At 49.6% G+C, this 57,671-nt stretch carries 49 protein-coding genes and 1 tRNA gene (1 of these 50 running past the window's edge); 25 read left to right on the top strand and 25 right to left on the bottom strand.

Annotation, left to right across the window (positions count from 1 at the left end):
* A protein-coding gene (locus INP77_RS11355; RefSeq protein WP_194749175.1) for a DUF3579 domain-containing protein crosses the window boundary here: on the top strand, positions 1-169 show its 3' portion. It extends 119 nt beyond the left edge of the window; 169 of the gene's 288 nt are visible here — the last part of the coding sequence; its start codon lies off the left edge, out of view; it ends in the stop codon at positions 167-169.
* A 1-nt stretch (position 170) separates the two neighbouring features.
* Here the strand turns inward: INP77_RS11355 and INP77_RS11350 are convergent, their stop codons facing one another.
* On the bottom strand, positions 171-671 hold the full coding sequence (locus INP77_RS11350; RefSeq protein ID WP_228518899.1) for a TlpA disulfide reductase family protein: 501 nt from the start codon (positions 669-671) through the stop codon (positions 171-173).
* Positions 672-940: 269 nt separating this feature from the next.
* Between INP77_RS11350 and trxA the strand changes: the two genes are divergently transcribed.
* The 4 genes from trxA (at position 941) to INP77_RS11330 (ending at position 4,722) form a co-directional block, all read left to right on the top strand.
* Positions 941-1,267 carry a thioredoxin TrxA gene (trxA, locus tag INP77_RS11345; protein WP_194749174.1) on the top strand — a complete coding sequence of 109 codons (327 nt, stop codon included), beginning with the start codon at positions 941-943 and terminating at the stop codon, positions 1,265-1,267.
* Positions 1,268-1,348: 81 nt separating this feature from the next.
* Positions 1,349-2,608, top strand: coding sequence for a transcription termination factor Rho (gene rho, locus INP77_RS11340; protein ID WP_194749173.1), 1,260 nt, complete (start codon positions 1,349-1,351; stop codon positions 2,606-2,608).
* Positions 2,609-2,711: 103 nt separating this feature from the next.
* Positions 2,712-2,912 (top strand): 50S ribosomal protein L31, encoded by a 201-nt coding sequence (gene rpmE / locus INP77_RS11335; RefSeq protein ID WP_018987393.1) that lies wholly within the window; start codon positions 2,712-2,714, stop codon positions 2,910-2,912.
* 124 nt (positions 2,913-3,036) lie between these two features.
* Positions 3,037-4,722, top strand: a complete 1,686-nt coding sequence (locus INP77_RS11330) for a glycosyltransferase family 39 protein (RefSeq protein WP_194749172.1) — start codon at positions 3,037-3,039, stop codon at positions 4,720-4,722.
* Positions 4,723-4,764: 42 nt separating this feature from the next.
* Here INP77_RS11330 and INP77_RS11325 read toward each other — a convergent pair whose 3' ends face one another.
* From INP77_RS11325 to INP77_RS11305, 5 genes are read right to left on the bottom strand one after another with little or no spacing between them, the layout of a single operon-like run.
* Entirely contained in the window at positions 4,765-5,034 is a 270-nt protein-coding gene (locus INP77_RS11325; RefSeq protein WP_228518898.1) for a formate dehydrogenase subunit delta, read from the bottom strand.
* Positions 5,018-5,920: a formate dehydrogenase accessory sulfurtransferase FdhD gene (gene fdhD / locus INP77_RS11320; protein WP_368667938.1), complete on the bottom strand. Its 903-nt coding sequence runs from the start codon at positions 5,918-5,920 to the stop codon at positions 5,018-5,020. Before fdhD ends, INP77_RS11325 begins: the two co-directional genes overlap by 17 nt.
* Positions 5,920-8,811 (bottom strand): formate dehydrogenase subunit alpha, encoded by a 2,892-nt coding sequence (gene fdhF / locus INP77_RS11315; protein ID WP_194749171.1) that lies wholly within the window; start codon positions 8,809-8,811, stop codon positions 5,920-5,922. The genes fdhD and fdhF overlap by 1 nt, the downstream gene beginning before the upstream one ends.
* Positions 8,812-8,829: 18 nt before the next feature.
* Positions 8,830-10,395, bottom strand: a complete 1,566-nt coding sequence (locus INP77_RS11310; RefSeq protein WP_194749170.1) for an NADH-quinone oxidoreductase subunit NuoF — start codon at positions 10,393-10,395, stop codon at positions 8,830-8,832.
* Complete coding sequence (locus INP77_RS11305; protein ID WP_194749169.1) at positions 10,388-10,867, bottom strand: formate dehydrogenase subunit gamma; 480 nt, start codon at positions 10,865-10,867, stop codon at positions 10,388-10,390. Before INP77_RS11305 ends, INP77_RS11310 begins: the two co-directional genes overlap by 8 nt.
* Before the next feature lie 131 nt (positions 10,868-10,998).
* Between INP77_RS11305 and moaA the strand changes: the two genes are divergently transcribed.
* The 8 genes from moaA to lplT all read left to right on the top strand — a co-directional run bounded on the left by moaA (position 10,999) and on the right by lplT (position 19,378).
* Positions 10,999-12,009 carry a GTP 3',8-cyclase MoaA gene (gene moaA, locus INP77_RS11300; RefSeq protein WP_194749168.1) on the top strand — a complete coding sequence of 337 codons (1,011 nt, stop codon included), beginning with the start codon at positions 10,999-11,001 and terminating at the stop codon, positions 12,007-12,009.
* Positions 12,009-12,587, top strand: coding sequence for a molybdenum cofactor guanylyltransferase MobA (gene mobA / locus INP77_RS11295; RefSeq protein WP_194749167.1), 579 nt, complete (start codon positions 12,009-12,011; stop codon positions 12,585-12,587). Before moaA ends, mobA begins: the two co-directional genes overlap by 1 nt.
* Positions 12,584-13,852, top strand: a complete 1,269-nt coding sequence (gene glp, locus INP77_RS11290; RefSeq protein ID WP_194749166.1) for a gephyrin-like molybdotransferase Glp — start codon at positions 12,584-12,586, stop codon at positions 13,850-13,852. The genes mobA and glp overlap by 4 nt, the downstream gene beginning before the upstream one ends.
* A gap of 89 nt (positions 13,853-13,941) precedes the next feature.
* Positions 13,942-14,724 carry a TonB family protein gene (locus tag INP77_RS11285; protein ID WP_194749165.1) on the top strand — a complete coding sequence of 261 codons (783 nt, stop codon included), beginning with the start codon at positions 13,942-13,944 and terminating at the stop codon, positions 14,722-14,724.
* Positions 14,725-14,730: 6 nt separating this feature from the next.
* Positions 14,731-16,212 carry a HAMP domain-containing sensor histidine kinase gene (locus INP77_RS11280; RefSeq protein WP_194749164.1) on the top strand — a complete coding sequence of 494 codons (1,482 nt, stop codon included), beginning with the start codon at positions 14,731-14,733 and terminating at the stop codon, positions 16,210-16,212.
* Positions 16,213-16,321: 109 nt separating this feature from the next.
* Complete coding sequence (locus tag INP77_RS11275) at positions 16,322-16,783, top strand: peroxiredoxin (RefSeq protein ID WP_194749399.1); 462 nt, start codon at positions 16,322-16,324, stop codon at positions 16,781-16,783.
* Between the two features lie 12 nt (positions 16,784-16,795).
* Positions 16,796-18,190, top strand: a complete 1,395-nt coding sequence (locus tag INP77_RS11270; protein ID WP_194749163.1) for a PhoH family protein — start codon at positions 16,796-16,798, stop codon at positions 18,188-18,190.
* A gap of 21 nt (positions 18,191-18,211) precedes the next feature.
* A complete protein-coding gene (lplT, locus tag INP77_RS11265; RefSeq protein WP_194749162.1) occupies positions 18,212-19,378 on the top strand; it encodes a lysophospholipid transporter LplT in 1,167 nt (388 codons plus the stop codon).
* 65 nt (positions 19,379-19,443) lie between these two features.
* Here the strand turns inward: lplT and INP77_RS11260 are convergent, their stop codons facing one another.
* The 5 genes from INP77_RS11260 to INP77_RS11240 all read right to left on the bottom strand — a co-directional run bounded on the left by INP77_RS11260 (position 19,444) and on the right by INP77_RS11240 (position 25,185).
* Positions 19,444-20,769, bottom strand: a complete 1,326-nt coding sequence (locus INP77_RS11260) for an NAD(P)/FAD-dependent oxidoreductase (protein ID WP_194749161.1) — start codon at positions 20,767-20,769, stop codon at positions 19,444-19,446.
* Positions 20,770-20,843: 74 nt separating this feature from the next.
* On the bottom strand, positions 20,844-21,353 hold the full coding sequence (locus INP77_RS11255) for a c-type cytochrome (protein WP_228518896.1): 510 nt from the start codon (positions 21,351-21,353) through the stop codon (positions 20,844-20,846).
* A 140-nt stretch (positions 21,354-21,493) separates the two neighbouring features.
* A complete protein-coding gene (locus tag INP77_RS11250) occupies positions 21,494-21,976 on the bottom strand; it encodes a cytochrome c (RefSeq protein ID WP_194749160.1) in 483 nt (160 codons plus the stop codon).
* Positions 21,977-22,198: 222 nt separating this feature from the next.
* Complete coding sequence (locus INP77_RS11245) at positions 22,199-23,074, bottom strand: quinoprotein dehydrogenase-associated putative ABC transporter substrate-binding protein (RefSeq protein WP_194749159.1); 876 nt, start codon at positions 23,072-23,074, stop codon at positions 22,199-22,201.
* Between the two features lie 245 nt (positions 23,075-23,319).
* The gene (locus tag INP77_RS11240; protein WP_194749158.1) at positions 23,320-25,185 is read right to left on the bottom strand and encodes a PQQ-binding-like beta-propeller repeat protein; all 1,866 of its coding nucleotides are present in this window, start codon (positions 25,183-25,185) and stop codon (positions 23,320-23,322) included.
* A 302-nt stretch (positions 25,186-25,487) separates the two neighbouring features.
* Here INP77_RS11240 and pip point away from each other — a divergent pair, with 302 nt between their 5' ends.
* The 7 genes from pip to INP77_RS11205 all read left to right on the top strand — a co-directional run bounded on the left by pip (position 25,488) and on the right by INP77_RS11205 (position 35,206).
* Positions 25,488-26,444, top strand: coding sequence for a prolyl aminopeptidase (gene pip, locus INP77_RS11235; RefSeq protein ID WP_194749157.1), 957 nt, complete (start codon positions 25,488-25,490; stop codon positions 26,442-26,444).
* 15 nt (positions 26,445-26,459) lie between these two features.
* Positions 26,460-27,734 carry a YhjD/YihY/BrkB family envelope integrity protein gene (locus INP77_RS11230; protein WP_228518895.1) on the top strand — a complete coding sequence of 425 codons (1,275 nt, stop codon included), beginning with the start codon at positions 26,460-26,462 and terminating at the stop codon, positions 27,732-27,734.
* A 124-nt stretch (positions 27,735-27,858) separates the two neighbouring features.
* Entirely contained in the window at positions 27,859-29,367 is a 1,509-nt protein-coding gene (locus INP77_RS11225; RefSeq protein WP_228518894.1) for a 2OG-Fe(II) oxygenase family protein, read from the top strand.
* A gap of 224 nt (positions 29,368-29,591) precedes the next feature.
* Positions 29,592-30,131 (top strand): YfiR family protein, encoded by a 540-nt coding sequence (locus tag INP77_RS11220; RefSeq protein WP_194749156.1) that lies wholly within the window; start codon positions 29,592-29,594, stop codon positions 30,129-30,131.
* Between the two features lie 6 nt (positions 30,132-30,137).
* A complete protein-coding gene (locus INP77_RS11215; protein ID WP_194749155.1) occupies positions 30,138-32,213 on the top strand; it encodes an EAL domain-containing protein in 2,076 nt (691 codons plus the stop codon).
* 72 nt (positions 32,214-32,285) lie between these two features.
* Positions 32,286-33,560 (top strand): OmpP1/FadL family transporter, encoded by a 1,275-nt coding sequence (locus INP77_RS11210; RefSeq protein WP_194749154.1) that lies wholly within the window; start codon positions 32,286-32,288, stop codon positions 33,558-33,560.
* A 173-nt stretch (positions 33,561-33,733) separates the two neighbouring features.
* Positions 33,734-35,206 carry a porin gene (locus tag INP77_RS11205; protein ID WP_194749153.1) on the top strand — a complete coding sequence of 491 codons (1,473 nt, stop codon included), beginning with the start codon at positions 33,734-33,736 and terminating at the stop codon, positions 35,204-35,206.
* A 61-nt stretch (positions 35,207-35,267) separates the two neighbouring features.
* Here INP77_RS11205 and INP77_RS11200 read toward each other — a convergent pair whose 3' ends face one another.
* The 3 genes from INP77_RS11200 to INP77_RS11190 form a co-directional block, all read right to left on the bottom strand.
* Complete coding sequence (locus INP77_RS11200) at positions 35,268-37,865, bottom strand: EAL domain-containing protein (RefSeq protein WP_228518893.1); 2,598 nt, start codon at positions 37,863-37,865, stop codon at positions 35,268-35,270.
* Positions 37,866-38,141: 276 nt separating this feature from the next.
* On the bottom strand, positions 38,142-38,801 hold the full coding sequence (locus tag INP77_RS11195) for a pyridoxamine 5'-phosphate oxidase family protein (protein WP_194749152.1): 660 nt from the start codon (positions 38,799-38,801) through the stop codon (positions 38,142-38,144).
* 286 nt (positions 38,802-39,087) lie between these two features.
* Positions 39,088-39,543: a hypothetical protein gene (locus INP77_RS11190; protein WP_194749151.1), complete on the bottom strand. Its 456-nt coding sequence runs from the start codon at positions 39,541-39,543 to the stop codon at positions 39,088-39,090.
* A 300-nt stretch (positions 39,544-39,843) separates the two neighbouring features.
* On the opposite strand from INP77_RS11190, the gene INP77_RS11185 reads away from it, so the two are divergent.
* Positions 39,844-42,090, top strand: a complete 2,247-nt coding sequence (locus INP77_RS11185) for an EAL domain-containing protein (RefSeq protein WP_228518892.1) — start codon at positions 39,844-39,846, stop codon at positions 42,088-42,090.
* Positions 42,091-42,115: 25 nt separating this feature from the next.
* Here INP77_RS11185 and INP77_RS11180 read toward each other — a convergent pair whose 3' ends face one another.
* From INP77_RS11180 to INP77_RS11170, 3 genes are all read right to left on the bottom strand, one after another.
* On the bottom strand, positions 42,116-42,850 hold the full coding sequence (locus INP77_RS11180; protein ID WP_194749150.1) for a hypothetical protein: 735 nt from the start codon (positions 42,848-42,850) through the stop codon (positions 42,116-42,118).
* A gap of 206 nt (positions 42,851-43,056) precedes the next feature.
* Complete coding sequence (locus INP77_RS11175) at positions 43,057-43,491, bottom strand: hypothetical protein (RefSeq protein ID WP_194749149.1); 435 nt, start codon at positions 43,489-43,491, stop codon at positions 43,057-43,059.
* 446 nt (positions 43,492-43,937) lie between these two features.
* Complete coding sequence (locus INP77_RS11170; RefSeq protein ID WP_194749148.1) at positions 43,938-44,261, bottom strand: hypothetical protein; 324 nt, start codon at positions 44,259-44,261, stop codon at positions 43,938-43,940.
* Between the two features lie 91 nt (positions 44,262-44,352).
* Between INP77_RS11170 and INP77_RS14920 the strand changes: the two genes are divergently transcribed.
* Together INP77_RS14920 and INP77_RS11160 are read left to right on the top strand one after the other, a co-directional pair.
* Entirely contained in the window at positions 44,353-44,919 is a 567-nt protein-coding gene (locus INP77_RS14920; protein ID WP_228518890.1) for a DUF4398 domain-containing protein, read from the top strand.
* Positions 44,919-45,875 (top strand): OmpA family protein, encoded by a 957-nt coding sequence (locus INP77_RS11160; protein ID WP_194749147.1) that lies wholly within the window; start codon positions 44,919-44,921, stop codon positions 45,873-45,875. The genes INP77_RS14920 and INP77_RS11160 overlap by 1 nt, the downstream gene beginning before the upstream one ends.
* A gap of 265 nt (positions 45,876-46,140) precedes the next feature.
* Here the strand turns inward: INP77_RS11160 and INP77_RS11155 are convergent, their stop codons facing one another.
* The 7 genes from INP77_RS11155 to rpsU form a co-directional block, all read right to left on the bottom strand.
* The gene (locus tag INP77_RS11155; protein WP_194749146.1) at positions 46,141-47,175 is read right to left on the bottom strand and encodes a hypothetical protein; all 1,035 of its coding nucleotides are present in this window, start codon (positions 47,173-47,175) and stop codon (positions 46,141-46,143) included.
* Entirely contained in the window at positions 47,172-49,751 is a 2,580-nt protein-coding gene (locus INP77_RS11150) for an FAD-binding protein (RefSeq protein ID WP_194749145.1), read from the bottom strand. Before INP77_RS11150 ends, INP77_RS11155 begins: the two co-directional genes overlap by 4 nt.
* A gap of 119 nt (positions 49,752-49,870) precedes the next feature.
* Positions 49,871-49,949: transfer RNA gene (locus INP77_RS11145), tRNA-Ile, on the bottom strand.
* Positions 49,950-49,969: 20 nt separating this feature from the next.
* Complete coding sequence (rpoD, locus tag INP77_RS11140; RefSeq protein WP_194749144.1) at positions 49,970-51,919, bottom strand: RNA polymerase sigma factor RpoD; 1,950 nt, start codon at positions 51,917-51,919, stop codon at positions 49,970-49,972.
* Positions 51,920-52,068: 149 nt separating this feature from the next.
* Positions 52,069-53,808, bottom strand: a complete 1,740-nt coding sequence (dnaG, locus tag INP77_RS11135) for a DNA primase (RefSeq protein ID WP_194749143.1) — start codon at positions 53,806-53,808, stop codon at positions 52,069-52,071.
* A 78-nt stretch (positions 53,809-53,886) separates the two neighbouring features.
* Entirely contained in the window at positions 53,887-54,330 is a 444-nt protein-coding gene (locus tag INP77_RS11130; protein ID WP_194749142.1) for a GatB/YqeY domain-containing protein, read from the bottom strand.
* Positions 54,331-54,484: 154 nt separating this feature from the next.
* Positions 54,485-54,697, bottom strand: coding sequence for a 30S ribosomal protein S21 (gene rpsU, locus INP77_RS11125; RefSeq protein WP_018987466.1), 213 nt, complete (start codon positions 54,695-54,697; stop codon positions 54,485-54,487).
* A gap of 139 nt (positions 54,698-54,836) precedes the next feature.
* Here rpsU and tsaD point away from each other — a divergent pair, with 139 nt between their 5' ends.
* Positions 54,837-55,859 carry a tRNA (adenosine(37)-N6)-threonylcarbamoyltransferase complex transferase subunit TsaD gene (gene tsaD / locus INP77_RS11120; protein WP_194749141.1) on the top strand — a complete coding sequence of 341 codons (1,023 nt, stop codon included), beginning with the start codon at positions 54,837-54,839 and terminating at the stop codon, positions 55,857-55,859.
* Between the two features lie 109 nt (positions 55,860-55,968).
* On the opposite strand, the gene plsY is transcribed toward tsaD, so the two are convergent.
* Positions 55,969-56,580, bottom strand: coding sequence for a glycerol-3-phosphate 1-O-acyltransferase PlsY (gene plsY / locus INP77_RS11115; protein ID WP_194749140.1), 612 nt, complete (start codon positions 56,578-56,580; stop codon positions 55,969-55,971).
* Between the two features lie 109 nt (positions 56,581-56,689).
* Between plsY and folB the strand changes: the two genes are divergently transcribed.
* Positions 56,690-57,040, top strand: coding sequence for a dihydroneopterin aldolase (folB, locus tag INP77_RS11110; protein ID WP_194749139.1), 351 nt, complete (start codon positions 56,690-56,692; stop codon positions 57,038-57,040).
* Positions 57,041-57,671: the final 631 nt, after the last annotated feature.

The raw sequence follows: 57,671 nt of genomic DNA, 5'->3' as shown, positions 1-57,671 counted from the left end.
GCGCTACTCGCCCTATTTGAAACCAAAACTGGTCAACAATGTACGCAGCCTGTCTGTGGATATGAAGCTTAAAGACGTGAATCCGGCTGGCTTTGAGCAGCTGATGCAGTTTGCAAAAGAGAACCAGTTGAGCGTGATCAACCCAGCCGGCGAAGCAGTCAACATTTAGACTAGGGCTTTACGGGGACATTAAACGCGGATTCCTTGAGTAACTGCTCTAACCAGGCGCGACTCAACGCGCCGCGTTTAACTTGATACAAGCGGCCATCTGGCGCATAAATATAGGTAGTGGGCAAAACTTCAGGCTTGTGAGCCGTCGGCTTTTGCGCCTCACCGAGCACCACCGGATAAGAAATCAGCATATCATCGGCATACTTCTTGACTGAGGCCACAGACTCATACTGGACCGCCACCCCGAGCACCATCACGTTTTGATTAACATGGGCATCATAAAACGTCACCAGTTCAGGCATTTCTTCAAGACAGGGCGGACACCAGGGGGCCCAGTAATTCACCACCAGCCAACGCCCTTTGTATTGGGAAAGCTGATGTTTATGACCAGCCATATCCTGCATCACCCAGTCCTTGGTCGCCTCCTGCGCCTGGGTCTCGCTCATGCTTGATAATAGCCATAGACTCAGCCATCCGATGCGCAACATGTTAAATAACATCAAGCCCTCTTGTTTTTAATGAAGATACGCCGCATTTACAAACAATAATGCAGGGAAAAACTTGATTATGCTTGAAAACTGTTGCTATACTAGCTGCAATCTTTTTAGTAATTTCAGTTTTCAGCAAATTACTCATTCAAAAATAATTGATTCAACTGATTCAAATAACGTTTAGCCTAAACAATATTTAGTCAAACACATTCAGAATTTTTCTGTTGATACCCTGTCTACTATTGACTTACATCCTTCACCAATCTTAAGAGGCAATAATGAGCGACAACATTACCCATTTAAGCGACGCCAGCTTTGAACAAGAAGTATTGCAATCCACGATTCCGGTACTGGTTGATTACTGGGCAGAATGGTGCGGACCTTGCAAGATGATTGCGCCGATTTTGGATGAGATCAGCAAAGAGTATGCGGGTCGCCTGAAAGTTGCCAAGCTCAACATTGATGACAACCAGAACACACCGCCTAAATATGGTATCCGTGGCATTCCCACGCTGATGTTATTCAAAAACGGCAATGTTGAAGCCACCAAAGTGGGCGCCTTGTCCAAATCTCAACTCAGCGCGTTCATCGACAGCAACATCTAACTTCTTTACCCGGTTTCAACGTCTGCGAAACCGGGTTTCCTTTTCAATCTCTCAGATGTTTTTCAATCTTGCGAGTTATTCATGCACCTATCCGACCTTAAACACCTTCCTGTGACCGAACTGGTCGAAATGGCGATCGCCAACGACATTGAAAATGCGAGCCGTATGCGCAAGCAGGATCTCATTTTTGCCATCCTTAAAAACAAGGCAAAAAAGGGCGACAGCATTTTTGGTGATGGCACGCTGGAAGTGTTGCCTGACGGATTTGGCTTTTTGCGCTCACCCGATACCTCCTACCTGGCAGGTCCCGACGACATTTACGTCTCCCCTTCACAGATTCGCCGCTTCAACCTGCACACAGGTGATAGCATTCAAGGTGAAATCCGCACGCCTAAAGAAGGCGAACGTTACTTTGCGCTGGTCAAGGTAGACAGCGTCAATGCCGAGGCGCCCGAAAATACCAAACACAAGATTCTGTTTGAGAACCTGACCCCGCTATTCCCGACCATCCCACTGACGCTGGAACGCGATATCCGCGGTGAAGAGAACATCACCAGCCGTGTGATCGACATGATTGCACCTATTGGTAAAGGTCAGCGCGCCTTACTGGTCGCCAGTCCGAAAAGCGGTAAAACGGTGATGTTGCAAAATATTGCACACGCGATTACGGCCAACCATCCTGACTGTATTCTGATCGTATTGCTGATCGACGAGCGCCCGGAAGAAGTGACAGAGATGACTCGCTCAGTGCGTGGCGAAGTGGTGGCTTCAACCTTTGACGAACCGGCCACCCGCCACGTACAAGTGGCTGAAATGGTGCTGGAAAAAGCCAAACGCCTGGTTGAGCACAAAAAAGATGTCGTCATCCTGCTCGACTCCATCACGCGTTTGGCGCGTGCATACAATACGGTGATCCCGTCTTCCGGCAAGGTCTTGACAGGTGGTGTGGACGCCAATGCCCTGCAAAAACCAAAACGCTTCTTTGGTGCGGCACGTAACGTCGAAGAAGGCGGTTCGCTGACCATCATCGCCACGGCGCTGGTTGATACCGGCTCACGCATGGACGATGTGATCTACGAAGAATTCAAAGGCACCGGCAACATGGAAATCCATCTGGATAGACGCATGGCCGAGAAACGCACTTACCCGGCGATCAACGTCAACAAGTCGGGCACCCGCCGCGAAGAACTGTTGCTGGATAAAGATGTGTTGCAGAAAATCTGGGTATTGCGCAAATTGCTCTACCCCATGGACGACCTCGAGGCGATGGAATTCTTGCTTGATAAAATCAAGGCCACCAAGAGCAACAACGACTTTTTTGACAGTATGCGTCGCGGCTAATGCTGCCAACGATACAAATATTTTTGAGATTGTGCTTGATAAAGCAGACGAATTCATAGATAATCGCGCGTTTACTGCAACTGCTTAAGATTAGAGAGAAAGCATGAAAGCTGATATTCACCCAAATTACCCGGAAATCAACGTCACATGTAGCTGTGGCAACAAATTTAAAACCCGTTCTACTAACGGTAAAGACTTGAACATTGAAGTCTGTTCACAGTGCCACCCGTTCTACACTGGCAAACAAAAGATCGTGGACACCGCTGGTCGCGTTGAGAAATTCCGCCAAAAATACGGCATGTAATTTCGGCGAAGATCGTCCAGAAAGGCAGCATGGCTGCCTTTTTTGTTTTAATCTATAGGCATTAAACTTGAGCTGAATGATCTGTTCTTGTTAAGGGCGTTTACTTCGCGATCTGTATTCCACCATGCAGTTTTACATTGACCACGACTGGCAAGAAAACATGGCTACCCCGCGCGCCAAGGTCGGTGAGCGGGCAAAAACACATTTGCTGATCCTGCTCTGTGCCATCTGGTTGTGCGTGGGCCTGATAGGGCATTCACCCTGGAAACCGTTCGAGTCGCAGACGGCCAGTATCGTCCAAAGCCTGTTTGAACATCCGTTCCTGTCCATGCAAAGCTGGACCGAAGGCTACTGGATTGCACCTGTATCGGCAGGCCACCCTGCCCTGGAAACCCCGCCCTTGTTTTACTGGGTCGCAACTGGTTTTGCGCATCTGCTCTCCCCATTTTTACCTATACATGATGCAGCCCGACTGAGTGTTGGTGTCTGGATGTTGCTGACACTGATCATGATGGGCTTGAGTGGGCGGGAGCTGTGGAACTTTGGTGTTGGCAGACAAACCAATTTCATTTTCATAGGTTGCTTGGGGTTAGTGGTGAGCGCCCACACCATGATGCCGGCCGTGGCGGCCTTGAGTGGCATCACCATGGCGTTTTACGCCCTGGCACTCGTCATCCGCAAGCCATTACGTGCTGCAGGCTTGCTAGGGGCAGGCTTGCTGATCTCATTTCTGGCGGGTGGCGTATTGCCTGCACTCACCATTATCGGGACGACGGCTTGCCTGCTGCTATTGCCTGCCATTCGTCAACATCGTGCACAATCCCAAGCCTTACTGGCAGGCGTGCTGCTTGCAGTACCTGGCATCTGGCTGTGGTGCTCGCTATGCCAGCAATGGGCTCCCGAACTTTGGCAGACCTGGTGGCAATCGCAATGGCAAGTGCAACTCCCGACAAAGCATGCTTACTTTGTCCGCACCTTGGCCTGGTATGCCTGGCCAGCACTCCCTTTTGCCATGTGGGGCGTTTGGCGCTTCCGCCAGAGCGTGCTGAGCACCTACCGCTTTCAATTGGGACTGATCTTTTTTACCGTGGCCTTTGTACTGATCGGCTTTTATAGCGACCGCAGTGAAGTGAATGCCTTGCCCTTGCTGGTCCCGCTGACCGTGCTGGCAGCTGGCAGCATAGAAACGCTCAAACGTGGCGCAGCGGGTGCCTTAAACTGGTTTGGATTGATCTTGTTTGGCCTGTTGATTGCCATTGCCTGGCTGGGTTGGTGGGCCATGCTCAATGGCACCCCCGTCAAACTGTATCAGCGTCTGAGCTACCTGTCCGGCCTGCAAATGATTCCATTCAGCCTGCTCTACGGTGCGATTGCGGTAGCCGTGACCCTGATCTGGTTATCTATTGTCTTGCGTTCCAAACACTCCAACCGATCCAGCGCCACAAACTGGGCCATCGGCATGACCTGTGCCTGGACCGTATTCATGAGTCTCTGGCTCCCGATGATTGAAGCGGCGCGCACCTATCAGCCCCTGTTTGAAGACTTGCGCAAGCATTTGCCCACGCATTACCAATGTATTTATGCGCAAAACATAGGCAGCTCGCAAGAGGAGTTATTGCATTATCATGCCAAGATACGCCTGCAAACCCAGGCGACTGCAAAACCGGCAGACTGTGATTTGTACCTGATTGAAGACCAGCCTGGCAAACGCCACGTGTTGCCCGGGGATGAATGGCGCGTCATTTGGGAGGGGGAGCAGACCCGCCAGAATCGCGAGTCTTTCAGATTATTACAGCGACACCACAAGTAATACAGAAAACGGCGACCAGACCTTCAGGTCGCCGTTTTCACTTCAAGACAATTTTACATATTGTTGCACGGCCGCAATCACTTGCGGATGCAAGCCTTGCCCCTGATGCTGCTGCACATGGCTAACCAGGCTGTTGATCATGACCGAATTCCAGAACTTTTTCAGGTGACTGGCAATTTCACGCTGCGCTTCCTCGGCATCAGGATTTGCCTCAAAAAAATCGCCAATCTGGTTAGCCATTTTAATTAACTTTTCGACATCCATCTCTCTACACGCTTTCCAGTGACTATCCAGCTTAGCTTGTTTGGCCAAGCTCACCACTATACACAACACATTGGCCTGCTCTGGCAAAGCCAACCAGTAAAAAACCATATTCCTTGGCCAGATTGACGGCGAGGGCGGTGGGCGCAGACATGGCCACCAACACCTGACCACCGGCCATCGCCACTTTCTGTACCATTTCATAACTGGCGCGACTGGTCGTCAGCACCCAATGATCCAGCCAGCATGCAGACCACTCGACTTGCTGGCGCAACAAGCAACCGATCAGTTTATCCAGCGCATTATGCCTGCCGACATCTTCCCGCACGCACACAATGTTGCCCTGTTTGTCGGCAAGTGCTGTGGCATGCGTTGCGCCTGTCATCTGTTGCAGTGGCTGCTGTGATTGCAACGCTGCCAGCGCGTTGGCTATCACGGCCGCATCCAGTCTGGTGGGCGCTGATGCCGTCATGCCAGGATGCTTGAATACTTGTTGCAAACTTTCTGCACCGCATAAGCCACAACCCGTGCGGCCAGTCAGATTACGGCGCTGCGCCTTAAGCAAAACAAATTGTTCTGTGGCTAACTCTATGTGCAGTTCAATGCCTTGTAATTGACCATCGTCATCCTCAATCGCTTTAGCCTCTACACCATAAATCTGCTTGCGCGCAGTAATAATGCCTTCGGTAAACGAAAAGCCATAGGCAAAATCTTCGAGGTCTGCCGGCGTGGCCATCATCACCACATGCGATATCCCGTTGTACACAAACGCAATCGGGACTTCTTGCGCCAAGGCGTCGGCGACCACAGTCACTTCGCCCTGACGCCAGCGCGTCACCGCCAGCGTCGTGACTGCCTGCTCAGCAGGCTGCACCGGCATTTCCTGATAGGCTGACAGGCGACATTGTGCCTCAGCCTCCTTAATGGCCTCGCTCATCAGGAAACAACCGTCTGCGGATCCATGCCGGACAACTCAATTTGGGTATCGCTGAATGAACGATACTGTTTCTGCCAATCAGACAACTGGTTCACCTTGGACACCTGTACTGCCGTGACCTTGTACTCTGGGCAATTGGTCGCCCAATCCGAGTTGTCGGTGGTAATGACATTGGCACCGGACTCAGGATGGTGGAAGGTGGTATAGACCACGCCAGGTTGTACCCGCTCGGTAATCTTGGCGCGCAACACGGTCTGCCCGGCGCGGCTGGTAATCCCCACCCAATCGCCTTCAACAATCCCGCGATCCTCAGCATCGTGCGGATGAATCTCGATCACATCCTCATGATGCCAAACCACGTTTTGTGTGCGTCGGGTTTGTGCACCCACATTGTATTGCGACAGGATACGGCCGGTGGTCAGGATCAATGGGTATTTCTGGTTGACGCGCTCGGTGGTGGGCACATATTGAGTAACAAAGAACTTGCCCTTGCCGCGCACAAACGCATCCACATGCATGGTCGGCGTCCCCTCTGGCGCCTCGTCATTGCAGGGCCACTGGATACTGCCCAACTCGTCCAGTTTCTTGAAGCTGACCCCAGCAAATGTAGGGGTCAAGGCAGCGATTTCATCCATGATCTCGCTGGCATGGGCGTAATGCATGGGGTAACCCAAGGCGGTCGAGAATCTGGCAGTAATCTCCCAATCCTCCATCCCATTCTTGGGGGTCATGACTTTACGCACCGGGGAAATGCGGCGTTCGGCATTGGTAAACGTCCCGTTTTTCTCAAGGAAGGACGCTCCCGGGAAGAATACATGCGCGAATTTGGCAGTTTCGTTCAGGAACAAGTCCTGCACAATCACACACTCCATATTCTCCAGCGCATGGGTCACGTGCTGGGTGTCAGGGTCTGACTGGGCAATATCCTCACCCACACAATACACCGCTTTAAAACTGCCTTCAACGGCCAAGTCCAGCATATTGGGAATACGCAGCCCTGGATCAGCACTCAGTTTGACGCCCCATGCCTGCTCGAACTGCGCCCGTGTTTCATCATCAGACACATGACGGTAGCCAGGAAACTCATGCGGCATGGATCCCATGTCACAAGAGCCTTGTACATTGTTTTGACCACGCAAGGGATTCACACCCACGCCTTCACGCCCGACATTGCCGGTTGCCATCGCCAGGTTGGCTATGCCCATCACCGTGGTCGAACCTTGACTGTGCTCGGTGACCCCTAACCCGTAGTAAATTGCCGCATTGCCGCCGGTGGCATACAAGCGTGCAGCTTCCCTCACCTCTTTGGCAGGCACGCCCAATTCTTTTTCTAGTGCTTCTGGAGAGTTTTCAGGCTTGGCAGCAAAATCACGCCAGGCCACATAAGAATCCCATTCGCAGCGCGCTTTAACAAAGTCCTCTTGCACCAATCCTTCAGTCACAATCACATGTGAAATGGCTGAAATCATGGCCACATTGGTCCCAGGCCGCAGCTTGAGATGGTAGTCGGCACGAATATGGGGAGAATTAGCAACCAGGTCGATTTCACGTGGATCGACGATAATCAACTTGGCCCCTTCACGCAGACGGCGTTTCATCAGTGAGCCAAACACCGGGTGACCATCGGTAGGGTTGGCCCCCATGACGAAAATCACATCTGATTTCATCACGGAATCGAAGGTCTGTGTGCCCGCGGACTCACCCAGGGTTTGCTTGAGGCCATAGCCAGTCGGGCTGTGGCACACACGGGCACAGGTATCGACGTTATTCACACCGAACACGGCACGGATCAGTTTTTGTGTGACATAGACTTCTTCATTGGTGCAACGACTGGAAGTAATTCCGCCCACGGCCTCTTTGCCATAGGTTTGCTGGATACGCTGAATTTCACTAGCGGCATAATTAATTGCCTCATCCCAGCTCACTTTTTGCCAGGGATCATGAATACTCTTGCGTATCATGGGCGTGGTAATGCGATCCGCATGCGTCGCATAGCCCCAGGCAAAGCGCCCTTTGACGCAGCTGTGACCATGGTTGGCGCCTCCTGCTTTGCTCGGCGTCATGCGGACAACCTGCTCACCTTTCATTTCTGCATCAAAACTGCAACCAACGCCGCAATAGGCACAAGTTGTTGTCACTTTGTGCTCAGGCGTGCCTGCCTCAATCACGGTTTTTTCCATCAATGTGGCGGTCGGACAGGCTTGCACACACGCACCACAGGAGACACATTCTGACTCCAGAAAGTCTTTGTTGCCGGCAGAAACCTTGCTGTCAAAGCCGCGACCTTGAATGGTCAAGGCAAAGGTGCCCTGCGTTTCTTCACAGGCCCGCACGCAACGCGAACAGACAATACATTTGGAAGGATCAAAGGTGAAGTAGGGATTGGACTCATCTTTGACTTGGCCCAGATGGTTTTCGCCTTCGTAGCCATAGCGGACTTCGCGCAAACCAACCGCACCTGCCATGTCCTGCAACTCGCAATCCCCATTGGCGCCACAGGTCAGGCAATCCAGCGGATGGTCAGAAATATATAACTCCATGACGCCCCGGCGCACATCCGCCAATTTAGGGGTTTGCGTCTTCACCTTAAGCCCGGGGGCGACTGGCGTCGTGCAAGAGGCCGGATAGCCGCGACGGCCTTCGATCTCGACCAGACAAAGACGGCAGGAACCAAACGGCTCCAGGGAATCGGTAGCACAGAGCTTGGGCACGGTGACGCCACCCAACTGCGCCGCATGCATGATAGAACTGCCCTCGGGCACAGTAACATCCACCCCATCGATATTGAGGGTCACCATCACTGCGCTGTCTGATTTTGGCGTACCGTAATCCTTGTCTGGGTCATACTTGAGGGATTGCGGCTGCGAAGAGGAATACTTGATATCGTCCATAATAATGTCCTTTGCTGCCTAGGCTGCAGCCTCTTTACCACTTAATCCAAAGTCTTCAGGGAAATGGTTCAATGCGCTCAAGACCGGGTAAGGCGTCATCCCGCCCAAGGCGCACAGAGAACCGTTAAGCATGGTGTCAGACAAATCACGCAACAAATGCACTTGCTTGGCGCGATTGTTGCCCAGCATAATCTTGTCCATCACCTCTACGCCACGGGTAGAGCCGATACGGCATGGCGTACATTTGCCGCAGCTTTCCTCGGCGCAAAACTCAAAGGCATAGCGGGCCATTTTCGCCATATCGACACTGTCATCAAAAGCAACGATGCCGCCGTGACCGAGTACCGCCCAAATTTTGCCAAATTCTTCATAATCCAGTGGCGTATCAAACTGACTCTCTGGCAAATAGGCCCCCAGCGGACCGCCGACTTGCACGGCGCGAATCGGCCGCCCAGTCGCTGAACCACCACCATAGTCGTAGAGCAATTCGCGCAAGGTCGCACCAAATGCCAGTTCGACCAGGCCGGTGTGTTTTAAATTACCCGCCAGCTGGATAGGCAAGGTGCCACGTGAACGCCCCATGCCGTAATCCGCATAGTATTGTGCACCCTTATCCAGAATAATCGGTACGGTAGCCAGCGAGATCACGTTATTGACAATGGTCGGCTTGCCAAACAAGCCTTCAATGGCGGGCAATGGCGGCTTGAAGCGCACCAGCCCTCGCTTGCCTTCCAGGCTTTCGAGTAAAGAAGTCTCTTCGCCACACACATAAGCGCCTGCCGCACGGCGGACCTCCAGGTGAAACGTTCGGCCTGAGCCCTGAATATTCTCGCCCAGATACCCGGCAAGATTGGCCTTGCGGATCGCCTCATTCAGTGTTTTCAAGGCATGCGGATATTCACTGCGCAAGTAGATATAGCCCTGCGTTGCGCCGACCGCAATGCCGGCGATGGTCATGCCTTCAATCAGCACAAACGGATCGTCTTCCATGATCATGCGGTCAGAATAGGTGCCGGAATCGCCCTCATCCGCATTACAGACGACGTATTTTTGTTCAGCGGGCGCATTGAGCACGGTATTCCACTTGATGCCGGTCGGAAAAGCGGCACCACCCCGGCCACGCAAGCCTGAGTCCGTCACCGCTTTGACTATGTCAGCGCCGGACATGGTCAGCGCATTTTTGAGTCCTTGATAGCCATCATGCGCGAGGTAGTCCTCAAGAGACAATGGATCAGTGATCCCCACCCGGGCAAAGGTCAGTCGTTGCTGTTTTTTGAGCCAGGCCAGCTCTTCAGTCAAGCCGAGATATAAGGGATGGGCTTTCGCCTGGTCTGCCAAGGGCTGAGTAAACCCGGCATCAAACAAGCCTGCGACATCTGCGGGCGACACCGGGCCAAAAGCGACGCGCCCTTGCGCACTCTCTACTTCTACCAGAGGTTCCAGCCAGAACAGGCCACGAGAGCCATTACGCACCAGCGTAATCTCGAGGCCTCGCGCCTGGGCTTCCTGGATGATTTTTTTCGCGGTACGCTCAGCACCCAAAGACAGTGCTGTCGAGTCGATTGGGACATAGATCTTAACCATGACATACCTCGGCAATCAGTTCAGTCACTTTTTGCGTATTCATGCGGCCATAGACCTCTTCATCGAGCATAACGGCCGGGGAACAGCCGCAATTACCCAGACAATAGACCGGGAGCAAGGTCAGTGTGCCGTCAGCGGTGGTTTGATGATAGTCCACGCCTAGCCTGGCTTTTAATTCGGCTTCAAGCCTCTCTGAACCCATGGCCTGGCAGGATTCCGCGCGGCAGACTTGCAACACATGCTTGCCGACCGGATGCGTACGGAAATGATGATAGAAACTCACCACGCCGTGCACCTCGGCCACCGAGAGCGCCAGGGCTTTGGCAATGTCAGGATAGACGGTTTCCGGCACATAGCCAATATCCTCCTGAATCGCATGTAGCAGAGGCATTAAGCCGCCCGGTACATGCTGGTGTGCTTGAATATGCGCTTGAATTTGCGCATGCTGTTCATGGCTTAATGTGTTATCCAAACCGACCTCACATCTTAACGAGTTACAATTCAGTTACATTCTATCACCCTGGCATCATATCCTCTATTTATGCCTTGTTAAAGCAAAAAAAGGGCATAAAATGCTGATTACTTTAAATTTTAATGATTGCAATGCATACGCCAGCCACTCTGCCCACCCAATTGATCGACCAGTTTGGCCGACAGGTGGACTACATACGCCTGTCGATTACTGACCGCTGCGATTTCCGCTGCCAATACTGCATGGCAGAGGACATGACGTTTTTACCCCGTCACGAGGTCATGTCACTGGAAGAGTGTGCACGCTTGGTTAAATTGTTTGTCCGTATGGGCGTGCGTAAAGTTCGCATCACCGGCGGCGAACCGCTGGTACGCAAAAATGCACTGTGGCTGTTTGAGGAAATTGGACATTTGCCCGGTCTGGAGGAGTGCGTCATTACCACCAATGGCAGCCAACTGGATAAATACGCGCAGGCATTGAAGGCGGCAGGCGTCAAACGCATCAATATTTCCATCGACAGCTTGCAGGCTGACCGCTTCAAGGCGATCACCCGGGTAGGTGAGTTATCCAAAGTGCTGGGCGGTCTTGAAGCGGCCATCGCCGCCGGTTTTGAAAACATAAAGCTCAATTCGGTATTGATGCGCGGCATCAATGATGATGAAACCGAAGCCCTGGTGAACTTCGCCATTCAAAAACGCATAGATATCAGCTTTATTGAAGAGATGCCCTTGGGCGAAGTGGCGCACGACCGTGAACAGAGCTGCGTCAGCAATAAAGACACCCTGGCATTACTTAAAAGTAAGTTCTCACTGACGCCAAGTACCCATCAAACAGGCGGCCCCGCACGCTACTGGCAGGTCAATGGCCAAGCGACCAGGATCGGCTTTATTTCACCGCATAGCCACAATTTTTGTGAAAATTGCAACCGGGTACGCATTACCTGCCAGGGAGAATTATTTTTATGCCTGGGCCAGGACCATCAGGTGAATTTATTGCCGCTGTTGCGTGCACACCCCGACGATGACCAGCCCCTGGTAGAAGCGATTTTGCACGGCATGCATATCAAGCCCAAAGGCCATGACTTTGATTTACAACGTGCAGGACCCGCTGTGATCCGCTTTATGTCGCACACAGGTGGTTAATGCAGATTACCGCAGTGATTCTTGCCGGGGGGCGTGGCTTGCGCATGGGGGGCGTGGACAAAGGCCTGGTGGACTACCAGGGCAAACCACTGGTCGCACATGTGCTGGAGCGCATCCAGCCGCAAGTGAATCATGTCATCATCAATGCTAACCGCCATCTGGACGAGTACCAGCGTTTTGGCATCCCTGTGGTCGCCGATGCCAATGACCAATTTGACGGGCCTTTGGCAGGCATGCAAGCAGGGATGCATCATGCCAGCACCGAGTGGATTGTGAGCGTCCCCTGCGATTCGCCGCTGCTGCCGCTGGATCTGGTCAGCCGTCTCAAGACTGCCCTGGAACAAACACAACACCTGCACAAGCAAGCCCATGGGCTGGCCATTGCACGCAGCCAGAGTGGAACACACCCCGTTTTCTGCCTGATGCCACGCGCCCTGCGCGAGGATTTGGATCATTTTCTCGAGCAAGGCCAGCGCAAAGTGAGCGCATGGCAAGCGCAACATCCACATGTATTCGTGAGCTTTGAAGATGAGCAAGCGTTTACTAACATTAATGAACGGCCATCATCATCGCTATGAACCAGACACCAGATTTATTACGTCAATTGGCCCACGACCCGGCGGGTGCAGAGGATTATGACCCCAATGCCATGTCGGTATCGCAAGCGCGACAATATATCCAACAATTCCTGACGCCTGTGCAACAGACCGAATGCCTTTCGATTAAACAAGCCTTGGGACGTGTGCTCGCCAGCCCTATCGCCTCTACACTCAATGTGCCAGGTCACAACAATTCAGCCATGGATGGCTTTGCTTTCAGGCTCGCTGAAGCCTCGCAGCCATTGCGTATCGTCGGCACGGCGTTTGCCGGCAAGCCTTTTAACGGCAAGATTCCTGCGGGTGGCTGTATCAAAATAATGACCGGGGCAGTGATTCCGGCAGACGCTGACACCGTCGTGATGCAAGAGCATGCAACAGTGACCGGCGAGCATGTCAGCATCCAAAAACTGCCTGGCAAAGGCGCCAATATTCGTCTAATGGGTGAAGACATCGCTATCGGACAAACCGTCCTTGCTACTGGCCACACGTTGCAACCGGCAGACATGGGCTTGCTCGCCTCGCTGGGTGTCGCAGAGATTGAGGTTTACCGGCATCTTAAAGTGGCCTTTTTTACCACGGGCGATGAACTGGTGAGCGTAGGCCAGCCCTTACAAGCCGGACAAATTTACGACAGTAACCGCTATAGCCTGTGGGGCATGTTGCAAGCCCTGGGCACAGAGGTGGAGGACCTGGGCAATATTGCCGACAATCCCCAAGCCTTGGAGCACACTCTATTGCAAGCCGCCGCCCGCTTTGATGTGGTCATCACCAGTGGCGGCGTGTCTGTGGGTGAAGCGGACTTCATGAAACAACTGCTCGCCACCCATGGTCAGGTGCTGTTCTGGAAAATCAACATGAAGCCAGGGCGACCGCTGGCTTATGGCAAGCTGGGACAAGCGCATTATTTTGGCTTGCCCGGCAATCCGGTCGCCACGATGGTAACGTTTTACCAGTTTGTGCAAACGGCGTTAAAAACCTTGATGGGAAGCCATGAGCGCGTACAACCTTCCTTCAAGGTCGAGTGCGTGAGCCCGATTAAAAAGGCCGCAGGCCGCACCGAATTTCAGCGCGGTATCCTGTTTAAGGACGGTACAGACTGGAAGGTAAAAACCACAGGCGAGCAGGGCTCCGGTATTTTAAGCAGCATGAGTCAGGCCAATTGCTTTATCTTGCTCGATGAAGCCTCAGGGCCGCTACCCGCAGGCAGTTGGGTTGAAGTACAACCTTTCACCGGCATTTTCTAAGGCATCCTTGTATCTGCAAGCTGGCAAGAAGATTCAAAAATAGCTTATAGTGTCGGCTTGCGTTGGGGGTCATCAAAAGGGATATTGGCGTGCAAGCCGTTTTAAAAGAAACAAAACAATTCAGTCATTTATTAGAGTGGTGCCTGATTGCCTCACTCCTGATACATGCCTTGATCATGTTTACTCTACCCAAACCTGATTACGACCTGCCGCCCCCAAACAAGCAAGAAATCCGGATTGAGCTGGTCAAACCAGAACCACCCGCTGTCACACCCGCGCCACCTGCACCAGCCGAACCTGAAGCGGTCAAACCCACCCCTCCAAAACCGCAGCCACAGCCTCCAAAGCTAGAACCCAAGGCCGTAGAGCAAAAACCGGTGACGCCGCAAAAACCGTCGCCTATGCCAGAGCAAGCGGTAGAAACGCCCCGCCCCGTAGTGGAATCACCAGCCCCGGCCGTGATTGCCGCCAAGCCCAGCGTCAGTGAAACCAAGTCTGAAGTCGTGGTGCCGCCCCCCGCGCCCCCTGCGCCACAAGAACCAGTCAAAGCCTCTGGGCCCAGCGAAGGGGATATTGACGCCGCGCGTAATGCGTTTAGAAGTGCGGCACATAGGGAGCTGAAGAAAAACCAGCGCTACCCGCGGATTGCGCAAGACAGAGGCATAGAAGGCGATGTCAAATTAAGCATCAGCATTGACGATCATGGCAATATCACCAATATTGAAGTCGTCGAGTCCAGCGGCAACAAAGCCATTGATGACGCAGCCTTGGCGGCAGCGCAAAAATCGCAGCTTAAACCCCATTTTCATGAAATACTACGTGGCAGAATCAATAACATTATTGTCACGGTCAGCTTCAAACTGTCCAGTTAGGTGCACATGCTGTTCAAGCGCAAGCAGACAAGCTCATCTCCCCATTGGCAACATGACAAGCCGCTGCGCTTATTATTGCTTTTTCATGACATCTATTTTATTGCACTGATCGTCCTCGCCGTCGCCAGTGGCGCTTATGGCATCTATTTGTGGGACAAAGCCTCCAAACAATCCCAGCGCATCAATGTCGTGATCCAGGAAATCTACCTGGTACGTGGCGACCTTTACCGGCAAATGAAAGAGTTGTTTGATGCATTTTTTTTGCAAGAGACGAATGCGCTCAATGAATACAACCAATACACCACGTCGATTCTGATCCATATGGAGCGCCTGCAGTCGATCGCGCTGGACCAGGAAGAACGTGATGCCTTGATGGAGATTGAGCACAAATACCGCAACCTGGTGAATGAAGCACCTGCGCTGTTCTATCGTTACCAGAACAATCCCGACCGTAATGCCCAGAAGTCGATTTATCAGGATATTGAAACCGGCATCTTCAAGCATTATGAAGAGGTGTCCAAGCGCGCAGAACGCCTGCTCATGATCAAGCAAGGTGAAATCAAGCACAGGCTGGATGAAGCCAGAAGTAACTCCATTGCCGTTTTGTCCTTGCCGCTGTTACTGGCTTGTGTGCTGATTGTCTATTCCAGGCGCATTCTCAAAGAGTCTATCGTGCGCCCGATAAATGACATTATGCAAGCCACCAATGCCATCAGTGGCGGCAGCCTCACCCATCAGGTGCCAGAAGCTGGCGCCGAGGAGCTGGCGATGCTGTCACGCGAAATCAATAAAATGGCCGAAGACCTGGCCGCCAGCCGCGATGCCCTGGTCAAGAGCGAGAAACAGGCGGCACTTGGCCTGTTGGTGCCTATGCTGGCGCATAACATCCGCAATCCCCTGGCGAGTATCCGCGCTACTGCGCAGGTGATCGATGACCCGCAGCTGGACAAGGACACCATGGAATCGATTCAAGGCATTATCCATACCGTAGACCGGCTTGAGCGCTGGACCGGCAGCCTGTTGTCTTATCTGCATCCGATCAAGCCTATGCTCAATCAGCTGCGGCTATCCAATATCGTTCAAGGTGCGGTCACTACCTTGCATCCCAAACTGAATGAAAAGCAGATCAGGTTGCAAGAAAACAGTGACACGGTGCAACAATTGATTTTGACCGACGAGCATTTACTGGAACAAATGCTATACAACCTGCTTCTAAACGCGACAGAGGCTTCTCCCAAAGGCGCCGAGATTCAGCTGCAATGTGCGCTACATGATCACTTGCTAACCCTGGTGATTATCGACCAGGGGCCAGGCATGCCGTTCAAGCCTGATCCGCATGCACTGACACCGGGCCCCACCACCAAACGGTTCGGCACGGGTCTCGGCATTCCTTTTGCATTTAAAGTTTGCGAAGAGCTCGGCGGGAGCATGTCTTTTGAAAGTGGCGCAGGCACAGGTACCCGCATTACCATCTTATTACCGCAATAATCATCCACCTCTCGTGAGATGCTTGATCGCAGGCGGTGAATATGCGATTTGTGCTTGCTTAATTTTGTATTTTTATCAACAATGTGATTAAGTGATAGCGATGTCAACTATGTTAAATTCACCTGTTCCAGAACTCAGCTTACCAGCGACCTCCAGCCTGCAATTCAATAGCAAAGACTATTTGGGCAAGTTCCTCGTCCTGTATTTCTACCCCAAGGATTCCACCCCAGGCTGTACCACGCAAGGGATGCAGTTCCGTGACATGCATGCCGCATTTCTCGAAGCCAATGCCATCATTTTTGGCATTTCGCGTGATACGCTCAAATCGCACGAAAACTTCAAGGCCAAATACAGCTTTCCCTTTGAATTGATCTCGGACAGCGATGAGATCGCTTGCCAGGCGTTTAATGTGATCAAAATGAAAAACATGTATGGCAAACAGGTTCGCGGCATTGAGCGCAGTACGTTTCTGATCAACCCACAAGGCATCATTGTGCGCGAATGGCGCGGTGTCAAAGTCGATGGTCATGCCGCTGAGGTGTTAGCCAGCATACAGTCTTCCCACTCATAAAAGTGATTTTCTATGGCCCGTGCTCCACAAACCAAGCTTTTTGTCCTCGATACCAACGTTTTGATGCACGACCCTTCGTCGCTATTCAGGTTTGAAGAGCACGACGTCTACCTTCCCATGGTCACCCTGGAAGAGCTGGACAACAATAAAAAAGGCTTGACCGAAGTTGCACGTAACGCACGCCAGGCCAGCCGTTTTCTTGAAGAAATCATGGGTGGCAATGAAACAAGCAATCTTGAGGAAGGCTGTCCGCTTGCCATTCAAGGCAACCGTCATTTAACGGGCAAGCTGTTTTTCCAAACCGAACATGTGCCGACGGATTTACCAGGCCTCGCTGGCAGCAAGGCCGACAACCAGATCATCAGCGTGGTGCTGGCGCTCAAAAAACAACACACCAAACGCAATGTCATCCTGGTCAGCAAGGATATCAACATCCGTATCAAAGCCCGTGCCATGGGCGTGGCGGCTGAAGATTACTTTAATGACAAGGTACTGGAAGACAGCGACATGCTGTATACCGGCCTGCGCGAACTGCCTGAAAACTTTTGGGACTTGCACAGCAAGGACATGCATTCATGGCAAGAATCTGGCCGCATGTACTACAAAGTCAGCGGGCCTATCGTCAAGTCACTGCTAGTAAATGAATTCGTGTTTTATGAATTCAACAAACCGTTTCATGCTATTGTGCGCAAGATTGAAGACAATACCGCCATTCTTGAAGTGGTGCAGGACCACATGAACCCCAAACACAATGTGTGGGGCATCACTGCGCGCAATCGTGAGCAGAACTTTGCGCTCAACCTGCTGATGGATCCCAACATTGATTTTGTCACGCTGCTGGGGCAGGCCGGGACGGGTAAAACCTTGCTCACCCTCGCCGCCGCCCTGACGCAAACCCTGGATAAAAAACGTTATTCTGAAATTATCATGACCCGTGTGACGGTACCGGTTGGCGAAGATATCGGCTTTTTACCTGGCACGGAAGAGGAAAAAATGGCGCCATGGATGGGTGCCCTTGAGGACAACCTCGATGTGCTCAACAAAACCGATGAAGATGTGGGTGAGTGGGGCCGTGCAGCCACCCAAGACCTGATCCGTACCCGGATTAAAATCAAATCGCTGAACTTCATGCGTGGCCGTACCTTTCTCAACAAGTTTCTGATCATAGACGAAGCACAAAACCTCACCCCCAAACAAATGAAAACGCTGATTACGCGGGCCGGACCGGGCACCAAAGTGGTCTGTCTGGGCAATATTGCCCAGATTGATACCCCCTACCTGACGGAGGGCAGCTCGGGATTGACCTATGTGGTTGACCGCTTCAAGAACTGGGCGCATAACGGGCATATCACCCTGGTGCGTGGTGAGCGCTCACGCCTTGCAGACTTTGCGGCAGAGGTCTTGTAGACAGTCGTCTGCTCGCTTCTTATGGTCAAAGGCTTCTATACCTTACTGATTGCCCAGTTTTTGTCGGCAATCGCAGATAATGCTCTGCTGTTTGCTGCGATTGCCCTGCTGGCAAAGCTTAACGCACCCAGCTGGCACGAACCACTTCTACGCGAATTTTTCGTGATTTCCTATATCGTGCTCGCACCTTTTGTCGGCCCCTTTGCCGATGCGCTGCCCAAAGGCCGGGTCATGTTTTTAAGCAATGGGTTGAAGTTTATCGGTTGCCTGATGGCACTGGCGGGCGTGCCGCCCCTGTATGCGTACGCTGTGGTGGGGATAGGTGCTGCCGCTTACTCGCCAGCGAAATATGGCATTTTGACGGAAATGCTGCCATCGCATTTGTTAATCAAGGCCAACGCATGGATGGAGGGCACCACAGTCACCGCCATTATTCTGGGGCCGGTGTTGGGTTCTACGTTGTCTGCCAACAATCCATACATGGGGATTGCCTGCATTATGTGCCTGTATTTGCTGGCCGCAGCGTTCAACTACTACATTCCCAAAGTACCGATTGACCACAAAGTAGCGCAAAAAACGCTCTGGTTTTTGCTCAAAGATTTTTGGCATGCCTTTATGACGCTGTGGAAAGATCCGCAAGGCCAGGTCTCGCTGGCCGTCACCACTTTGTTCTGGGGCGCCGGCGCCACCTTGCAATTTGTGGTATTACAGTGGGCAGATGTCAGATTGGGCTTCTCTCAGCAACAAGCGACTTATTTGATCGCCATCCTTGCCGTTGGCATCGCCATCGGCTCAATCATCGCTTCCAAGTATGTCGAGCTGGAGAATGCCGTGAAAGTGTTACCGGCAGGCATTTATATGGGGATTCTGGTGATGAGCATGATGGTGATCCACAGCCCCATTCTGGCAGGGATCCTGCTATTTGTGATTGGTGTGCTTTCAGGCTATTTTCTGGTGCCGCTCAACTCCTTATTACAGCACAGGGGCCATCATTTACTCGGCGCCGGGCACTCGATTGCCGTACAGAATTTTAACGAGAATATAGGCATCTTGCTGCTATTAGGCGCTTACACCTGGATGGTAGGCGCCAAGCTAGACATTAATACCATTGTGGCCATCTTCGGGGTATTTATTATCTTCAGCATGTCATTGATCACACTGGTTTATCGCAAACATATCCGGCGATAAGCGCAACGCAGCTTTGATACAATCAATAAAAAGGGCGCCTGAGCGCCCTTTTTGCTGCCTAGCGATCAATGCAATTTGACATGTGGCTCGGTACGTCTTGAGATAATACGACCGATGGTATGAACAATCACCGCCAGCACACCGTGCAATGCCATCAAGTGCATCTTGTACAAGGAACGGTACATCACGCGTGCGAACAAGCCCTGAATGTACATGCTGCCCCCCGCCACAGCACCCATCAAGCTGCCCACGGTAGAGTATTTGCCCAAATTGACCAGTGAGCCGTAATCGGTATAGTGGAACTCTGGCAGCGATTCTTTACCAGCCACACGCGCCTTCACCGTCTTGATCAGCAGCGAAGCCTGCTGGTGTGCCGCTTGCGCACGTGGAGGCACCGTCGCGTCATGCCCCAGCCATGGACAGGCTGCACAATCACCAAACGCAAAAATATTCGTATCACGAGTGGTCTGCAAATGCTGATTCACCACCAGCTGGTTAATACGGTTGGTTTCCAGCCCATCGATATCCTTGAGAAAATCCGGGGCTTTGATGCCAGCTGCCCACACCACCAACTCCGCAGGAATCGTACGGCCGCTGTGCGTCGTGATGCCTTTGGGAGACACCTCAGTCACACGCTCGCCAGTAAACACATTCACCCGCAGTTTACGCAGCTCGACATCAACCGCATAAGAAAGCTTGGGTGGTAATGCTGGCAAAATACGGTCACTTGCTTCAATCAGAGAAATCTTGACGTCACGATCGGCATCAATTTTATCCAGGCCATAGGCGGCGAGCTCACGCGTAGTATTGTGCAGTTCAGCCGCCAACTCGACACCCGTCGCCCCAGCGCCCACAATCGCCACTTCAAGCTGACCGGGTTTTAATGGTTCAGGCTGTGTTTGTGCACGCAATAATGCGTTGTGCAGATAGCGATGGAATTTTTGCGCCTGCGCCTGGGTATCCAAGGCAAGTGAATACTCACGTGCCCCTTTAATGCCAAAATCATTGGTAGTACTACCCACCGCGATAATCAGGGTATCGTATTTGAATGAACGGCGCGCAATAATTTCATTCCCATCTTCGTCATGTACCGGCGACAAAAACACTTCACGTGTTGCACGATTCAGACCATCCATCCGGCCCAGCCTGAACTTGAAGTGGTGCCAATGTGCCTGTGCCAGATACTCCAGCTCATGGCGATCCGGATCCATACTACCCGCTGCAATTTCGTGCAACAACGGCTTCCAGACATGGGTTCGCGTTGCATCAATCAACGTGATCCTTGCTTTTTTCTTTTTGCCCAAGGAGTCACCCAACTTGGTCGCCAATTCAAGGCCACCTGCACCACCACCTACAATAATGACATGGTGTAAATCATTTTCGTCAGTCACGCTCACATTAATCCTTCAATAAAAAAGCGCGCCTGCCGTACTGCCAAGCGCGCACAACACCTCAAATAACACGACTATTCGTTACCAGTAATTTTGGCATGACTACGAATAAAAGCGATGATTTTCAATACATCGTCAGGCTTCAAACCATCATCTGGCGCCATCAAGCCAAAACCTTTTGCACCCATGCCACCATTGGTGCCATGCCAGATCGTTTCAAACATGCCTTTATTGGTTGCATTCTTCGCATAACGGAAATTCTCGCCAATCAAGCCAGGCCCGACAGCGCCTTCACCATGACCACCATGACAAGCAACGCAAGAGAACAGGTTAAACTTTTTCTTGCCTTCTTTAATCGCCTCTTCGTTACCAATATAAGGGTTTTTACCCGTCGCCAAAAATTCTTTCGCAGCAGGTGTATCAAACATTTTATGGTCAATTTCCATAGGTTGACCATCTTGGGTGGTGACAAATTGTATCGCCTTGATATCGCCACCTTCTGCTGAAGCGCCAGCAGATTGCCCACCGTTGTTACATGCCGCCAACATTGCTGCCAGCAATGTCGTCAATAATAAACTTCTCATCGTTACCCCCAGGTTTTATATAGTGTTATTCCTTAAAATCCTGCCATGTCTATTATTATTTTAGCTTCACACAGCACGCTTTAATTGTGCCATAAAAACAAAAAACGGTCACCTAAGTGACCGTTTTTATTCGTAACGAGTTATTCGTTACCTGTCATGCCTACGTTGCTATTACTACGCACAAAGGCAATCACTTTCAATACTTCATCTGGTTTCAAACCATCATCTGGCGCCATCAGGCCAAAACCTTTAGCACCCATACCACCGTTGGTACCGTGCCAGATGGTTTCGAACATGCCTTTGTTCGTTGCGTTTTTAGCGTAACGGAAGTTAGCACCGATCAAGCCTGGGCCAACAGCGCCTTCACCTTTACCACCGTGACAGGCAACACATGAGTACATGTTGAAAATCTTTTTACCTTTTTTGATAGCGTCTTCGTTACCGATGTATGGGTTTTTACCAGTAGCCAAAAATTCTTTGGCAGCATCTGTATCGAACAAAGCTTTGTCAATGTTCAAGGTGGAACCGTCTTGAGTTGCTGAAAAAGTGATATCAGCCATTGCGCCTGTGGCAAATGCCATCAAGGAAATCAACAATGCTGATTTAAGTGTGTTGCCTAACATGTTTTCTCCTAATCCTAAACAAAATGAGCGGCGACAAGTGGTAAACCAAACAATTACCGCATGCTCATTTAACGAATCGTTCCAGAAACGGTTGACGAATAATTCATTAATAATGACAGAATTTATCACACAGCCATCTCAAAACAAGCCAACGATTTTACTGTGTTTTTTTTTCCTTGTCATTAGCAACTGTCTGTTTATAAAACTTTTTCAACAGTACTGTTATTTTTTATACACACTGTCGCCTTCAACAACTGGCACGGTGGGGATACCATAATCCTTAAGAATCGCATCAATCTTGTCTTTGTTGCGCTCTAAAGCTTCATTAATCATTTTGATGCGATCTTTATCCTTCATACGGACAGCTACTGAAATATTCCAATACTCCTTACCTTTGAGGTTGACTTTGTTGTACTCAGGAATCAGGCGCATTTCCAGCGGGACTTTGGAATTTTTAACGTAGTAACCAGCGATAGGACCCCACATCACAGCGACATCAATATCGCCTTTGACCAGATCATCAATAATGAAGCTGGTTGGCAAATTCAGATCCCGCTGCAAACGATAAGGACGTGCATTCGTCATCAAGTTGTAATCGTTGAGCGGGATAGTCGCTGGGCTCTTGTCAACAATCCCGATAATGCCTTTTTTCAAATCTGGCGAATCCCAGTTGGTAATGTCGTAATTGCTGTCTTTGCGCCAGACAAATACATGTCCTGAACGATAGTAGGGTTTGGACGTTCTCAACCCATCGAAGTCTGAGGTCATACCGATGATCACATCACATCGCATTGCATTGATGGTATTACGCAGAAACCCTTGACGATTATAGGCATATTGGAAGCTCAGCTTCTTGCCAAGGTCATCGGCCAGCACTTTTGCAATCTTGTCTTCAAATCCTTCCAGCTTCAAGTTAGAGTAAGGCATATTATCGGGATCAGAACAAACCTTGAACTCTGATTCATCAGCCACACGACGTACTTCACCGATCCGGCCTTCATCCGGGTTGATTGAAGGGATTTCGATCTCCTCAGCAGACACCCATGATTGCGTTGCCAACACCAATCCCACCGCACCCAGCATATTCCATATTTTCATTTTGATTTCGTTCCTTTTTGTGATTGTTTCCTGTCGTTTTTTGAACTTAATCATATGCAAAAGTTCGATGAATTCACGACAAACTCAATCATCTTATCGCGAATACGTATTGATTTGTAGGGAAGCCCTACTTAAATTCCTATTCATGGTTTTTAATCATGAAATTCATGAAAAAAAACACCCTGCCTAAGCAGGGTGTTAAGGAGTCAACGTACTTCTATTAGATAATTTAAGGCAAGCTCAAATTACAGTGAGAATACGTTCAATGCACCGCCGCCAGGAGCAGCGTTGTACTTGGTCAACTCTTTGTAACCACCAGCAGCACCCAGTGCGTCTGTGTCGTTAGTCATACCCAAGTTCATCGCAACACCAGCCCAACCACCGATACCAGACAATACACCAACGTATTGTTTACCAGCATGGCCGTAGGTGAATGCGTTACCAATTACACCGGAACCCACTTGGAATTTCCACAGTTCTTTACCATTTTGTGCATCAACAGCCTTGAACCAACGATCCAATGTACCGTAGAACACAATGTTAGAAGCTGTAGTCAGAGCACCACCCCAAGCAGAGAACTTCTCTTTGTTGTACCAAACTTTTTTGTTGGTCATTGGGTCGTAAGCACCGAAACCACCCATCACGCCGTCTGGACCAGCAAACATGGTCAGTGTCGCACCAACCCATGGTTGACCAGCAACGTATTTGGACTCAACTGGCTCGTATGTCATACATACGTGGTTCAATGGTGTGTACATCAAACCAGTTTTTGGTGAGTAAGCCGCTGGCTGTTGGTCTTTAGTACCCAGAGCCGCTGGACATACACCTTTAGCGTTGTAGTCTTGGTGTGTAGAAGCAGATGCCAGTTTGTCTGGTACACCTGTTTTCAGGTCAACGCTGTTAGCCCAGTTAACAAATGGGTGCACTTTTTCAGCAGCAACCAATGTACCGTTGTTAGCTTGCCATGTGTAGATAAAGCCGTTACGGTCATGGTGCCATGCGTATGTTTTGCCACCTTTGTCGAACAGGATCACTTCGTTAATACCGTCGTAGTCCCACTCATCGTGTGGTGTCATTTGCATTGCCCATTTAGCAACACCAGTGTCCAGATCACGTGCAGTGATTGTCATGGACCATTTGTTGTCACCTGGACGTACGTCTGGGTTCCAAACGGATGGGTTACCTGAACCGTAGTATACCAAGTTTGTCTTGGCATCATATGGCCACCAGCCCCATACGGAACCACCACCATGTTGCCAGCCGTCTTTCACAGCTTGTGGTTTCAACCAAGTACGTGTACCCAGTTCTTTTTCGCCGATTTTCAGTTGGTCGTTAGGGATCTTTTTGAAAGAACCGCCTTGTTTGTTACCACCGTTCACGTCTTCATAAACAGACAGCGCGTTGTACTGTGGGTTTTCTTTGTTAGTGTTAGCGTCGTGCAATGTTTCGCTATCTGGGCCTGTAGAGTAGGCTTTCCATGCCAGAGAACCATCTTTAATGTTATAAGCAACAATAAAGCAACGTACGCCGAACTCAGCACCTGAGCAACCAGTCAGTACTTTGTCTTTGATCACGTGTGGTGCGTTGGTGTTAGTTGCACCGACTTTTGGATCAGTGTTTTTAACGTCCCAAACTTTAGCACCAGTTTTTGCATCCAAAGCAACCAGCATGCCGTCGTTTTGTTGCAAGAAGATTTTGCCGTCGCCGTAGCCCAGACCACGAGAAACGTTGTCACAGCACAGAACTGCTTGTACGCTTGGGTCTTGTTTTGGGAAATAGGACCAAACGATTTTTTGGTTGTCGTTCAAATCCAGAGCGTATACGTTGTTTGGGAATGCTGTATGTACATACATCATGTTACCCACAACCACTGGAGAACCTTCGTGACCACGGTTTACACCGGTTGCGAATGTCCAGGCTGCTTTCAGGTTTTTAACGTTACCTTTGTTGATTTGAGCCAGGTTGCTGTAGCCTTGGTTGAAATGGTTAGCGCGTGGGTGTGCCCAGTTGTTGGCATCTTTCATCGCAGCTTCTTGGTCAGCAGCAGCGAATGCAACCATTGGCAAAGCAGCTACCAGACCCAGGGCCAGTTTGATTTTGTTAACTTGCATATTGATCTCCAAAGTTAGTACTAAGGGTTTAATATTAGGTGTGCACCTGATTTGCTGACACTAGGAATGAGCATAAAAGGCACACACTTTACACACCAGAGACAAGGGAAATTATCCTGAACTAACTTGGAAATTGTCACTTGCCACATGTGAGGATTGCAATATAGAACAATTTGTTTTCAATTGCAACACTTTGGTTACAAATTGGTTACAATTTTTTCAAATTATTTTTTGAATTTTTCCACCGTCTCATTGGAAATAAATTTTTACAAATAAAATCAAATAGTTAAAGAAAACCCTCTATGAAGAACCTCGCCCTCTTTCCCGAATGCCAACCATTCAAACAGTGGCATCTTGCTGCCACTTCGTTACATTCTATCTATGTTGAGCAGTGCGGGAATCCAGAAGGGGTTCCCGTGATTTTTTTGCACGGTGGCCCGGGCAGCGGCTGCAATCCTGCGCAACGGCGCTTTTTTGATCCTGCGCATTACCACATCATTCTGTTTGATCAGCGCGGCTGCGGCCGCAGCATGCCGGCGGGAGAAATTCAAGACAACACAACCCAACATCTGGTTGCCGATATTGAACAGATTAGGACCAGGCTAAATATTTCACGCTGGCATGTCTTCGGCGGATCATGGGGCAGCACCCTGGCGCTGGCTTATGCCAATCAACATCCGAATCAGGTGATCAGCCTGACCTTGCGTGGCATCTTTCTAAGCAGACCACATGAAATTAACTGGTTTCTGGGACAGGTTGCATTGTTCTTTCCTGAAGCATGGCAGACATTGCTAGCCCCAGTCCCAGAAGCGCAGCGCAGCCAGGTACTGGAGTACTATGCAACCCAGGTGTTCGATCCTGACCCCGTCGTCAGTATTCCGGCGGCAATTCATTGGAATGCATTTGAATCCAGCATCATGAGCCTGCTGCCCAAGGCTGACAGCAGCGCCCCGGATGGCCAGGTGGAGCTCGCCCGCGCACGGATACAAATTCATTACATCCGGCATCTCTGTTTTGTGGATGGTGAGCAGATGCTCTCCGATGCGGGCAAACAACTGACGCACATTCCAACGACAATTGTTCAGGGCCGTTATGACATGGTGTGCCCACCGCAAACGGCTTGGGCACTGAGCCAAGTTCTGCCTCACGCCAAGTTTGTGATGGTGCCGGATGCTGGTCACTCCGCGATGGAGGCAGGTACCTGCCTTGCCCTGCTGAACGCCACAGAACAATATAAGCATTTATCAGACGCAGACTGAGCCACTAAACGCAATATGATGCCATCCGTATTATGGTCAACCTTGCAGCAGCAATGGCAAGGCTTGAAACAGCAGCTGTCGGCTTATACCTATTGCACGCCACTATTTGTGGTGCAGACCACCTGGCATGGTGTGATTCGCCACCGCCTGATGGCGCTGGCGGCAGCGTTGTCGTTTTATGCCCTGTTTGCGCTGATCCCGCTGATTGTGCTGATTTTCTTTTTACTCAGCCACTTGGTGTACTCATCGGATTATGCGATCGTGAAGCTGGCCATCCTGACCAGCAATCTGCTCCCGGAATTTAGCCAGCGCATCATGGTAGAGGTGTATCACAACACTCAAACCGAAGCCGCCTGGGGTGCTGTCGGCTTCTTTATTCTGCTATGGACCATCACCCCTCTGGCTGCACATATGCGCTCCAGCTTTTATCTGATTGCCAGCCGCCAGGATGTCCCCTCATTCTGGCATAAGAAGCTGCGGGACATCATGGCGGTACTGGGCGTGTTGCTGGTGTTCTTCCTGTTTACCGCAGCGGGCTTTGTGCTGGAATCAGTGATTGTCTTTTTGGCGCAGCACCTGCCAACGGCGATGATCAGCGTAGTCGGCTGGCTGGCTTCACTCTTGTTGACCACCTTGCTGATCGCCGGCTTTTATCATAGTTTTTGTCCTCTCCCCATCCAGTGGCGTCATTTGCTCATCTCAGCCTTGCTGACGGCGACGGTGTGGATGCTGATGCGCCCTGCCTTCGGGTTATTTTTAACGGTGAATAAAAATTTTGGCGCCGTGTTTGGCAGCATGAAAGCCATGTTTGTCTCGATCAGCTGGTTATATCTCAACTTTGCCGTCTTTTTGGCGGGCATAGAATTGATGGTCACGCTGAAACAAAAAGAAATATTGCTACTGAAAGGTCTGTTTGATGATGTGCCCAATCAGCAGCATTACCTGCAAGCGCTGACACAGCTCTTTGGACAGTCCTATAGCAAAGGCGACCACATCATTCGGCAAGGCGCATTGAGTACCTACTATTACATGGTGGTCGAGGGCACCTTGCATATGACACAGCACGCTAATGGGCAGGACAGCACCGTGCGCATTTTGCAGTCTGGCGATTTCTTTGGTGACATGGCCTTGTTTTCTCAACAAGCGGCAACCGCCAGTGTGGTGGTAGTCTCCGAGAGCGCATCCGTCATCCGCATAGAAAGCGACTACATGCACAGCTTGCTGGAACAAGCCCCTGAAATTGCCGTTAGACTGCTCAAACAGCGCTCAGACCACACCCGCCCCCACTAACCCACCTGCCTTTTTGGCACCCAATCCCCTTTTAGCCGATCACCATTTGCGGGAGATCAACACACGCAATCATTGCGGAATTGTAATATCTGTTACAAAATTGTAACTATATTGGGAATTTTTCATGATGGCTATTCCACTCGCACAAGAGATCAATGCATTAATACAGCAACTGAATCGCGGCCAATTCGAGGCAGTGATTCAACGTGCTCGCCATTTAGTGGCGCAACATCCTCGCGAATTTATCTTGCATCATTTGCTGGCACTAGCATTCGATCAACAGCAAGCCTACCCGCAAGCGGCTGAGGCTTACCAACATGCTTTAAACCTAAACCCGAAAGTCCCTGAGCTTTGGTTCAACTATGCGATTGTTAAAACACATCTGAATGACCTGGTTGCCGCGGAGCAAGCTTATGCCCAAGCCATTGCCTTGAATCCGCAATTTTTTGAAGCCCACGGCAATCTGGGCACGATATTGCAAAAGCAAGGCCGGCTGGACGAAGCTGTCGCCAGTTATCAGCGCGGCTTGCGCATCCAGCCGCAAGATGCACGCGGTCATTTTAATCTGGGCACCGTGCTACGAGATCAAGGCGACTTGCAAGCCGCCGTACAAAGCTATGAGCGTGCCATCGATTTGTTCCCAAATTACACGGATGCCTATAACAATCTGGGGGAAACCTGGCGCGATCAGGGCGATATGACACGGGCGGTCAACTGCTATCAGCAAGCCTTGCAGCGCAATCCCCAACATGCTGCAGCCAATTACAACATGGGCGAGTTTCTATATTTGGCCAAGCGCTTCGAAGAAGCGATCCCTTACTTTGAGACATCGCAACTGGAAGACTGGCAAGCCAGAGTCTTGTATTGTTTATATCGCGCCGAACAATTTGAGGTTTTTAAACAACGTCGCGATGCAATGCTTGCGCAAGGCCCGCACACGGCACCGTTTATCGCCACCCTCTCTACGCACTACAGCATCAATCATGGCGAGCCCGACCCTTACCAGTTTTGCCCGGATGGCTTTTCGTTTGTCTATCACCGCAGCCTGCCTGAGCTGGCCCCTGGCAGCCCCTTGCTCACACAGTTATTGAACGATATCGCGCAAGCAGATATTGCTGAACGCAAACAAGCGCGGCTCACTCACGGCAAACAGTCTGCTGGCAACTTATTCAAACGTGCGGAAGCTTCGTTCAGGGCACTGGGCGAAATCGTCAAGCGAGAGTTTCGCTCATACCACGAACACTATAAACATGCGGACTGTGCCTTAATTACCCATTTCCCCTCAGCACTGGAGTTCACCAGCTCATGGTATGTCAAGATGCAAACAGGCGGGCATCTGGATGCGCATATCCATGAAATCGGCTGGATCAGCGGCGCGGTTTACCTGGCCATGCCGAAGACTGAGGATGAAAAGGAAGGCGCCTTTGAATATGGCACGCATGGCGACCAATACCCGCAATTGCATGATCGGTTTCCAACACGTTATATCAAGCCGGCGATTGGAGATATTGTGCTGTTTCCCTCCTCGCTCTTTCATAGAACGATCCCGTTTCAGGCAGACGCAGAGCGCATTTGCATTGCCTTTGATTTAAAACCCGCGACGCCAACCGGCTTCACACGTAGTGACTATTAATCTCCTGCAGGTTCACAAGCCAGAAAAAATCTTTTAGTTTGATGAATTTATCAAACCGATACAGAATTTATCAATTTTGCTGATTATAGATAGCTGGCCGCAAGGTATGATAGGCATTGCATCAGACGGTAAGCTGGTCATGGCAATGCCTTAAAACTGGCCCGCAACCCATTTTAATCTAAACCGTTCGATCAGATCCCTCACCCTTTTGGAGTCAGATCAAGATGATTTCAGCGCGCCAGTCTTGTTTTTTTCCACGCTTGCTGCTTCTCCTGCTTTACCCCTGCTTTATCCAGCAAGCACATGCCAGCGTGGAAGAGGCACGCACCTCAAAAAGTGAGTTACTCTACAATCTGGCCCTGTTGAGTCAGACGCCTTATCGCCCACGCCAGGAGATTTACACGGTATGTGCGTTTGAGGAAGACATTGGCCATCTCAAGGCCACCTCGCTGGAATCGCAAAAATTACAACAATCTCCAATTTTTTTGGTGACGCTGAAAACACAAGCCGATGTGAAACGCTGTAATTTGCTATATATTCAAGATGTCGTCTCACAAAAGCCGTTAGAATTGCAGCAGATTATTCAAAAAGAGTCCGTGCTCACGGTTGTTCATCAGGGCAACAAGTTTGCCGAGTTTGGCCATGTAGAAATCAGCGAGCTAGACAAACGCTATCAGTTCATGCTGCGTTTGGGCGCAGCCAAACAGGCCGGCATCGTGTTCGACTCCCGCTTGATGAAACTGGCGACTAACCTTATTCAGTGATTTTGTATGTTAAAACTGCTGCCTCACCTCAAGATTGCCCATAAACTGCTGCTCACCGAGCTGGTGATGACACTGAGTATGTTTCTGGTGTTTATCGTGTTTGCATTTGGCAGCCATTATCACAATCTGCGCACCCACATGATTCGTGACATTCTGGTGCAAACCCAGGTCGTAGCCACGTCGATTGGACCCGCGGTCATGTTTGGGGAGGTCAACTCACTGACCAAAACACTGGAACCGCTGACGGATAATCAGAATATCCGCAGCATCACGATTTTTAACCAGCAACAACAAGCGATCCAGCAACTTTATCCGCAACATCCACAATCCACTGCCGTCTGGCATTGGCTCTACCCTTTTTTCAAGGATCTGGAAGTTGAGACGCCTATCGTGGTGAATGAAAAAACGGTGGGCACCTTGCAAGCAACCATCAAGCAGGCGCAAATTGTCGATGTGCTGATTGGATTTGCCTGGTCTAACGCCATTGCGGTCCTGGCAGCCGCGCTGGTCGGCTGTCTGATTATCTGGCGACTTAACCGCAATATCGTCAACCCGATTCACGCCTTACAAAGCTTTGTCAGCAATATCACTCGCAATCATCACTATGACCAACGCATCAGCATCCGCAGTCAGGATGAAATCGGCATGCTAGGCCATGACATCAACAATATGCTGGAAAGCATCCGTCAGCGTGACGCACAGCTGCAAACCGAACTGGAACATCGCAAAGTCATTGAAGAAAAATTGCAGTTCCTGGCGCACTACGACAAAAATACCCAATTACTGAACCGTCACGCGTTTGAAGAAGCGATTACGCGTAGAATCACCGCTTCCTCCAATGGCCCAGCCAATGTGTACCTGCTGTTGTTAGACTTGGACCGCTTTAAAATCGTCAATGATTCGTTTGGCCATAACACCGGGGACAAGTTGTTGCTGCAAGTGGCGCACCGCCTGCGCGGCAACCTGGCACAAAAAGATGCGATTTTCCGCCTGGGTGGCGATGAGTTTGCCATTCTGCTGGATGCCGCAGGCCGACAAACGATAGAGCAAGTCTGCAAACGGATTATCCAGACGATTTCTGCCCAATTTATCGTCGATGACCATGAAATTAATATTGGGGTCAGCATCGGCATTGCGCAATTGAGAGCCGGATTCGACTCTAAAACCGAAGTGATGAAGAACGCGGATGTGGCGCTGTATCAAGCCAAGGATGCGGGTCGCAACACCTATCGCTTTTACAGTGAAATGGATGAAGCCAATACCTCCGAGCTACGCAATCTGCGTGAGGCGCTGCACTTCGCGCTGCAAAATCAGGAGCTGGAGCTCTATTATCAGCCCATCATCCATACACAGCTGTTGAAAACCATCGGCTTTGAGGCCTTGCTCAGATGGCGTCATCCAACCAGAGGTTTACTTAGCCCTGACCAGTTTATCCATCTGGCAGAAGGCTCGGGCCTGATTATCAGTATCGGTGCCTGGGTGATTCACCAGTCACTCAAGCAACTGGCCATGTGGCAAGAGATGTTTGACCAGGATCTGTTCATGAATGTGAATATTTCTTCGCGCCAGATTGATGACGATAGCCTGTCAGACACTATCCGCCATGCGCTGGATTTTTACCACATTTCGCCACGCACCCTGAACCTGGAAATTACCGAATCCATGGTCATGCGTAATATTGATTCTGCCAAACAAATCCTTTACTCACTGAAGCAGTTAGGCATAGGCATTGCGATTGATGATTTTGGCATTGGCCACTCGTCAATGAACTACCTGAAACAATTGCCGGTAGACATTTTAAAAATTGACAAGCAATTTACGGCGGGCATTCCGCATGACAAAGTCGATATCGCGATTGTCGACGCGTTGGTTGCGTTAGCGGTCAGCCTCAATTTAAAAGTGGTGGCAGAGGGCGTGGAAAGCGCAATCCAGTTTGAATACCTGCAATACAAACTCTGCCATCATGTGCAAGGTTACTTGTTCAGTGCGGCCTTATCTGCGAGCCAAACCACCACGTTTATGGCAGACTTCCCGGAAAGCATTCCGGCAGTGTTCAGAAAAATTGCGAGTGCAGAAAATTAATGCCTTTGATCACGCCTCATGAGTGTAGTGATCAAGCTTAAAAAAATCAAAAAAGTCGTTTTAGGGGGATCCATGTTACGTTTGAAATCTACCAGTTTCTGGCTGGGGCTGGCTTTGGTCAGCACCCATCAAGTCACTGAGGCAGCAGGCTTTGCCTTATCCGAACAAAGTGGCAGCGGGCTTGGGAATGCCTTTGCCGGAGCGGCTGCCGTGGCAGAGGATGCCAGTACGATTTTCTTCAACCCGGCTGGGATGACTTACCTGGAGGGGCGTCAGATCGTGGGTGCAGTTAACCTGATTAATGTCAGGGGAAATTTTGATAATCAAGGTAGTCAAGCAGCCAGAAATCCATCTCTAAATGGAGAAGGCGGTAATTTGGGCAGTTTTGCAGCGATTCCCAATCTTTATTACAAGCAGGACATAAACGATCAACTCAAAATCGGCCTCGGTATTGGCAGCCCATTTGGACTCAAAACCGAATACGACAACAACTGGATAGGCCGCTTTCAAGCCATTAAATCCGAGCTTAAAACCGTCAACATCAACCCATCATTGGCCTGGAAACTCAATGACCAGTGGTCATTGGGATTTGGCGTGTCTGCCATGTGGGCACAGGCAGAGCTGACCAGTGCAGTGAATTTAGGGGCCGCAGAATCATCGATTAAAACCAAGGGGGACGACTGGGGATTTGGCTACAACCTGGGCGCCATTTATCAAGTCACGCCCGATACCCGGCTAGGTTTGGCTTTCCGTTCAAAAGTCGACCAGCACTTGAAGGGAGAAGCGCGCTCCCCTTTCACGTTGGCCAATGCGAGTCCATCGAGCACATTGAATACCGACATTACAGCAGATTTATCCTTGCCTGAGACGCTTTCGCTCAGTAGTTTCAGCCGACTGGACGACCGTTGGGAGCTACTGACAGACATCACCTGGACACGTTGGAGCCGCTTTCAAGCCTTAAGCATCATGCGCGATAATGGCTCAAATACTGCTATTGGGACCACGCAGGAACACTGGAACAATACCTTACGTTATTCGGTCGGGCTCAATTATCATTACTCAGACACACTTAAACTCAAAACCGGCATTGCTTACGATCAAGAAGCCATAGACAAGCAACATAGAACCCCCCGCATTCCTGGCAATGACCGTATCTGGCTGTCTTTGGGTGCGAGCTGGCAATATAGCCATGAAACAAAACTGGATGTTGGCTATGCACATTTGTTTATCCAAGAAGCCAGTATCTATGACGACCAGCGGGCGCTTACTCCAAGCAGGGGGCTGGTGGCCGGTCAATACAATGGCAGTGCTGATATCCTCAGCCTGCAGTTTAACCACCAATTCTAAGGCTTAAGGGCGCTGCGCGCGCAGCGCTCAACCGAGCTCCCACATTTGTGACAAGTCAATTATGACGGGCGTAAGCTTCATGTAAGCCGCATGTCATCTAATCGTCATTTGCCAGCACGAGAATGCGTTGTCTTGTGACAACCCGCAATATCGCATAAAACATTGAGATTAAGATGACCATCAGACATTTTTTTAAACTGGCATTACTTCCAGTCGCAATCGGTCAGGCCCTGACCGCCCAGGCAGAAACGCCTACAACGTCCGCCAACCAAAACGATCAGGCACCAAGCTCGTTCATGACTCGTTTCATGAATGATGACAACCCGTTGCGTCTGGACTTCAACGTCGGAGACCATCCATCGAACGTACAAGTGTATGGCATCATCGATATTGCGCGCACCAGTGTTAACCACTCGTTGCCTGAAAACTACGAATTACCTAACAACTTCTATCCTTACAATGGTGCAAAAATCACACCAAGAACCACCTCAAGAACCGAGTGGGTCAATGGTGGTTTGCAAGCCTCCCGTCTGGGCATCAAGGGCGAAGTCGGCAAACTACAAATGTGGGATCGTGACTTTAAATTCATGTACCAGTTTGAAGCTGGCTTCAACCCGCTTGATATGAAGTTGCATGATGCGGCACAGACGCTGGCAGACAACTCCGGGACCAACGCTAACTCCAGCGTCAGCGCCGACTCCTCCATGAACGGTGAGTTATTTGCGCGTCAGGCCTGGGTAGGGATTGATGGCGGCAAGCTAGGGCGTGTGTCATACGGTACCCAGTACAACCCATTTTTTGAAATCACCAACCCTTATGACCCGAACAGCAAGGCAGATACCTTCTCGCCCTTGGGTGAGAGCGGCACGATTGGCGGCGGTGGCGGCATCTCCGAAAACTCCCGCATGAAAAACACGGTGAAGTATGGCAATACTTACGATGTTGAAGGGTTAGGTAAGGTCAACTACGCCGGCATGTATCAGTTTGGCAATACCGCAGGCACCTCCGAGGGTTATGGCTACACCGGTCAACTGGGCTTTGAAAATAGCGTATTTGGCGTTCAGTTTGCCTTTAACGGCTTTAACAATGCCGTCAAGGCAGGCTCTGCTGCCGCTGGCAATCCAGCCGCCAACGACACCATTACTGCGTCCCTGTATAACACGGAAGCCACTTTAATCGCGTTGAAGTGGACGCCGAACAAGGAAATCAAATTCACAGGCGGCTGGGAATGGTACCGTTTGAAGCCTTCATCAGACCGGACCATCAAATACAGCAAACTGTTTGACCAGACTGTATTTGGCGGCGTCGCCACCTCTGCATTACAACCGGGCTATAAACAAGATAACAATGTCTACTACATTGGTGCCAGCTACGACTTTTCGCAGCGCATCCCAGCCCTGGCAGGTCTGACAGCTTCTGTCGGCTACTATGCAACCCGGTTTGATGCGATTGATGGCCCAACAGTCTCTACCAACTCACAAGGTAAAATTGACACCTGGACTTCAGTGATTGACTATAAGATCAACAAGCGGGTTGATACCTATGTTGCTTACACCAATAACCACTTTTCAGGGGACAAGTTCCCGCGTTCGACCTGGTATCAGGATGTGAAGGCGGTAGGTGCCGGGGTACGTTTCCGGTTCTAAGTTCGCTGCCTGTTCATAAAAAGGCCCAAGTCGTGCTTGGGCCTTTTTTCATATGTGCGAACTAACCCTGCAGCAGCGCAGCTTCTTGCCGCGATTGTTGCACCAACATTTGCTCAAAGGCCTCAGCAGGCACAGGCGGGGAATAGAAAAATCCTTGGGCAAAATCACAATGGATATCCATCAGCAAATCACGCTGCAGTGCGGTCTCCACCCCTTCAGCGATCACTTTCAGGCCTAGCTTATGCGCCATGACAATGATGGCCTCACACAAGACATAACTTTCATTGCCCGCATTCAGGTTACGGGTAAAGGACTGATCAATTTTCAAATAATCAATATCAAATTTACTGAGATAAGAAAGCGAAGAATAGCCAGTTCCAAAATCATCGATCGCAACTTGAATCCCCAAGTCGCGATAGTACAATAAGCGCTGCTCGACGACCGGGTCGGGATTCAGTAACAAGCCTTCCGTAATTTCAACCACCAGATGCTTGCCTGCCAGTGCGTTATCCTGCAAGATTTTTCCCCAGTCATGATGAAAGCGTTGCGGGTCAACGAATTGCACCGGAGACTTGTTGACGCTAATGGCAAATGCCTCCCCCACCAGCGGCTGCCATTTAGACGCATGCGCGACCGCCCGAGAAAAAATCCAATTACCCATCGCAACAATGTCCCCCGTTTCTTCGGCCACGGGAATAAAGAGCGCCGGACTGATCAGTCCGCGTTCAGGATGTTGCCAGCGCATCAGCGCTTCGGCTTTGACGATCTTGCCCGTGTTCAAACTGACAATCGGCTGGTAGTAATCGCGCAACTCATCCTTTTCAAGGGCCGCCTTCAGGTCGCGTGCCAACATCACGCGTTGCGACATGGCCTCTTTAATCGCTAGCGAGAAAAAGCGCAGGTTATTACGGCCCCGACTTTTTGCCTCATACATGGCCTGATCCGCATGCTGTATCATTTCTTCAGCATTGACGGCATCCTCGGGATACTGGCTGATGCCGATACTGACCGTGACATAGACGCGCTCCCCGCCAAGAATGGTGGCTTTAGAGATCTCCTGCATCAACTGCTGGCCGAATGCTTGCAAATCGGCACAGGCAGACTCTGGTGCAATAATGGCAAACTCATCCCCGCCCAGCCTGGCCACCTCCATATGATCATACAAGCATTGGCGTATCCGTTGGCCGATCTCAATCAACAACTCATCCCCATGCCGGTGACCGAGCGTATCATTGACCTCTTTAAAGCGGTCTAAGTCGAGCAACAACAGGCTGAGTTTTTGCTGTTGGGTTGCCGCCTCGGCAATCGCCTCTTTGAGGTGGCGATTGAAATAATGGCGGTTAGGTAATTGGGTCAGGCTATCATAATTGGCCTGTTGCCAAATCGCAGCATCGGCCTGCTTTTTATCCGTGATATCAATATGCGTACCGCGCATCATCCACGGCTGCCCGTCGGCTGTACGCGAAATCAGCCGCCCCCGATCTGCGATCCACAACCAGCGCCCGTCTTTATGTTGCATGCGGATATCGCACTCATAAAAGGCAATCTCGCCTTTGAGGTGCTGTTCAACCAAGGCCATGGCCATTTTCCAGTCATCCGGATGCGTCAGACGTTTTGGCGCCTCTACGCCTAAAGGCTGGATCTCCTCGAGTTGATATCCCAAAATTTCTGCCCAGCGATGATTAAACTGGCACGCTCCGGTTTGTACATTCCACTCCCAGGTGCCTGCACGCGTCGCATCAATGATTTCAGTCAGACGCAATCGCTCCAGTTCCAGCTCGGCACGCTTGCTTTCAATTTCAGCGGTCTTTCTTTTCACCGCGAGTCTTAGCATAAACACCAGCAATACCAAACTCACGGCAACGATGAATGCCACAGCCAACATCCATAACGCTTGCCCTTCATAGAGGTCTTGCTGCAAGGGACGGCCCTTCCATCGTGCCTCAATCGCAGCCATTTCAGCCGGGGTGATGGCCGCCATGCCCTTTTCAATCAAGGCCAGAATGGGCTCATTGCCCTTTTTTACCGCCCGGTGAAATTCGCCATGATAAAGGGTAAAAGCACGCAGTATTTTTTGATCCGCCTTTGCGCGATACAGATAATAGCTAGCCGGATAATCATCCATACACAATATCTTGATTTCGCCCTTGAGCGTGGCGGTGATCATCTCTTCATAATTGTTATATAGCCGAAACGATTGAACCCCGGCTTGCTTCAGGTGAAAAATACAGCCATCGCCTTTTTGCACACCGACGGTAAAGCCACTCAGATGGCTGGAAGATGCCAGGCCACCTATGCTTTTATGCGCATAGATGCCCACCGGGAGCGTGGCATAAGGGGTACTGAAACTGAAGCGCTGTTCACGTTCGGGATCCTGATAAATCATCTCGATCACATCAGCATGCCCGCTCAACAATTGCTGTAGCGCCTGCTCCCAGACCATGGCAAGCAGGGTCACCTTGACCCCGGTTTTTTGCTCCCACAACTTCCAGGTATCCACCACAATGCCCACCGTATTGCCATTTGCGTCCTTAAACAAATAGGGCGGGTAATTATCATCACTGATAACAGTAATGGTCTGCTCTGCACATCCGATACCGGGCTGCATCAAGCCCATGAAGCACAGCATGCAACCAGCAAGTATCGATACCTTTCGCATGGCGAAATACCGTAGAGATCTCTTTGCACCCTGATGAATCACGTTGACGCCACCCCCGCGGCACCATAGAGATGGTCACCTTATAGATTGATAACAATTCTATGTCGAACAATTATTTATCTTGAGAAATATGATGCATATCGTACATTGATAAAGATACATGAAAATAGCAAAGGCCTCTATCAGAAAACGCAAATCTATTTGCGTTCTGCTGAGAGAGGCCAGTGAATACTGCTTTCGCAGAGTCTATGAGAGCCTTATGAGGTCTGGTGTGAACTAAGCATCTGGTGCACCAGCCTTGATCCTGGCGATCCAGTCTTCCACCTGAATAAAGCCTGCTTGTTGTGCTTTTTGTGCATCGGCTTCAGAGATCACGTCTTGCACAAACTCCAACCGTTTCCATTCAGCCAACGGGGTTTCGCATTGTGCAGAAGGGACGTAGCGCGAGGCACTCTCCCGCTGATAGCGGTGAATATAGCGTGGACAGTTTTGCCAGAGCTCGGACAAACTTACCTTGACAACAAACTCAGCCTCTTTGTAATGCGCCAACAAAGCTGGATCGGTTGAGACCTCACTGACGCCCTGCAAGCGGATACGATGCGGGCGCTCAAATGAAATAAACAGCAGCCCTACCTCACCATTACCCACCATATTGCCTACCGACAGCTGCATACCATTCCCATTGTAGATCGGGAACATCAGCGTCTGGCTGTCCAGCACGCGGACAAATCCAGGAAATCCACCTTTGTAAGACACCGTAGGTCTGCCATTGTGGTCCACCGTAGACAGGAAAAACATATCCAGTGACTCAATAAAGCCCTTGGCATCCTCATCAATTTCCGTTTTACAGGCAATTTCCTCAATACGGTCAGCCAGTTTTCTGGTGCCCTGCGCATCTTGCACCTGACGATGTATCTCTCCGAATAAGCGACTCATAATTCCCCCAATTGGTTAAACGTAGGTTTGCAGCAATCAATCCATTGACTGCAGCTATCTTAGCTTGTTTGGCGCATCATACTTGATTTAAACGGCACTATGTATGGTCTGAACAGTGGTTTAAACGAAAGGGGAACGATGTCTACAGGCACAAAACCGGCAAGCATCGCAGACGGGAAAAGACAGGCGCGCTCAAGCAGGTGATGCCTAATGCTGTTTCACCGCAGAGCCACAAACATCAAAAAGCCCCAGTGAATGAGGGGCTTTTGATGCGTTTTTGATGATGTTAGGACTTGAAAAACTGGATAGGAAAACTGCGCTTCTGATCATCCACACAGAGTCCATCACCAATCACGTAGACGCTACCGAGCAAGCCATCGCCCTCAATATTGATTTTAAAGTCACAATTAAGCACGGCTTTTTGGTTAGCAATTAAAAAGCTTTTGCCTGAATAGGCACGACGAACCACTGCATCAGAGGCACTTTGTGCATCCACCGTACGGATCACCGGGGCCACCGTACTGGTGGCGGTCCACTTGCCTGCAAGCTTGCCATAAGGTGACTCGTCGAAGTCGATATCGCCATCGTTACTAATATCATTAATCATGATACTTCCCGTATAGACCGCCCCATCCGTACCGATCAATTGCGCTTTATTTTTATAGACGCCCAGCTTTACCATGTTTACAGAACAGCCCGCCAACAGCAATATCGCTGCCAGCAATACACCCATTTTTTTCATTCACCGGACTCCCTTAGCCAGTTATTTATTCAATGCACACCCTCATGCGCAGCCTTACCGGTTAACACCGTTATGATTAGTCTAACAGTCCTTCACTTATTTTTGATGACAGGTGCTTTCCGTTGCAGGCATAAGTTTGACGCCTCCGCGAACGCGCATTACCCATCATAGTCTAACTTAACGCATACTCACAGTGTTATATAAAAAACTGTATAAAAGCCTTTATATTTTGCATTTCACGCCGTTATAGTCACATACAATTTACAGATAAATTATCCAAAAACCATTGGGGGTTGAATCATGGCTTGCCGCAGAGTGAAAGGGCTATGTTCGGTCGTCCATATTCTTGGTCGCCTGTGTCTGATGCTAGGCATAGGTTTTAGCGGAGCAATGCTACAGGCAGAAGAGATTTTGCCAGGCGAGTCACCGCCTTCAAATACACTGGCACTTACGACACAAGAGCGTGATTGGCTTCTGCAGCATCCACGCCTTAAGGTCGCAGTGAAAAGTGGCTGGATGCCCGTAGAGTTTCAGCTGGAAAATCACAACCATGCCGGTGTATCCATCCAGTATCTGGAGCAGATCAGCCAGCTCACCGGTTTAACATTTGTTATTGTCAACGATCATGACAACCTCACACCGGCTGACGCGCCGCTCATGACAGGGATACGTGGTCAAAATCCGCCAGCCGGCTTTCAATTGCTCAAACAACCCTATCTGGTCACAGCCAATGCCATTTACATGGCCGCTAATCACCCCCTGGCACATCATGAAATCAACTTGAGTGATCTCACAGACAAAACGGTTGCCGTATTCAAGGGCGGCCCCGTCGCACAAAAACTTAAAAATGAAGTCCCCACGATCAAAATCAAACTGATTGATATCGCGGATGAAGCGTTTGATGATTTGGAGTCGGGCTATGTCGATGCCTACGTTGGCAATGAGCTGGTCCTGGACTATCACATCGACTTGCATAAAATCCAGAACATCAAGAAAGTAGGCATCACCGCTATCACCAGTGACGTCTGGATGGGGGTAGACGCAAATCTGCCAACATTGGTCAGCATACTCAATAAAGCGACACAACAGATTGGCACCAATCCGCCCGAGATTATGAATACCTGGAAAGCCTCGCCTGCGCCAGAGCGGACACAATACCTGATTGCGGTCCCGGGAGTGCTTGCCTTGCTTTTGTTTCTGCAACTGCTAAAAGTCTACCGCAGCAGCAAAAAACAGGCGGTGGCCGCACAGCAGGAGATTTGGTTCCAGGCTAATCACGACTTTCTCACCAAGCTCCCTAACCGCTTTCAGTTAAAAAATGAAATTGACCAGGCCATGCAACAGGCCCGCGAATCCAAGCAGTCCCTAGGGGTCATCATTATTGATCTCGATAACTTTAAGCAGATTAACGATACGGCTGGGCATGCTTTTGGCGACGAAGTGCTGATCCAGGTCGCCGCACGCATACAATGCATGATACAACCGCCTAGCCTCACCGCCCGCTTTGGCGGAGATGAGTTTTTGATGATGCTGCCAGGCATTGATCAAGCAGCTCTACAGGCTTTGTGTGAAAAACTATTGCAAGTAATGTCGCCACTCTTCGAGGTTCAATCCAAAACAGTAAGCGTGTCTATGAGTATAGGGGCGGCGCTTTTTCCCGACCATGGTCAAGATGCCGACGAGCTGATTATGTTTGCCGACCAGGCGCTGTATCAGGCCAAGAAGTCAGGAAAACATCAATGTGTGCTGTTCAATCAGGCCATTTATGAAGAGTTTGCACGCAAAATGCAACTGATCGAGGCGCTTAAAGAGGCCATTCCCCAACAGCAACTGTCACTGCATTATCAGCCCATCTTTCGCTTGAGTAATCTGCACTGTGAAAAACTGGAGGCCTTGTTACGCTGGCAACACCCGCAACTGGGCATGATCCCGCCAGACGTGTTTATCCCCATTGCAGAAGAACATAATTTTATTATTGCGCTTGGCGAATGGGTGTTTGCACAAATCATTCAAGACCTGCAACAGATCCAGCAACAGTTTGGCAAGGTAGAAATCTGCATTAATATTTCGTCCCTGCAATTTGCACACCCTGCCAGCCTTGAGCAATTTCTCGCCACCCTCAAAACAGAATATATTCCCGGAGAACAGTTCTGTTTTGAAATCACTGAACGCCTATTGCTGGACTCCTCAGTCAATACAATGGCGATGCTCAGCAATCTGCATCATGCGGGGATCAAACTGGCGATTGACGACTTTGGGACGGGCTATTCCTCGCTCGCCTATCTGCATAAATTCATGATTGATTATGTCAAAATCGACAAATCCTTCATCAGCAGCCTGACAGAAAATGAAAAAAATCAGGCCTTATGCAAAACGATGATTTATATGGGCAATCAGCTCAATATCAAACTGATTGCCGAGGGCGTAGAAACACAGGATCAAGAAACCCTGCTCAAGCAGATGGGCTGTCACTACTCACAAGGTTACTTAAGAGCAAAACCGCATCCACTGATTGCTGTAAAAGAATCGCTCATTCAGCAAGATTGAATCGCATCAGATCGTTAGACCACCCTTACTGAATGGCACTGAGCCGATCAATCTCGAGGTTGTTCTCTATGGTATGACATTGCAACACTTCAGCATCACCCTTCACCAGCGTCAGCTTCTCTACCGTATTGATATTGCTGGCAAACTTGCCATCCAATTCGCCACATTTTTTTGTACGGTGGCTGGCAAAACTCAAATACTCTTTTTTTCTGCCCTCAAGCTGAACGGCTGGCACCGCGCTATCGTTCATATAGGCCGCATAGGCACTTCTGAGCCTGAGTTCGGATACACTCCAGATATTAAAAACAATCATTTTTTTGGAGCTGTCTTTTTGTAAATTCTCTTCACTTGTTGCTGCAGGCACCGGATTCGCTGCCACATGTGCATGGGGTGCTACAACTGTCGTTGAGGCTGGCTGCTCGGTGGCTGGCTCAGGCGATGCATTTTTTTTGTGAGCAAGGGTATCCGTTTTTTTGCTCGCTTTTTTCACCGGCATCTCCTCTGACTCAGGGGCTGGCGTCGTCTCAGACACAGCCTGTGTCAGCTCGCTGGTTACTTGTGCGCTCACCTCGGGGGCAGCCACGGCAGAGACCTGATTTTGAATACGCAGGGTTGCTGCACCGCCCTCTTCGCGCTCCTCACCCTTGATAATCAGGCCGAGCAAGATGACGATCAGCACACCTATCAATAGCACATTGATTTTACCAATCTGGATTTCGCCACGCTGAGTAGGCGCAAAATGATATAAGCAGTAGATCATGGTAGGCAAACCCTTATCCCCAAGGGTTGTGTTTGATGTTGAAGACAATGCATATTTCCACAAATTCGATCAGGTATAGTTTTACGCCAATAGGATATGCAATCTCTAACAATGCCTTAAAAAGAAATAAATTTCAATCATTGCCATTATGTTTACACCCTTTTTCATACATTCTCACTAATGCGTAGCCAATCAAGGCAGCGCATTTAAGCCATCACACGTTTGACTGCACGAAAATGAACCGCCTGCACAGGCAAATGAGCAGTTGCAAGATAAGTGCGGGCAAGGGGTGCCTCTTGCTGCAAGCGCGGCTCTGCAGACGAAGCTATCTCTTCCCCGGCTTCCTCACGGAACAAGGCATCTCTCAAATGCGTATCCGCACCAGCCTCATTGATCATGGGCGCATTCGTGTAAGTCAACTTGCCATTGAATCCCACAAGTACTTGAGTATCAGCAGGCACGATCGCTGTCGCTTCCACCGCCTTTGCATGCACTTTGACTGACGTTGAATCATCTACCGACAGAATCGTGAAGTACATTCCTATGCACATCACAATTAAGGCCGCAGAAACCGCGCCCATTGTAATGGCAAGTAGAGAGAGTGCACTTGTAAATGTACGCGGTGATGTTGTTTTTGGCATATTAACCTCCCCAATCACTGATGACTGTTTTCACACAGCCTCTATGATCCAATAATCAACCACCTGAACGAATACACATCAGGCTGAACCTCTTGTAGGAATTTTCGTACAAGACAGGACAAAACCAGGATCAGTGGTGACCTTGATTTAAAATGAGAAGATTTCAGCCATACAAAGTAAAAAAGCACCTCCGAAGAGATGCTTTTTTTGCATTGAGATCAATATGCGTTTAATCGAATGCAGGGTTTGGTTTACCCCGCTGCACATAACCGAGGTTACGTTCAGTGGTCCTAGTGGTAAATCAAGCCCTCAGTCGCATCATGCCGGGATACCACCAAGTTGCCTATAGGAGTTTTTCCCGAATTGATTCATTAACAACCAACCCTCCCTATTTGGTGATGGCTAAAACCATACCGCTAGCATCTTTCGTTGCCAGGCAGCGCCAGTTAGTGATGATGCTCATGCTTGTTTTCTTTGCTACCGTCTTCGTGATGATGCTCATGTTCATTTGCATGGCCGTCACTCTCATGATGGTGCTCATGTTCATCCGCATGACCATCTTTGCCATGGTGATGCTCGTGCTCATCCGCATGGCCGTCCTTACCGTGGTGATGCTCATGCTCATCCGCGTGTCCGTCTTTACCATGGTGGTGCTCATGCTCGTCCACGTGCCCATCGCTCCATTTATCCGCAGCAATCACATTCGTTGTAGCTGTCAAATAGAAAAAACCCAGCACTAAAGCCGCAATGACTTGTTTAGGATTACCCATCGTTTACCTTTCAAAAAATCGGACTTTCATTCTAGTAAGCGCGTGATTTTTAATCAAATACTTCATGGATTAATCCGTGTTTGCAGCGGTAATGACGATTCAGTTAGAGGATTATCCGATCGATGCAAGTAAAGCAAACAAGCCCGATGGCTTATGTACGCCAGTGCACGGAGCATTCAACTGTCGTCTGGAATACTTGTATGCACCAGGTACTAAGTGTCTCGATTCATACAAGGAGAAACACATGGCACACACATTACATTTACCACAGGCAAAGAGTCATCGCCTGTTGTCCTGGGGCTTGGCCTCCGCATTTACAGCATTGTTGCTGCTCAGTGGTTGCGCCTCAACACCCAAACCGCCAACTTCTGCTTTGCAAGCCGCGGAGCAAGCAATCGCGAGTGCAGAAAGAGCAAGTGTTGCGGATTATGCTGCAGTCGAACTGAGTACAGCACGCGACAAACTCTCTGCAGCGCACAGCGCAGTACAAGAACAAAAAATGATTCTGGCACAACGCCTTGCCCAACAGGCACGCGCTGACGCTGAGTTGGCCTCCGCCCTAGCCGAAGTGGCAAAAGCCCGTGTGGTTAACGAGCAGATGCAAAAAGGGACTGACACATTAAAAATGGAAATGAAGCGCAAGACAGGAGATCAATAATGAAACCACAAATTTTTAACGCTAGAACACTCATATCCACCGCTGTGGCATCCATCTTGTTGGTGGCATGTACAGCCAGACAAATACAACCAGAAGCGGTCAACAATGCCCGCAGTAAATTGACCATGTTGCAATCTAATCAGCCTCTGGCAAGCCAGGCCCCCGTCGCGATCAAGGAGGCCGAAGTGGCAGTCCGTGCTGCCGAGGTATCTCAAGGCGACAAAGAACAAGTTGCGCACCTGATGTACATCGCAGAACGCAAGGTCGATACCGCACAAGCACTGGCCGAAAGTCGCCTGCTCGTTGAGCAACGCACTGCCTTGAGTCAGCAACGGGAAACTGCACGCCTCGACTCCCGGACAAAAGAAGTTGATATAGCACGCAGCAACGCTGATTCCGCACGGATAGAAACGCTAGCGGCGCAAAAGGAAGTTGAGAATGCGCGCAGCAATGCAGAATCCTCACGGCTCAAAACACTGGCTGCACAACAAGAGTCAGCGAATGCGCAACAGAAAGCCGCTGATTTGCAACGCCAGATTGCAGAACTCAACGCCAAGCCAACCGAACGTGGCCTCGTTGTAACGCTAGGCGACGTGTTGTTTGACACCGGCAAAGCTGAGCTAAAAAGTGGTGCGACGACAAATTTAGCCAAACTTGCGACCTTCCTCAATCAGCATCAAAATCGCTCTGTGATGATCGAAGGCCACACAGACACTGTCGGCAATGCTGACTACAATCAAGCATTGTCACAGCGTCGCGCAGACTCGGTTAAGGGCTGGCTAATGAAACAGGGCATCCATTCAGACCGCCTCGTGACTGCTGGCAAGGGTGAAACCTCACCAGTCTCGGGCAATGATAGTGCATCTGGGCGCCAATTAAACCGTCGTGTTGAAGTCATCATTGAAAATACAGACGCTAATGTTGATGAAAAAATATCGGTAAGGAATAAGCTGTAATAAATTGCTGAGCGAGAGAAAACGCTGAATTGGAAACCAGGATCCTGATACAAACTGGTTCTATTCTGCTACCAGCATTCCCCCACTCACTCTAAGATCACAGGACTGTGCTTACTTAAAAATGGTAAGGCTTTGGGGGCAGGTCAATGTAAGTTTACCTCACCCAAAAACAAAAAAGACCCAAGGCGTTAACCTTGAGTCTATCTATAAATGCTGGCCCCTCTTTGAGTCGAACACAGCACCAACGGATTATGAAAGCTTACGTTTAATAGTCGTAAATATGTTCTACCTTTAAATGTGTCTTTTTTGATTGCATTAAAAACTCTGACAAGGCTTGTACAGGCATAATTAATGCAACTCGCTTAAATCTTGGTTGTGTGAGAATGGGTTGCTCAAACAAAATCCGAGAGCCAATTGGCGCTTGGTAGGTACCATCAGTCCATACAGTTACTAATATCTTGGTTGTATTCCCGGCAACATTCTGGATTTTGGAGCCGGTTTCTGCTAACTCTGTAGCAGCAATTCTAAAATTATAATATCTAGGCAATTCCAAGAGCGCCGCACCACTAGTCTCCCCTTTTAATAACTTGACGTTTTTAGGCAACTCTTTGGGCAAATGGTCAACAATGACTAACGTTGTTAGCAGTGCTGGTTCATAAGCCTGATGCGTAGCAACTTCTATAAGCTTGGCATATCCAGCCTTTATTAAATATTCAGTACTAAGCGCATACTTGCGTTCCAATTTACGAATTATATTTACGCCAGACAATCGAGTATCTGTCCACAATCCTGTTAGTGCAGAACTGAAATCAAAAAGATACCAAGGCTCTTTGCGAATAAAATCAACATACTCTTGCGCTATTTTTGCACCATAATGTTCTTCATCAGTTTGCACCTCAGAAGATAAGGCCCAACTGATTCTGCCAATTGTGTTTTCGTAAACCCATCTGAAAACATATTCAACGGTGGTACTAGTCACGATTACACATATCATGACGTGATATCCGATATTTGCATCATACCCATTTTGAATTTGCTCTTTAGTTACTGCACGGTATGCTGACCATAACTGATTAATATGGCCTAAAAAAGGAAATTCATGTGAAGGGTGCAGTTTCACGAATTCAGCATATTCTGCAGGACTATGCACTAGAAACCATTCTGGGTATGTGAGAAAGGTTTGCTCGACACTGCGGCGCTGATCAATTGGGATATTAACCTGATCTTCAGACGCAGAAACATTATGTATGCCTATAACAAGGCTAAAAACAATGATATTAAAAACCCTTAAGAAGATCATACTCGTTCAAATGCCACTAATATATTGTTTGAAGGATCCCCTTCTTGGCACAGTTTGATACCGGTATGCTTAAAGCCTACTGATTCAATCCTGTCGATCCAAGTCTCAATGCTGGCAAAAAGTCTAACTTCATTTGAATTGACCTCCCATGTTTCATTCAGGCCTGCATTAAAAACGCAGTGTGCCAAACTCACAAAATCATCCATAGCCTTATCTTTGACATCATGATCTCGGAGAATAAAAAACCCGCCTTTTCTAACTATTTTTGCAATCGACTCCAAGAAAGGCATTAGTTTTTCTAAGTGCATATGATGTAAGCCTATGAAACATGAAACTAAGTCCGCACTTTGGCTAGGCAATTGAATTGGTGAATACTCGTCTAATCCAACAAACTTTCCTATAGATCTTAATTGACCTCGTTCGACAATATCAGCAGGCGAATTTGTTGGTGCTTTATCATTTACCAATGTCACAGTACCTGACAAATTAATACTTTTGAGAAGAGACTTAACATATCGACCTGTTGAGCCAATTTCAACGTAATCAACTAATACCTTTTCTTTACCAATTAATTCAGCAGTTTGTTTACCCATTTCATTTTTCTGTGTAATAAGCGCTGGCAAAGCATATCGAATCAAAGATAATGCAGGCTTTATTTGTGGCAAAGTCTTCTGAATCTGTTTGTAGATAATCTCATCATCTGCGTTTTGACTAACCAATTGCTGAATGAGGTGATGAAACTTTTTCTCTGGATAAAGATGAAAAATATTTTTTAAGAAATAGTAAAATCGATCTGCATATTCTGGGTTATCGTAAACACGATGAAACAAAGATGAGTGCTCCAATTCATTTACCTTTCTTAAAGTGGGTTTGTAATATTTATCCCAAAGAGAATTGCGTAATCTGTAATTAGGATCAAGTTTATTTTTTAGAGCAAATAGCTCTTTAGCCTTAGGATATGCGCGGATAAATTGCTCGCATGTGGCGTGTAGTTGATATGGTAAGTAATAGGTGCCACCACAACTAAGCACGGCTTCAATCAGTTCCCTTGTCCAAATGGCAACGTTACTGACAGCCTGATCAGAGGTTCTTTGTTTGTAATACAACACGCATGCAAATGTCTCTCCTCTGGCCCAGGCCATTATAGAGCCAGGGTCTCCGAGTGCATGTCGTATGGATATATTTAGGATATTTACTGAGTGCTCATTAAGAACTTTTTTCATTTTCGGAATGAAATCAGGCAACCGTTCGAAGGGAACAAAGTATTCCTGTAGTACATAAGTTGTTTTATCTCTACTCAAAGGCTCTAGCTCATAGGCGTCATAACCAGCCTCATAGTTGCGCCAATGTACCTTTTTGGATAAATACAATAACGGATCAATAATGTATTCACGGCGCAATTTTCCGAAAGGTGTCTCAGTGAATGCCCAAAAAAAGTATATTTCTAGAGGGTAGGCAATTCGTAACGGCTGTAACTTGTATTTAGTTGTAACTGGCTTTTCAGTCTGAATCCAACTAACAGCTCGTGCGCTTTGAAGATGTATCGGATATATATCTGCGTTATGGAAAAGTACGTCCTCCCTGTTTCGAACGTTAGTGTTAAACCATTCGAAATAATCTTTCGCTGCTAATTTAATTTGTTGCCGTTCTACTCTGACATTGTTTGTTAAATCTAACTCTGCTTCCGCAATAATCCCAATCGCGCCATATCCACCAATTGCACCATAAAAAATTTCAGAGTTTTCTGTTGGACTGGCAAGTAATATCTCTCCATTTGCTAATAATAAGGATATGTTTCGTACTGATAAAATCACCGGCCCCAAGCCCATATAACGACCATGCGCATTAACAGATAAAGTGCCGCCAACTGTAAAATTGGCGTAAGTTTGCATAATCTTGACTGATAAATTGTGCGGATCTATCAACTTCTGTATGTCACACCATCGAATACCTGTCTCAACTTTAATTGTTTTGGCATTTACGTCGAATGATTTAACTTTATTCAAATACCTCATATCAATATGGATTGAAGCATTACTGGCAGTATGGCCACCCATACTAAAGTGCCCACCGCCAACACATACTGGCAATGTCGACTCTTTAAGAATTGCCTGCAATTCTTCAATCGTTTTAGGAACCATTACACCCAAAACATCGATTGCATTAAGCTGCGTTACATCATTTACGGATAGTCCCGGTGAATAGCTCTTTCTGGCATGGATATCAACCTTCGTGTAATCCATATTTCTGCTGGGGCTACTTCCAAATTGATTATCTTCAATTAAACCAGACTTAAGAAGCTTAAAAAATACCCACACTGGTCCTAATACCGGAATTAGCAGCATTAAAAGCGGTTTTCCAGAAGCACCAATATCGTGAAATCTTTTGACTGAAAGACTAATGAAACCAACTAGGAATAAAGAGGAAAAAAATGCTGCTCCTGTATTTCCAATTAACTTGAATGCCAATATACCGAAAGCCGTACACAGAATCCCTAAAGCAATCAGTCTAAAAATCCAAATTCCTCTTGAGAGTCTTCCGCTACTGCTAAAGAAATAGCCAAATGATTTGTGCATGTTACTCCCTTAAATTATTTTTTATTTTGTGCAGAATAACATGCATGCTTGTTAGATGAAAAATTCTTCACCACAAAACAAAAAAGACCCAAGGCGTTAACCTTGAGTCTCTATATAAATGGTGGCCCCTCTGTGAGTCGAACACAGCACCAACGGATTATGAGTCCGCTGCTCTAACCAAGCATGAGCTAAGGGGCCGGAAAGCGTGGGATTATAAACTAATCCTGACCGTTTTCTAAGAAGCTGCGCAGACGCTCCGAGCGGGTCGGGTGACGCAGTTTACGCAGGGCCTTGGCTTCGATCTGGCGGATACGTTCGCGGGTGACGTCAAACTGTTTGCCGACTTCTTCCAGCGTGTGGTCGGTGTTCATTTCAATACCAAAGCGCATACGCAGCACTTTGGCTTCGCGTGGAGTGAGTGACTCCAGCACTTCGCTGGTGGCGTCACGCAGGCTGGCGTAAACCGCTGCGTCCATTGGGGCCAGTGTGGTGTTGTCTTCGATAAAGTCGCCCAAGTGGCTGTCTTCGTCGTCACCAATCGGCGTTTCCATGGAGATCGGCTCTTTGCTGATTTTGAGGATTTTGCGGATTTTTTCTTCCGGCATATCCATTTTTTCAGCCAAGGTGGCAGGATCAGGCTCAAGACCAGTTTCTTGCAGGATCTGGCGGCTGATACGGTTCATCTTGTTGATGGTTTCGATCATGTGCACTGGGATACGGATAGTACGTGCCTGGTCAGCGATAGAACGCGTAATCGCCTGGCGAATCCACCAAGTGGCATAGGTAGAGAATTTGTAACCACGGCGGTATTCAAACTTATCCACGGCTTTCATCAGGCCGATGTTACCTTCCTGGATAAGATCAAGGAACTGCAAGCCACGGTTGGTGTATTTTTTAGCAATAGAGATCACAAGACGCAGGTTGGCCTCGATCATTTCGCGTTTGGCGCGACGGGCACGTGCTTCGCCGGTGGTCATTTGCTTGTTGATTTCACGCAACTCTTTAATTGGCAAGCCGACGCGGATTTGCAGGTTTTGCAACCGCTCTTGCTGGTCCAGAATAGAGTGTCTAAAACGCTCTAAACGCTCACCGTAGGCAGGTTTACCTGCCAGCTCGTCATCCAGCCAGTTGAGGTTGATTTCGTTGCCAACAAAGCTCTTGATGAATTGCTGGCGTGGCATATTGGCTTTTTCTACGCAGAAATCCATGATTTTGCGTTCGTGCGTACGCACTTCTTCGACCATGTTACGCACTTGGTCGCACAGAGCTTCAACCTGTTTGGCAGAAAAGCGGAAAGCAGTCAGCTCGTCGAGCACTTGCTGATGCAAAGTCTTGTACTCGGCATCGTTGGTACCTTTAGCCTCGCGGATATTGTTCATTTTGGTATTGGCGGCACGAATCACGGCAAAGCGTGACAGGACCTCTTCTTTGAGTTTTGCCAAGGCCTCGGCCGAAAGCGCAGATGCTTTGGCATCGCTGTCTTCGTCCTCGTCTTCGTCTTCCTCGTCGGCGGCTTCCTCTTCTTCAGCATCCGCCACGGCCAAGGCGTCATCCAGACCGAGGTCGCTGTCGATCAAACCATCGACCAGCTCATCCACGCTCATTTCGTCTTTTTCGACTTTGTCCACCATCTCCAGCAATTGGGCGATGGTGGTTGGACAGGCGGCAATCGCCTGCACCATATGCTTGAGGCCGTCCTCAATACGCTTGGCGATCTCAATCTCGCCTTCACGGGTCAACAGGTCTACCGTCCCCATTTCACGCATATACATACGCACTGGGTCAGTTGTACGACCAAACTCTGAATCAACCGTAGCCAATGCCTGCTCAGCTTCTTCAGCGGCATCTTCATCTGTCACGGCAGGGGGTGCATCAGACATCAGCAACACTTCGGCGTCCGGCGCTTCTTCGTACACCTGGATGCCCATGTCGTTGATCATGCCGATAATGCTCTCGATCTGCTCGGAGTCTTGTACATCATCCGGCAGGTGGTCATTAATTTCGGCGTAGGTCAGGTAACCGCGCTCTTTACCTAATACAATCAGGGTTTTGAGGCGTGTACGACGTGCCTCGGCATCCATTGCCTGGGTGGCGGGGTCTTTGTGTGTTTCGACTTCGTTGATTCCGAGTTCTTTGTCTAAACTTTTATCTGCTTTGGGTCTGGCCATGGCCGATTCCACCTCTAAAATGATTGATGCCGAGTGCTGGCAAACGCTGCAGGCACATCACTCGATTTAACATTACGGGAAACCCTCTATTTTACCAGATTTCTGCACGTTTTTTAAGCATGCCCTCACGGTTTTTAGGGAATTACCGACTAGCGCTTGCTGGTTAATTGCCGCAAGGCTTCACGCTCTGCTTCAGACAACATTGAAAATGGCTTTTCAGTTAACTGCCCCAACAGGGAATTTTCACGTGCAGTGACCGCCATGTCTGATAATTGGGTACATGCCCCCTCAAATTCAAGCGTAAAGTCCAAGCTTTCATCCAACAAAGACAACTCGCGCTGCAATTGGTGTCGTAGCGACTCAGAAATATAGGGCGCAATCATCTGCAACAGCACCACAGGACGAGACTCCGGCTTGGCAATCGTCGCCTTCAACACCACGCGCAACATCTGCGCCTCATCGCTCTCACCCGCTACTTGCTCGAGCAACGCGGCCTGCGCCCATTGTGGCCGCATGAGCAGCATCAACGCCAAACGCAGATGCAAAGATAACGGCGTACGCGAGCGTTGACGCACGGCTTTTTCCTTGGCTTTGGCGGTATTCGGCAATTTCAGCATGCGCTGCATTTCGCCTTGCGCCAGGCCGGTCATCTCGGCGACCTTTTTACGCAACAGCATGGCATAACGCGGCGCCTGAATTTGTTTGAGGATGGGCTCGGCATCATTCAAGAATTGCACTTTATCCTCTTGCGAGGCCAGCGGGTTATGCTCACTTAAATGCTGAATGATATATTGCGACAAGGGCATGGCCTGATTCATCTCGGCCTCAAAGGCTTCTTTGCCAAACTCGCGCACAAAGCTGTCGGGGTCATGCTCGGCAGGCAAGAATAAAAACCGCAACTTGAGGCCATCTTTGATGGCTGGCAAGGCATTCATCACCGCGCGCCAGGCCGCAGTCCGACCGGCTTTATCGCCATCAAAACTGAAAACGATTTCATCGGTTTGCCGCATCAGCTTGGCAATATGAAAAGGCGTAGTCGCCGTGCCCAACGCGGCGACGGCATATTCAATGCCATACTGCGCCAGCGCCACCACATCCATATATCCTTCTACCACTAACACCCGCCCCGCATCACGGATAGCACGACGCGCCATAAACAAGCCATACAATTCGTGCCCTTTTTGAAACACGGGCGTTTCCGGCGAGTTGTAATATTTGGGACTGTCTTCAGGGTTAATTACACGCCCCCCAAAGCCGATAACTTCCCCTTTTTGGTTATGGATAGGGAACATGATGCGGTCACGGAAACGATCGTAGCGACGACCCTGCTCGTTTTGCACCACCAGCCCGGCAGTTTCCAGCGGCTCGGCATCATATTGCGGAAAAACCGTTTGCAAATTTTGCCACCCGGCTGGCGCATAACCAATCTGGAATTTTGCTGCGACCTGCCCGCTTAAGCCACGCGCTTTCAGGTAATCAATCGCCCGCGGTGATTTTTTTAACTCGGCTTTGTAATAATTGGCGGCCTGCTGCAAGGTCTCTTGCAAACTGAGTAGCACGGCTTTAGATGTTGGTGCAGGCTGGTTGGGATCACGCTGCTCCTGCGGCACGATCATGCCAACTTGCTTGGCGAGATCATGCACGGCCTCGACAAAGCTCAAGCCGTTATATTCCATCAAAAAACTCAAGGCCGAACCATGCGCGCCACAGCCAAAGCAATGGTAAAACTGCTTGGTCGGACTCACGGTAAAACTGGGGGATTTTTCGTTATGAAACGGACAACAGGCTGAATAATTGGCCCCGGCTTTTTTCAGCGGAACAGACTTGTCGATGACATCGACAATATCTACGCGATTAAGCAGTTCTTGAATAAAACTTTCCGGGATCATAAATGCAAGTATCGCTGATGCGGGTCAAAAAAACAAAGGGCGCAAATGCGCCCCTGACTCAATGCCTGCAAAAACACACTATCCCAAGGCCACCTTGATCAAGCCAGACACTTTCGCCATATCTGCCTTACCGGCAACCAATGGTTTCACTGCACCCACCACTTTACCCATATCCTTGGCACCCGCTGCACCCGTTTCAGCAATCACTTTGGCGATCACCGCATTGATTTCCTCTTCGCTCAACTGGGCAGGCAAATAAGCCTGCAACACGGTGACTTCAAATTTTTCCTGATCAGCCAAATCCATGCGGTTAGCGCCTTCAAATGCAGCAATCGAATCACGGCGCTGCTTGAGCATTTTCTCAATGGCGGCAATCACGGCATCATCGTCCAACTCGATACGCTCATCCACCTCGCGCTGCTTGATGGCGGCTTGCAACAAACGAATCACGCCCAGCTTGGGCATGTCTTTCGCCCGCATCGCGGTTTTCATGTCTTCAGAGATTTGTGCTTTCAGGCTCATAGCGGGGATTATTCTCAAATTAAAGAAGGGCGTTAAAGCGTATGCTTTAAAAACAGCTAAAGGTTGCGGAAATCCACAACCTTCGCATATTTGTTTTTTTTCAAACCGGGTAGCCAAGGGATGACTTACCCGATTTTCACATCTACTTAAAAAATTAGTAGAGTTTGGTAGGCAACTGTTGGTTGCGCAGACGACGGTACTGACGCTTCACCGCGGCAGCTGCTTTACGCTTACGCTCCCAAGTTGGCTTCTCGTAGAACTCGCGAGCACGCAAGTCGTTCAACAAACCGGTTTTCTCAATCAAACGCTTGAAACGGCGCATTGCAACGTCAAACGGTTCGTTCTCTTTCACACGAATAGCGGTCATGTAATTCCCTATCCTTCAAATATTTGGTTAGACAATGGTGCTTGCGGATTGATGCAGCACTGAAAACCGCGTATTCTATCGCGCTTATTTGGATTTATCAATCCTTTCTGCAAAAAAACGTATGCGAGAGTTCTCTTAGATGTTGGTATTGGGTATCGAGTCTTCTTGTGACGAAACCGGAGTGGCATTATATGACACGCGCCGTGGGTTGCTGGCGCACGCCTTGCACTCGCAAATTGACATGCATGCAGCCTATGGCGGCGTCGTGCCGGAGCTGGCCTCCCGTGACCATATCCGCCGCGCACTCCCGCTCACGCAGCAAGTCCTGGCGCAAGCCGATAAAACCCTGCAAGACCTCGAAGGCATCGCTTACACGCAAGGCCCCGGCCTGGCGGGCGCCTTGCTGGTGGGCACCAGCATTGCGCAATCGCTGGCCATGGCCCTGAATGTCCCGTCTGTGGGAGTGCATCACCTGGAAGGCCATTTACTGGCACCCATGCTCGAAGAAAACCCACCCGCCTTCCCGTTTGTCGCCTTGCTGGTCTCGGGCGGACATAGCCAACTCATGCGCGTGGATGGCATTGGCCAATATGAACTATTAGGTGACACGCTGGACGATGCGGCTGGCGAAGCCTTTGATAAAACGGCGAAACTCTTGGGCCTGGGCTATCCTGGCGGCCCAGCGGTGTCTAAACTGGCCGATCAGGGCAAGCCACAGTTTCAACTGCCGCGCCCCATGCTCAACAGCCCGGATTTAAACTTCAGCTTTAGCGGCCTGAAAACGGCCGTGTTAACGCTGGTGAACAACCAGCCTGAATTGAATGAAGAAACAATTAAAGATATTGCCTGGGAATTTCAAGAATCCGTCACCGAGATTCTGGTGCACAAATGCCTGAAGGCACTCAAACAGACCAAACTCAAACGACTGGTGGTGTCTGGCGGCGTAGGCGCCAACAAACGCCTGCGTACCCGGCTCAATGAAGCCGCTGCCAAACGTGGTATCAGCGTCAATTATCCACGCCTGGAGTTCTGCACCGATAACGGCGCCATGATTGCCTTTGCCGGTGCGATGCGCCTGCACGCCATGCAGCCAGGCAAGCAGGATTACAGCTTTAGCATCCGGCCGCGCTGGGATTTGGCTGAGCTCAAAACCCCTCAGTGATTGCCTGCTAAAAGGCGTTGCTGAGCGGTATTTCTACCGCCGATAAAATCTAAAAAAGATTCTCAAAACGATCTCCCCAGTTTTCACATCTGGGCTTATCGGCAGTTAATTATTTCTTTCCAAAACGGCTTTCAGTCCCAGCCAACAGTTTTTCAATATTCGATTGATGGCGAATAATCAAAAACGCGGACATCACCACGACCACCGCCACATACACCGGGTAAGGTGACAGGAACTGCCAGGCAATCAACGGTGCCAATACGGCAGCGACAAGCGCAGACAACGAAGAAATGCGGCTGATTAAAAACACCGCCAGCCAGACAGCCACCACACTTAACGCCAGCCAACCCGAAAAGGCAATCATCACACCCAATGCCGTCGCCACGCCTTTGCCACCTTTGAATTTATGATAAATCGGGTACAAGTGACCAATAAACACCGCCAACCCCACCAGTGCCACCACGTCCATCAACATGCCTGCCTGCAGTGCCAACCAAGTGGGCAACCAGCCTTTGAACGCATCGCCCAGCAAGGTCAAAATGGCAGCGGATTTTTTACCGCTACGCGCCACATTGGTCGCGCCGATATTGCCACTGCCTACTGTGCGTGGATCTGGCAGGCGGTACAGCTTGCTGATAATAATGCCAAAAGCAATTGAGCCTATCAGGTAAGCCGCAGCGATCCACACCAATGCTTCAATATCAAAACCAATTTCGTTCATGCGCTTAATTCCACTGAAATGCAGCCGCTTAGCCAGCCACTGCACGATGTTGTATGATGCCGAATCATACTGGATTCCAGCCTGCGCGGAAATAAAAGGACACAGATTCATGGACACAATTTTTCTCGAACAAGTCAAAGTGCAAACCAAACTGGGCGTGCCAGAATGGGAGCGCACCGTGCCACAAACTGTGATTCTGGATATTGAAATCGGCTACGACTTTAGCAAAGCCTGCCTCAGTGACGCGATTGAAGACACGATTGATTATGGTCAGGTAGTCGCCCGCATTCGCGAAACATTAGCCGAGCATAGCTTTAAACTGGTTGAGGCCTTGGGTGAACATGTGTGCCAGCTGATTTTGCAGGAATTTAAAGCGCAGAATGTGAAGTTGAAGGTGAGCAAGCCGGGGATATTGCCGGGGTTGAAGGCGCTAGGAATTGTTATTTCTCGGACCGCTTAACTCCCCCTGAAAGCTTAAAGCTTTTTCGCCTTTAGGCGAGTTACTTTCTGTTGCTTGCCCCACAGAAAGTAACCAAAGAAGACGGCACCCAGCCATCACGGCCTTCGGCTGCCTTGCGTTGCTCAACAAAGTAAGCGGTCACGAAACTCGCCCTAGCAGCTTGCACACACCGCAAGCTGCCGCGGAGCTCAGACAGTCGCTCCCTTCTTCCTTACTTTGTTTCCGCTACTCAGCGTGATGGAATGGGATTTATCTCACCAAAGTTGCATCGTTGAAATTTGGACGGTTGAAAAACAACAATTATTTCATTAATTCCATAAATGGTTGCGGTCGCATGGTGTTCGGGGTCCCCATCTGCCGCGCCGAGCAACGCAGGGTTGCCGGGAGTCTTCGGCCATCGGCTGTCCGAGTTCCGCAACAAGCCACGAAGTATGTGGCTTGTCAGGGCGAGTTTCGATGGGCGCCCGGCAAGACGAGTAGCACAGGAAACAAGCGGAAGCTGGGGTGCACTTTCTTTTGGTTACTTTATCTTTGTGCAAGCTGTATAGACCGGGGACATGGTTGACAGGTGTACGAGGACATAGTTGACACTTTCGCATTGGATAAATGCGGAGAACACTATGCCTTGGAA

Origin of the sequence: Methylophilus sp. 13, assembly GCF_015354335.1 — a bacterium.
Classification (GTDB): domain Bacteria; phylum Pseudomonadota; class Gammaproteobacteria; order Burkholderiales; family Methylophilaceae; genus Methylophilus; species Methylophilus glucosoxydans.
Note: the sequence above shows the minus strand (reverse complement) of the source record. Positions and strands in the feature narration are given on the sequence as shown.

Coding starts and splice junctions, on each gene's coding strand:
- INP77_RS11350 (WP_228518899.1), bottom strand. CDS start 671: ATGTTATTTAACATGTTGCGCATCGGATGGCTGAGTCTATGGCTATTA.
- trxA (WP_194749174.1), top strand. CDS start 941: ATGAGCGACAACATTACCCATTTAAGCGACGCCAGCTTTGAACAAGAA.
- rho (WP_194749173.1), top strand. CDS start 1,349: ATGCACCTATCCGACCTTAAACACCTTCCTGTGACCGAACTGGTCGAA.
- rpmE (WP_018987393.1), top strand. CDS start 2,712: ATGAAAGCTGATATTCACCCAAATTACCCGGAAATCAACGTCACATGT.
- INP77_RS11330 (WP_194749172.1), top strand. CDS start 3,037: ATGCAGTTTTACATTGACCACGACTGGCAAGAAAACATGGCTACCCCG.
- fdhD (WP_368667938.1), bottom strand. CDS start 5,920: ATGAGCGAGGCCATTAAGGAGGCTGAGGCACAATGTCGCCTGTCAGCC.
- fdhF (WP_194749171.1), bottom strand. CDS start 8,811: ATGGACGATATCAAGTATTCCTCTTCGCAGCCGCAATCCCTCAAGTAT.
- INP77_RS11310 (WP_194749170.1), bottom strand. CDS start 10,395: ATGGTTAAGATCTATGTCCCAATCGACTCGACAGCACTGTCTTTGGGT.
- moaA (WP_194749168.1), top strand. CDS start 10,999: ATGCATACGCCAGCCACTCTGCCCACCCAATTGATCGACCAGTTTGGC.
- mobA (WP_194749167.1), top strand. CDS start 12,009: ATGCAGATTACCGCAGTGATTCTTGCCGGGGGGCGTGGCTTGCGCATG.
- glp (WP_194749166.1), top strand. CDS start 12,584: ATGAACCAGACACCAGATTTATTACGTCAATTGGCCCACGACCCGGCG.
- INP77_RS11280 (WP_194749164.1), top strand. CDS start 14,731: ATGCTGTTCAAGCGCAAGCAGACAAGCTCATCTCCCCATTGGCAACAT.
- INP77_RS11275 (WP_194749399.1), top strand. CDS start 16,322: ATGTTAAATTCACCTGTTCCAGAACTCAGCTTACCAGCGACCTCCAGC.
- INP77_RS11270 (WP_194749163.1), top strand. CDS start 16,796: ATGGCCCGTGCTCCACAAACCAAGCTTTTTGTCCTCGATACCAACGTT.
- lplT (WP_194749162.1), top strand. CDS start 18,212: ATGGTCAAAGGCTTCTATACCTTACTGATTGCCCAGTTTTTGTCGGCA.
- INP77_RS11255 (WP_228518896.1), bottom strand. CDS start 21,353: ATGAGAAGTTTATTATTGACGACATTGCTGGCAGCAATGTTGGCGGCA.
- INP77_RS11250 (WP_194749160.1), bottom strand. CDS start 21,976: ATGTTAGGCAACACACTTAAATCAGCATTGTTGATTTCCTTGATGGCA.
- INP77_RS11245 (WP_194749159.1), bottom strand. CDS start 23,074: ATGAAAATATGGAATATGCTGGGTGCGGTGGGATTGGTGTTGGCAACG.
- INP77_RS11240 (WP_194749158.1), bottom strand. CDS start 25,185: ATGCAAGTTAACAAAATCAAACTGGCCCTGGGTCTGGTAGCTGCTTTG.
- pip (WP_194749157.1), top strand. CDS start 25,488: ATGAAGAACCTCGCCCTCTTTCCCGAATGCCAACCATTCAAACAGTGG.
- INP77_RS11230 (WP_228518895.1), top strand. CDS start 26,460: ATGATGCCATCCGTATTATGGTCAACCTTGCAGCAGCAATGGCAAGGC.
- INP77_RS11225 (WP_228518894.1), top strand. CDS start 27,859: ATGATGGCTATTCCACTCGCACAAGAGATCAATGCATTAATACAGCAA.
- INP77_RS11220 (WP_194749156.1), top strand. CDS start 29,592: ATGATTTCAGCGCGCCAGTCTTGTTTTTTTCCACGCTTGCTGCTTCTC.
- INP77_RS11215 (WP_194749155.1), top strand. CDS start 30,138: ATGTTAAAACTGCTGCCTCACCTCAAGATTGCCCATAAACTGCTGCTC.
- INP77_RS11210 (WP_194749154.1), top strand. CDS start 32,286: ATGTTACGTTTGAAATCTACCAGTTTCTGGCTGGGGCTGGCTTTGGTC.
- INP77_RS11205 (WP_194749153.1), top strand. CDS start 33,734: ATGACCATCAGACATTTTTTTAAACTGGCATTACTTCCAGTCGCAATC.
- INP77_RS11200 (WP_228518893.1), bottom strand. CDS start 37,865: ATGCGAAAGGTATCGATACTTGCTGGTTGCATGCTGTGCTTCATGGGC.
- INP77_RS11195 (WP_194749152.1), bottom strand. CDS start 38,801: ATGAGTCGCTTATTCGGAGAGATACATCGTCAGGTGCAAGATGCGCAG.
- INP77_RS11190 (WP_194749151.1), bottom strand. CDS start 39,543: ATGAAAAAAATGGGTGTATTGCTGGCAGCGATATTGCTGTTGGCGGGC.
- INP77_RS11185 (WP_228518892.1), top strand. CDS start 39,844: ATGGCTTGCCGCAGAGTGAAAGGGCTATGTTCGGTCGTCCATATTCTT.
- INP77_RS11180 (WP_194749150.1), bottom strand. CDS start 42,850: ATGATCTACTGCTTATATCATTTTGCGCCTACTCAGCGTGGCGAAATC.
- INP77_RS11175 (WP_194749149.1), bottom strand. CDS start 43,491: ATGCCAAAAACAACATCACCGCGTACATTTACAAGTGCACTCTCTCTA.
- INP77_RS11170 (WP_194749148.1), bottom strand. CDS start 44,261: ATGGGTAATCCTAAACAAGTCATTGCGGCTTTAGTGCTGGGTTTTTTC.
- INP77_RS14920 (WP_228518890.1), top strand. CDS start 44,353: ATGACGATTCAGTTAGAGGATTATCCGATCGATGCAAGTAAAGCAAAC.
- INP77_RS11160 (WP_194749147.1), top strand. CDS start 44,919: ATGAAACCACAAATTTTTAACGCTAGAACACTCATATCCACCGCTGTG.
- INP77_RS11155 (WP_194749146.1), bottom strand. CDS start 47,175: ATGATCTTCTTAAGGGTTTTTAATATCATTGTTTTTAGCCTTGTTATA.
- INP77_RS11150 (WP_194749145.1), bottom strand. CDS start 49,751: ATGCACAAATCATTTGGCTATTTCTTTAGCAGTAGCGGAAGACTCTCA.
- rpoD (WP_194749144.1), bottom strand. CDS start 51,919: ATGGCCAGACCCAAAGCAGATAAAAGTTTAGACAAAGAACTCGGAATC.
- dnaG (WP_194749143.1), bottom strand. CDS start 53,808: ATGATCCCGGAAAGTTTTATTCAAGAACTGCTTAATCGCGTAGATATT.
- INP77_RS11130 (WP_194749142.1), bottom strand. CDS start 54,330: ATGAGCCTGAAAGCACAAATCTCTGAAGACATGAAAACCGCGATGCGG.
- rpsU (WP_018987466.1), bottom strand. CDS start 54,697: ATGACCGCTATTCGTGTGAAAGAGAACGAACCGTTTGACGTTGCAATG.
- tsaD (WP_194749141.1), top strand. CDS start 54,837: ATGTTGGTATTGGGTATCGAGTCTTCTTGTGACGAAACCGGAGTGGCA.
- plsY (WP_194749140.1), bottom strand. CDS start 56,580: ATGAACGAAATTGGTTTTGATATTGAAGCATTGGTGTGGATCGCTGCG.
- folB (WP_194749139.1), top strand. CDS start 56,690: ATGGACACAATTTTTCTCGAACAAGTCAAAGTGCAAACCAAACTGGGC.